We start from the raw sequence: 52,514 nt of genomic DNA, 5'->3' as shown, positions 1-52,514 counted from the left end.
CCGAGGCTCGACGCGGGACGATCATGACCGAGGTCGGCAACACCGCGGACTACGCCGAGTTCGTCGAGAAGGGGACCAGCAAGATGGCCGCGCAACCGATGCTCCGGCCGGCGATGGACCGCGAGCAGATGGCGCTGATCCGCGACATCGAGCAGCTGGTCTTCCGCGTTGCCGCGCAGGAGGGCAACGCATGACCGACGTCTCCGACCTCACCGTCACGCTCGAGATTAGACAGATCTGGACGTGGCCGTCACTCGGCCGCGCGCTCGTCGTCGGCGCGATCAACGGCGAAGAGCGGATCATGGAGTTCGATCTATGACCTACGGAATGCACGACGCCCTGCGGGACACGATCGTCGACCTGCGGGACCACAACGAGCTCGTCGGGCACCTCAAGGACACCAGCGCGATCGACGAGGGTTGGCCGAAAGATCCCCAGAAGTACCCGGTCGTCGTCCGCGTCCAGCCGGTCACGGAGACCTCGAACTCCCAGCGCGAGTTCTCGACGATCGAGCGGCAGTTCCGGGTCCAAGTCGCGGTCATCGCGAAGGACGCCTGGCGCTCCGAGCAGGACGCCCCGACCTTCCGGATGGCCGAGATCATGGCGGCGGTCGCCGATCGACTCGACGTCGCCGTCGACGCGCCGGAACTGCTGCCCAGCGGCACCGACTCGAGCAGCTGGACTGAGGTCACCGGTGACCGCCTCGCGCTCACGCAGGACTGGCTAACGACGACCTACACGCGATAGACTATGCCATCAGGAGAGATCTCCCGCGGTCCAACCGCACACGTCGACGCACAGCTCACCAACGCTCAGCCCGATGCGGCGTTCGGTCGAGACGACACTGGCCGGGTGACCGGCCGACTGGCCATCTACGGCCCCGGAGAACCATAACATGACGATCAAATCAGCCTACGCCGGCGAGGACGTCCCGATCCAGATCGCGTACACGAACGCGGCAGGGACGGTCGATCCGGACGACCAGGACACCGATGACACACCCGATGCCGACATCACGATCACCGCCAACAGCGACGGGACCGAAGTGATCTCGGCCCAGGCGATGACGCACAACGACGTCGGCGAGTTCGAGTACGTCTGGGACACCGACGCCGACGCGAACGGCGAGGGTACGTACCTGGTCGAGGTCACCGCCGAGTTCAACGGCGAAACGAAGATCAACCGATCGCAGATCACGCTCAAGGAGTAACCTATGGCAGACATCACCAACGATCTCGAAGTCGAGGGTAGTATCGTATCGGTCGTCCACTGCGACGAGAGCGGGACCGATCCAGTCCGAACCGTACTCGGGCTGTGCACTAAAGACGATCTCTCGGTGTCGATCGACGAGTCGGACGACGACTTCAACCCCGGCTCTCAGCGGCGCACCAAGCGGATCCGAACGAACAACACGGTCGACGTCGAAGTCGCGTCGGCGATCGCGCCGGACCTCGAGGCGCTCGAGATGATCGGCGTGGCCGACTCCAACGGGAAGATCACGTTCGACAGCTCCGACCGGAAGATCAACGGCGACGAGTACCTCGAGATCGCGTACTTCGCGGACGAGCCGGACTTCAGCACGGTCGACATGGTGGCCGATTCCGAGCTCCTGCATCGCTTCGAAGACTGCGAGGTCACGTCGCCGGAGATCGACCCATCCGCGACGCCGCCGACGGCATCGTGGACGACCTGGATCGAGGGGGATGTCTGGATCGACTACTCGAGCGCCTAACCCGACTGATCCATGACCGTAGCCAACGCCAGCGCCGCGAACTCGGCGCTCGACACGATGCAAGAACAGGAGCGCGAACAGAAGCGCGAGACGGCTGAACTCTACGGGAAGGCCCAGCAACTCTTCGACGCCCGATCGCGAGACACGTTCACCGTCGAACGCCATGGCGTCGAGATCGAGTTCCTGTATCCCGACCCCGAGACACAGCAGGAGTTCGAGGACCGCCAGCAGGCCGTCCTCGAGAAGGCTCAGGACGATGCTGATATCTTCGACCTCCTCGAGGAGGCCCAGGTCGGAATCGAGCAGATGGAGGAGACGCTGTCCGATCACGCCGTCGATCCATCGTTCAACGAGCCGTCGGTCTGGCGTGAGACGGTCGGGTTCACCGAGGACGAAGTCAGCGAGCTCTACCAGGATTTTTTGGCGCTTGGAGAGGGCGAGACGCAGTCGCAACAGCTCGAGATGTTGCAGACTCTCCTATCGGACGGTTCCTCGAGTGGCTGAACCGCGAGCAGCGCTACCGCCCCGAGGAGTTCTTCGCGATGGACGAGGCGGAGAAGGCCTTCTGGATCACTCGGTATAAAGAGTATCAGGAAGAGCGCCAGAAGCTCGGCGATCAGTTCTCTATATGACGACTTTTCGACACCACGACAGCTATGCCAACGATATCAACACTCACCGCCGTCCTCGAGTTGGACAAGTCCGACTTCGAGTCGAAACTCGATACCGCGAAGCGGGATCTCGACGGCTTCGGTGATCGAGCCCAGCAAACGGGAGAGAAGCTGACAGCCGCCGGGAAGTCGATGACGATGGGGATCACGGCCCCGCTCGCCGCGATGGGTGCCCTCTCAGCCCGTACGGCGGCGAACTTCGACCAGGCGATGCAGCGGTCGATCGCCGTCATGGGCGACGTCGACGAGGCGATGCGCGAGGACCTCGAGGAGAGAGCGAGGCAGGTCGCGAACACGACCACCCACAGCGCGAACCAAGCGGCGGAGAGCTACTACTACCTCGCTTCTGCCGGACTCGACGCCGCGCAAGCGATGGAAGCGATGCCCCAGGTTGCCGCGTTTGCCGAGGCCGGGAACATGCGGATGGCGGAGGCGACCGACGTCGCGACGAACGTGATGTCGGCGTACAACTACGAGGCCAGCGAGATGTCCGAAGTGACGGACACGCTCACCGCGACGGTCACCAACCACAACCAGACGATGCAGGACATGAGTACTGCGATGTCTCGGGTCGCCCCGATTGCCTCGTCGCTCGGCGTCTCGATCGAGGAGACATCCGCCGCGATCGGTCAGATGGGCGATGTCGGTATCCAGGGCGAACAGGCCGGGACGGCGCTGCGGAACGTTCTGTCCCAAATCTCCGACGAGGCGTCGCCAGTCACCAAGCGCCTCGATGAGATGGGCGTCCAGACTCGGGACGCGGAGGGCAACGTCCTCTCACTCACACAGATTCTCGAGAACATGGAGGAGGCCGGCGTTGAAGCTGGAGACGCGGCGCGGATCTTCGGGACCGAGGCGGGGCCGGCGATGGCTGCACTAATCTCAGAGGGATCGGACGCGCTCGAACGGAACGCGCAACGGCTTCGCGAGGCCGAAGGCGCGAGCGAGGACGTTGCCCAAACCCAGCGCGCCACGCTTAACGCCCAAATGCAGATGGCCCGATCTAATATCGAGTCTGTCGGTATTGCGATCGGGTCGCAACTGATACCGATGCTCTCGACAGCGACCCGCTACGTCAAAGGGGCCGCTCAACAGTTCCAAGGTCTGAGCGACGGCCAGCAGAAGGCGATCATCGCTGCTGCGGGGGTCGCTGCAGCACTCGGCCCTGTCCTTATGATGGCCGGGCTGCTCGCTCAGTCGGTCGTCGCCCTTTCAGGGGCGTACGGTGTCCTATCTGGGGCGTCTCTCGGCCTTTCGGGGGCGCTATCTGGGGCACTCGTCCCGTCGACGATCGCTGCCCAAGGAGGCCTCACAGGGATGGCAGCTGCCGCCGTCGGCGCACAAGTTGCGCTGGGCCCGATCACCGTCCCCCTCTACGCGCTCGTCGCAGCGATCGCGGCGCTGGTCGCTGGCGTCGGTGCCTTCGCAGTCGCCTACCAGCGCAACTGGAAGGGCGTTCGCGACTACACGGAGTGGGCGATCGACCCGATCGTCAACGGTATCGACTGGTTCATCGAGAAGATCTTCGGGATCTCGGACGCGACGGGACAAGTCGCCGGCGCGTTCGGTGATTTCCTCGACTGGGTCATCGCCAAGATCAACAAGATCCCCGGGATCGAGATCGAGGGTGGCGATGTCGACATGGGAATCTCGATGCCGGACGCCACCACCAGCGGAAGCGTCAGCGAGGAAATGGACACCGGAGACTTCGAGGGCGAGATGCCGTCGGAAAAAGACCTCCAGGAGCAGATGCCCGACACCGAATCCATGGGCCAACAAGCAGGCCAGGACTTCGGGAGTGGCTTCCAGAACGGCCTCGTCGAGGGGATCAAGCCAGAAGAGGTCGAGTCACACCTCCAGGAGGAGATCGGACAACGCCAAGCAGAGATCTCCGGGATAAAAGAGGAAGTCGAGCGCCTCGAGCGTGCAAAGGAGAACGGCATCATCTCCGAGGAGGGCGAGAGGATGCTCAAGTTCCGTCGGGGGGAGATCGAGGAACGACGGTCGGAAATCGAGAAGTTCGAGAAGCAACTCGAAAGCGCCCGGAACGCAGAGGACATCACCGACGTCGACAAGGACGCCGTCGCGAGCGTCGCCCAGCAGGATCTGAAGGAAGAGCAGGAACGCGCCGAGTACATCCAGTCTGTCTGGGACGATATCGAGGGGGCGGAGGCCCCCGAAACGGCGTCGGGTCCCTCGATGTCGTCAGAGGATATCGATGAACAGTCGGTCGAAGCGATGCTCGCCGAAGACAGTTCGGGAAGCGGGGATGAGGACGAGAGCGACGACTCTACTGTCCAGAGCATCCTCGAGGAGCTAAAACTGCTCCGGGAGGATCTCACCTCGCTCCGGCTGCGCGTCGAGCTGGAACACAACTGCCGTGAGTTCGAGAAAATCATGGAGGACACCGCTGAGGGCGTCTTCGAAGAGGAGATCAACAGCACCGGTCCATAGCGATGCAACTGCACACACTCGAGTTCGAACCCGACGAAGTCGGACAGATCAGCGTCGGGGCCAGTCCCGACACCACTGAACAGACACCGCTCGACGATCGCGGGTCGGCGGAGATGCTCGCGGGGCCGGCCCCAGAGATCTCGTTCGACGTCGTCGCCGACGGTCCGCGAGGCCGGGTCCGTGCGTCGGAACTCGAGCATCTGCTCTCACAACCGACGTTCGCGCCGGTTGCGGTCTCGATCCCATCCCAGCCCGACCTCGAGGGCTACTACGTGGGTTCGAGCGTCGATCGCGATGTCGTCCTCTCGCAGGACGGCGGTGACGATCACCACGCAGTACCGCTGACGTTGTCCCGTAGCGGAACCGATCAGTCGCACTACCGAGTCCTCGAGACAGACCCGAACACCGATGTCGATCACGAGTGGGGCAACGATACGACGCTCCTGGTCGGCCTCCCGGCGGTCGCGGATCGGGTCCAGTGGTTTGACTTCGAGTCCGAAGCACGCCAGCTCGCGACTCCGATCGAAAATCGCAGCGCCGACGGCGGCGACGTCGAGATTTTCGACATCGCCGACGGCAAGGCTGCAGTCGGGACCGGGTCGCCGGCGCTTATCTACGACCTCAATCTTGAGGCCGACGGTGACGTCGACATCAGCGTTTTCGATACCCAAGGATCCGAGGACAGGGCCGACTGGGCTCAAGTCTTCTCGCCGAAGACCGGCGTCGGCGGCGAGGTCGTGATCGACAACGGGCTGATCCGCCTGCGACTCGAGGAGGCCGCCGGCACCCTCGAGGCCCAGCGCTGGGACGCGACCAACTCGACCTGGACGACGGTCGGCCTCGAGTCCGATCAGCCGTCGACGGTCACGCTGTTCGACGTCGACCTCATGGACGTCGCGATGGCTCGGGACCGCGCCCAGCTGACCTTCGACGTCGACGGCGAGTTGTTCGCCTTGGACGCGATCCTCACCCGCGGCGCCGAGGACGTCCTCTTCACGATCCCGACGAACGAGGCGGGCCCGATCCCGACGGCGCTCGAGGACTGGCTGGCGCCGATCGCGTCGACGACCGTCGTGGATCCGAACGCGAGCAAGGGGCTCGTGGCCCGGAACGAGGTGCGTCGATAGATGGCACAATACTACACTGACTTCACTGACTGGGCGGATTATGACGACCTCCTCACTGACTGGACTCCGAACTTTGCGAGTGAACAAGACGACTGGGATCTGAATACGTATTCGGATTATCTGGAGTTCGCCCCAGCCTATGACGATAATCAACGGTACAGTATAATTTGGGAGAGTGTAGGGACCGCCTCAGATGTCGAACTTCTCTACAAGGTCCAAGCCTCTTCTGTCAATGATATATTCGATGGCTATGTGAGATCAGAAATAACGAACACTTCCGAAGTGGGCTATTTCGTTGGTATAAGCGACAATGATCTATCCATCACCAAATACGCTGAAAGTGGCGACGACTTTAATATGGCCGAAACCAGTTTTAGCGTCCAAACGAGTACATTTTACTGGATTCGATTTCGCGTCGAAGGAACGGATCTGAAAGCGAAAATCTGGGAAGATGGCAACAGCGAGCCCGGATGGATGATCCAAGCGTCGGATAGTACCCTTACGTCGGGGTACGTTGGGGTTGGGTCGTACAATCCCATCGATCAAGACTTCGACGTAGTCAGCATTGGGACCAACGGCGATCCGGCCCCGATGACCAAAGTGCCGGGCGAACCCCGGAACGTCTCGGCTACAACCGACACCGATGACCAAATTACAGTCTCATGGGACGAGCCGAGTAGCGGGTTTATACCCGAGGACTATCGTGTCCAAATAGACCGTGACGGGAGCGGCTATCAAGACCCATCTGGAGGGCCAACGCTGCCAAGCTCGACCTCTGCGGCCTATAACCCGAGTAGTGATTCTTCTTACGACTCTCAGGTCGGCATCGATTCGTCGTTCCAGTTCCGAGTCCGGGCGGAGACCTCAGATAGTACATCCGGCTGGGTCTCTAGTGGGACAGTCTACACATCGCCGATCCCGCCGCACAACCCGAGCGTCTCGAGACCAGACGCGAATACGGTCGAGATCTCGTGGACTGAGCAAGGCGATCTCCATTACGGAACCCAGATCGAATATCGCGAAGACACCGGAAACGGCTATAGTAGCTGGAGCTACTTCGACAACAGCACGAGTTGGGGCGGCAGCGTATCGTTCAGTGTTAGTTCGAACTCGAAACTGCAAGAAGATGCCCGCTATCAGTTCCGGCTACGGTCCTATAATCCGAATACTGAGTTCTCCGAGTGGGTCTACGCCGACTACGGCAACGAGGGCAACGTCTACTTCGAGGACGACTTCGAAAGCGGAGGGTTCGGAAACTGGGATACGACGAACCTTTCAGATGGCGACTCTGGCGTCCTCTCCGGCGAAGAGCCGGTCGGTGACTCGGGGATCTCCGGCGCGGATGAAGGGACATACTACGCTCATCTCGAGTCTGGCGATTCAGTCAGCAAGACCCTCGGCGATCTCTCTGGCGAGTCGGATGTCATCGTCAAATGTGCGATGGCCGCTGGATCGATGGATGCGGGCAGCGAGTCCATCGGGATCGACTGGTACGACGGTTCGGCGTGGCAGACACTTCGCCACTTTGGCTGGGAGTTCAACAAGCAGGGCTGGGTCGAGGTCTCCGCGATGGTCCCGTCGTCGTGGCTGTCGACAGACAACCGCGTCCGTCTCGTCGGGTATGGGGGTTCAGGTGACTACGCCGAGTTCGACCGCGTTGTCGTCTCCGACATCCTCCACGAGTATACGAGCCCGGCTGCACCGTCAGCGCTGTCACTCGATGCCACCACCGAAGGTGAGATCACTGGCTCGTGGACACTGAACGCTTCCCTCAGTGACGCCCCTGCCCACTTTCAGGAGTGGCGACAGCGGCGATCTGGATCGGGAGACAGCCTCTCGAAAACAAGTATCGTGGAAACCACGAGTTACACCGCGACGGGACTTCTCGACGGCGAGCAGTACGACATCCGCGTCGATAGCCTCTATCAGCAGTTCCGTCGCGGCTCAACCGATTCGTGGTGGCGCAGTTCATCGGCTCTCGAGACCGTGATCACGGTCCTCCCCGCTCCAACGACCCTCACCGTCGACGCGAACACTGCAACCTCGGGCAGCCTCTCGTGGACAGCTACCCACAACTACGGGGACACTCGCGTCGAGTACCGCCAGTCGGATGCGAACTCGTGGACGACGTTCAGTACCGTCTCTCGAGGGACCGAGGCGGAAACGATCACTGGTCTTCTGCATGGCGAGGAATACGACGTGCGGGTCGTCGCGGAGACTGAACACACCTCCACGGAGGACCAATAATGCCAGTCACGTTCACTACCGACCTTCCGGATGTCGACTCAATGGCGCTCGATGCGAGCAACGCTGAATCGCTGATCGCGAACTGGAGCGCGAACCTCAACAACGGCGAGTTCCGGATCGAACTTCGCGACGACGATCCAGATGGCGATCATCCGCCGTATGAACCCGAAGCAACGATCCCGTGGGACGGGACGTATCAGCATACGATTCAGAACATCCTCGGTGGCGAGCAGTACAGCGTCCGGATTCGAACTCAAACCGACCATGTCACCGGCTCGTGGATCGCTGCTGAGGAGATCACAAAACTGCTGGCCTCGGACTCGCTGTCATTCGCGAACATCGGGGCCACCTCGCTGGACGTCCAGTGGACGATAAACAACGACTTCCGCGGCTCGCACCAAATCTATCGGCAGCGCGAAGACTACGAGTATGCCAGCGAGACACCGATCGAGAGCGGCGATCTCGCGGGGTCCGTCGCCGACGACGTCGCCAGTTTCTCCGACGAAACCGTCGCCCCTGATCGTCCATACCGCTATCAGGTCCGGACGCTCACCCAGTGGCAATTTGCCGACAGTGGGGTCAAGTCGACCACGACCGAGACCATCGGCCTCTCCGATCGTGCAGTCCCGCCGCGAGGCTGGCACCTCGAGGTCGACCATCCAAGCGGGACGGTCCTAACACCGGACCCACTCGACGGCGCCGTCCGCCGGCCGACGATCAACGGGTTCCCCCGCGTCGAGATCCCGGTTCCGTTTCGAGAGCGCTGGCACTCGGACGCCGTCGACGACGCGCCGCTACGGGTCTGGCACGACGGCGATCGCCAGCCCGTGGAGGTCCTGGAACACCGCAGGCTCGAGGAGGGGTCTGGTTCGAAGCAGACCGTCCTTGAGGGCCGGGGCGGGACGCAGCTCGATCGGCGCGTCGTCGAGGACGTCGACATCCAGCCGACCCACGAGTTCGTGCGCGACCTCATCAGCACCTACACAGATTACGCATACAACGTCGACAACCCCGACGTCGACGAGGAACCAGTCACACTCCAGGCCGCCGACACTGACCTCGAGCTCGAGCAGGCAGTCTCCGAGGCTGCCCGGTCGGCGATCGCCGATGAGACGATGCCTCTCAAGTTCGTCGATGGGCGGATCGTCCCGCTACAGACATGCTACGTCACGGATCTCACGGGATCGGCGAGTAACGACAGCTACGTGTCTGGGACGGCGGACACGGCCAACACGGGGACGTCGACGGGCTTCGAGTACACTATCCCGGGCGAACACCTCGGTGTTGCCGTTCGCCAGGGGGTCTATACCGACGCGCCGGACACCGAGTTCGTCCTCAATGGCGAAACGTCGTTCTCGTGGAGTAACTCTGACTCTTCGAGTCCGAACTGGGTAGATCTTACAGGGCTGTTTGCGAACACGCCGAGTGACAGCAGCAGCGGAGACCTCGTCATCACCGAAGCCTCCTCGGCTGACGGCAACTACGTCGTCGACCTGATCGTCTTCTTCGACACGCGCTGGCATGATCCGTCGACGTGGGACAACCAGGTCCACGAGGCCGGCGGCCATCTCGATGATCCGCCGCTCTACCCCAATCGGCTCGACGTCGAACTCGGCGAGATCACAACGCCGCTGGCGATCAGCGAGGTCGCTCTCGAGGTCACGATGGACAACGGTGACGCGGCGCCGGCGCTGGCGCTGCGGAGCAACGGCACTGGTTCCTGGAACACAGTCACCGACGCCTCGAGCCACTCGATCACGTACTCGGAGCTGTCGACGACGGCCGCCGCTCGCGTCTCCGTCGGATACGACGAGACGCTGTCGGCGCGGGATGTCACGCCCCGCTACGGGTACGAGACTCAGGGCGTCGACTCGCTCTCCCTCGAGGGTGTGCTTGACGCGACGCCGGTGCTGACCAACCGGTCGTTCGACGGGCAGCTGATCGACGTCCTCCGCGAGGTCGCCGACATCGGCAACTTCGTCTTCGAGGTCCAGGCCGATGGCGACACGCGCTCGATCGAGTGGACCCAGCTCGGGCAGCGTGAGGTCACCATCGACCCCGAGGTCGCGGACTACTCGGTCGATCGCCAGACTGAGGACGTCGTCGAGAAGGCCGTTATCTACGGCAGCGCTGCCCAGGTGACTCGCCAGACCGTCGACGTCGCGATCGGCTCGTGGGTGGACCTGCCGTTCCCCGACGCGAAGATCGTCGAGCGAAAGGAGACGATCTATGACTCCAGCAGCGAGACCGAGTTCACTCGAGGAGAGGACTATCAGATCCGCTACGCGACTGTGGACGGACAGCCCCAGATCAAGGCGCTCTCCGAGGGGGCGCTCTTGGACGGGCAGACCGTGTCGATCGACGCCGAGGTCAAGCCTCGAGGCGAGTTCACCGAGGGTGGCGCCGGCGAGAACCCGAAGACGATCATCGAGGATATCCCAGGACTCGCCTCGAAGCAGATGTGTGACCAGTACGCCCTCTACGCGGTCGAACGGACCGGTGACGCGATCGTCGACGCGAGCGTGACGGTCCCCGACGAGGAGGTCGGTGCATCGCTCGTCGACGCGATCGATATCGATCGGCTGCCCGGTGACGTCCCGTGGGAGGTCGACGATATCAGCTACGGCGACGGCGAGGTTTCGATCGAGTTGGGCAACGGGCCGTCGGCGGACGATTTTCTCCAGGGGCTCAGCGATCGGCTACAGCGCAACAGCGAGCGGGTGTGACAGCTGTGGAACCGCCGGGGCGAGCTGGGGGACTGCGCAGAAGGGAAAATCAGTCGAACGTGATCTGCCAAGGCAACCACGTCTGGACATCAACCCATCCGACACCGTCAAAGTCGACTGGGACTTCACCCTTCCCTCCCTCTCCAGTGGTTAAGCGTTCGCCGGAGTCCCCCTCTGCGGGATAGATAGTCACTTCAAACTCCGTTCCAGGGCGGGGTAAGAGATGCGCAACATCTATCGAATCGAACTCAAACGGGCCAGCAACGACGGGCCCATCATCGGAGATGGTCTCCGGTATGCTGCCACTATCCGCTCGAGGGTGTCGGATTTCGACACTCCACTGTGCGCCGTTGCCGTCGGCATGAAGGACATAATCCCCACCCTCAAATAGCGTGGCAGACGCGCCGTCATACTCGCGGTCTATCTTGAGTTCGTAGGGGTCTCCTTCCTCAAGCGGGGACACCCGAAGACTGAAATCATCGCCCTCGTACCCCACGTCAAACACTGCCAGACCATTCCCGATTGAGATAGGGTCCTCCATAATAGAGCCGGACCCCAGCCATTTCCACGACTCAAGCGGCTTTTTTGCGGAGGTCCTGTCAGGTTGGCTTTCCCCATTTCCGTTCCCGTCGTCCGTTTGGGTGCTTGAACAGCCTGCAAGTACGGTTGAAAATGCAGCGCCGCTTCCAAGCAAAAGTCTCCGCCGATTCATATCTCCTCAATTGGATGGTTCGGTGATAATATTGTTGCCACTATTCGCCAATTTCGAGCGCGTTGACGGCCTCGCGTGGCTCGACGTCGTGATCGACGAGGCGGTCGGCAGCCAACTGCCACGCTCTTCGCGATAGTTCGGGATCCGCTTCTTCGTAGTGAACGCTGAACTCGGTCAGTGCGACTGCGACGAGGAGGTCCTCCTGTCGATCGGTGAGCATCGCCGGCGTTGGCCGCGGCTTCTCGGATAAAGGTCAGGATTCATCAGCATAACTGTGATCGCTCGAGAAAACGCCGGCCGGAAGCCAGCGTCGTAGCCTCCATCCCATTGGTGGTGTGTCAAACGATGGGTGGTGGGTCTGATCTGAGACCGGGGGACAATATGGCTATTGACGTGTGCCGATCTCATCCGTGGCGAGAGGAAGGTGATGTCTCGGATCGGATTCGGCCAGTAACGACTGAACCTGTATTTCCCTCGCCATCTGTAGCTTTAGATCGATCTCATATCAACCTATTGGCCTATCTATCGAATAATAACTGAATCTGGTTACTGGTCAGTGCGAGCCCGACGTCGTACTCGACGAGGCGGTCGGCCGCCAGCTGCCACGCTTCGCTCGAGAGTTCGGGGTCGGTAGCTTCGTAGTGGACTGAGAATTCGGTCAGTGCGACTGCGACGAGGAGGTCCTCCTATCGGCGGTGAGCATCGCCGGCGTTGGCCGCGGCTTCCGGTATAAATGTCCGCTCTCGGCGGGTGGAATCGGAGGGCGAGGGTAGATGTCGACGGGAGTGCAGGGGGCAACGACTGCGTTCCCTCGCCGGGTGTATCGAGTTGCGCTTGGGCTATCAATCTCTTGGCCACCTTTCGGTCTGGTGAGCGGTCGCTCCGGTGGTTCTGTGGTCATGAAAACGCCGGCCAAAAGCCGACGTCGGGATCCCCTCCCCCGTGGTGGGAATGGTGTGGTGGGGTGATCTGCGATCGATGGACAATGTGGTGATTGACGTGGATCGATCTCAGGTGTGGCGAGAGGGCCTGGATGTCTCGGAATCGGATTCGGTCGGTACGACTGAACCCGGAAGTTCTCTCGCCAGACGGACCTTAGGAGTAATATCTCATCAAGCTACTGGCCCCTCGGACCATTCTCGCTGCTTGAGGCCATGCATTGTGGCGATCTCCTTTGTGAGATAGAATCCGCTGTTCACGGCACAAAGGATATCCCGCAGCTGCACACCGCGGACACGGGCAAAGAACCGCACTCACAGCTACTATTATCGTGAAACTGCGTAGACAGTACCGGAGAAAGTCCCAAAATAGACCGTATTGTCATCTAATTGTGGCGGCACAGTAACACGCTTGTCACTCGATAATTCCCAATTCGGAGATCCGTCAGCGGCAGATAAGGAATAGAAATACCCATCATCGACTTCACCACCACCCACATAGATAGACTCATCACCTACCGCCGGTATGGAGAAATGTGATTTACGACTCCATTGGCGCTCACCAGAGGTCGCGTCCAGTGCGTGGAGTTTCTCGCCATTGGGGCCGGCATAAACGGTTCCGTTAGCTACTGTCGCTGGTAAGTTCATGATCCTCTCTGTATCAAATTCCCATTGTTGGTCCCCTGAGGCAGCGTTCAGTGCATGCACTTTCTTACCCCAGGTCGTAAGATACACCGAACCGTCCGCGACTGCTGGCTTGGATTCTATTCGGCCATCTATGTCAGATTCCCACTGCAGATCACCTGAAGTAGCGTCTAATGCTTTCTTTCCCACGTAGACGGTTCCATTGCTCACCTGTGGAGGTGCCTTTGGAGCAGCACTCGCACCTGAAGTCATATCGAATTTCCATTGTTCTTCTCCTGAAGTAGCGTCCAACGCATACGTGTAAAAGCCTGTGTTAAAATAGAGGGTGTTGTCAGTAATCGTAAGGGAGGATGGCGAGTTGTCATCACCATTCGGTTCAGTACTCCATTGTTGGTCTCCCGAAGCGGCGTCCAGTGCATATAGAGTTGTGTCAGGAGGATGCTCAGCGATATAGACGGTTCCGTTAGCTACTTTCGGAGAAACATCAATAAATTTGTCAGTTTCGAAGGTCCACTGCTGGTCGCCCGTGGTAGCGTCTATCGCGTGGACAGCACCATGTTCGTTGTCGCGGCTTCCACTCCCGGCAGAGACATAGACCATCCCGTCGGCAACCGTTAACCCCTGGGCCTTGCTTTTTTCCGGCTCGAAAGTCCACTGTTGAGTTCCTGCGTCTACATCATTAGGTGTGCTATCGTCAGAGGGATCGTTATTGTCAGAGGATGTATTACTGGAACATCCCGCTATAGAAGCAAGTCCTGCTGTACCAACTGCAAGGAGATACTCTCTGCGCGAGTTATGCCGTCGGCTAGGCTGCTTGTCCATGGTCCAAACACGTAATTCCTGAGTAATAAATCCATTTGAATTGTTGAGCAAATATGTCTTCCCAGGATTTCAGTGTATATATCATGGAAGAGACGGTCACCGAAATCTTCCACACCGGTGAATTTGTGTGAAATTAATGGGATTCGTCAATAGTTAATAGAGACAATACGCTCGAGGAACTCAGCGATTGCCGAGCCGATGTTGGACTTCCAGATCGCGAACAGCTTCCAAGTGAGGACCTCCTCGACCGGCAGCGTGTAGGGCTCGCCGGCGGCGGTCTCGCCGACAGTGATCGTCTGTTCGGGCCGTTCGCCGCCGTCAGTCTCAGTCGCCATGCTCATCGGGATTCGCCTCCTCGAGGACATCGACGAGCTTCTCACGCTGGACGTGGACGCGCTGGATAACGGTCTCGTCACCATCGGTGTAGAGCCGCTCCTCTTCGAGCGTCTTTTCCTCCCGATCGTCGACGACGCCGAGCGACCTGAACGCATGTGCCTGCGTCGTGCCGTCGCTGAAGTGCGTCGCGCGGATCGACCACTCGTCGCCCCAACGCTCGCGGGCCGCACTCTCGAGGCGCTCGAGGGTCTCTTGGTGACCGTCGAGTACGGAGTCGTCAGCGTGCACGTTACTCATCAGGACCACGCTCCTCGCAGACGACATCGCGAAGCTCCTCGAGCAGCTCCGGATGGTGTTCTTCGAGGACCTCGATGTCCTTCGCCAGCTCGTCGTTGATCCGCGATCGTACACGCGAGACAGACTGGAGTCGTTGCGACTCCGATGGGTCTCCCTCACCCGAGATGTACTCGCGGTCCGTGTCCGTCATGATCGCACGGTACCGTCCCATTCTGGGAGTGTGTTTTTGCGCCATTGCAAATGAAGCTTCTTTCTCTCACGACTAATAGTTTGCGCCAATGCATATGTTTGCACTGCTGCAAAACACTTAATATGCACCAGTGCAAAGTGATGACTAAGCACGGGAGTTCGGTCCTCGCAGAAATGGCCGACGGGCGTTCCAGCGCCCTCGACCGTGCTGGTGCAACCAGCGTATGAGCGTACAAGACCCAACGGATGAAACCGTTACGACTGACGAACCGGCACAGATCGACGACACCATCCTCGAGCGCCGCTCGTGGAACTACGGCTACATCGGCGAAGACATCGAAGGGCGTCACCATCACGTCGACCGCAAACTCGAGCGGATCGTCGTCACGAACGCCCGCGCGGATCGCGACGACTCCGGTGGCGTGCCGGTGTTCTCGCTCGAGGGCCCGATCCTCCACTCCGAGGGGGTCGTCCTGGCGTCGAACGGCGCCGGCGGCGACGCCCTTCGGCGCTGGATCGCCTTCGTCGATCAGGAGATCGGCGACGAGGACGACGAGAGTGGCTGGGCCGAGCGCCCCGTCTCGGCGGCCGACCAAGCGCGGGACGTCCTCGAGGAGGTGCTGTAAGATGGCGGTGACGGTCGCGACCAGCGCCGGCGAGCAGTTCGTCGACGCAACGACCGACGACGGAGAGATGGTCCTGATCGAAGAGGTCGACTCGGACGGCTTCGGGCGGTGTGGGTGGACTGTTCTCGAGTTCAAGGGGGCGATCTGAGATGACGGTCGACCGTGACAAAGCCCGGAGTGCCCGCTCGGAGCAGCTGGACCGCAAGGGAGAGATCGAACTGCAGCGCCAGCACGAGGCCGCGGCGGTCGCCGGCCCCGAGATTCGGGCCGACGGGAGTGGCGAATCGGACGATCAGACGCACGCAGAAGACACCGACATGACCGACGAACCCAGCATCAAACCCGGCGACGTAGCGCTCGATCGAACGCAAGGCCGACCCGTTCACGTCCTCGAGGATACCGGTCAGACGGTCCTTCAGTGGACCAACGAGAACGGCTACGACCTGCTCGACAACTACGGGAACGGGCGTTGCGGGGCGACTGCCGAGGACCGCGTCTTCGAGGTCGTCTACTGCAGTAGCATCCAGTCCGAGCCGTCAAAGATCTACGCCATGCCGGAGTCGCGCCTCGATCGCGTCGAGACCGAGAAGGCCGACGGCGGCCGCCAAGTCTACGACCGGATCGTCGTCGACGTCCTCGACCAGCTGTTCCAACGCGCCGGTCGTGACGACGAGCAAGCGGTCGCCGTCCTTGAGGCGTACGCGACCGACGCCGGGGTCGACGCCGACGTCGTCGACGAGGCGCGTGAACTTGCCGAGGCCGCCCAGCTCGGGGGTGAGGCGTGATGTCCGAAGCCGCCGGTGCCGACGACGCCGACGTCGCCGGCGCCCTCGAGGGCGAGACCGTCGACGGGACTGTGCTGCCGCGATCGTTCCTCGTCGAGGGATCGGGTCCAGTCACCGTCGTTCGCGACCAGGGCGATGTCGTCGAGCGTACTGAAGGCGAAGCTTCGATCTCGCGCCGACTCGAGACGCTCGAGGGCTTCGCGACGTTCTGGGCCTTGCGGGCTCGCAAGAACTGGAAGCGCAACGCGATCCGCGAGGTCCTCGAAGACTACGAGGACGACACCACCCGCTACGTAATCAGCGATGAGCAACTTGAGGCGTGGGACGTCCAGGCCGACGGCCGGGCGCAAGCGTTCATCGGCGTCGCCGAGACGATCGTCGACGACGAGGTATCTGACGACTTCGACGCACCGAGTCAGCACTTCCTCGCCTACGTCGACAACCCCGCTGATCGGGACGTCGACGAGATGACGCTCGATTTTGCGGGGGACCTCAAGACGTCGCCGCTCTGGGGTCCGGGCGCACGGCTCGCCGAGCTGGTCGTTCGACACGCTAATCGCGAGGACCTCGAGGGACACACCGAGGCGTTACTCGAGGAGATCGACCGATGAGCATCCAGACCGCGAATCTCGAGGCGGCTGCCGAGGCCGTCCCCGAACACCCGACGGTCTACGACGCCCGCCTCGTCGATCGGCGCGACCAGGACGGCCGGCGCGTCCTCGAGGTCGTACTCGGTCCGCGGGTCGATCGCGTTCCGCCGGGTGTGCTGCGGGCTCTGGCCGAGGCCGACTGCGGGCTCGACACCGTCCAGTCCCAGGGCACGTTCCTCGTCGCGATCGCCGAGTAGAAGCAGCCCTCTTTTCGCCGCTATTCGATTCGGATCCCCCATCCGCCGTCGGCTTGGATCGCCACGTACCCGAGTCCCGAATGCCGGAACGACGTCGTCCCCTCGTAGCTCCCGATCTCGTTGACTGCGATCGTCGGGAACTGCCCCTGCGGCGGGAGGACTTGGACGATGAAGTTCCGGCGGCCGTTGTGTGCTGCTCCGATCGTGTGCGTTCCGTCGAACTCGAGGGGGCCGAGGACCGTTGCCGAAGTACCCTGCTGCTCGAAGGGGAGCGAGTCACCGCTGCTCGGTCGTGGCTGTGTCAGCTCGAGTTCCCAGTCGCCGTCAGCCTCGATCGACATCTGGTAGGTGCCTCGCCCGACGAGTGCGGCCCGTGACCCGTCGAACGCACCGATCTGGTTGACCATGATGTTCTCCATCCCCGACTCGGGGACGAGTTTGACGATGAAGTTCCGGCTACCGGTGTGTTGTGCTTCCACGACCGTCAGCCCGCCGATGATACCGACGTTGGAGTAGACCTGATTCCCCGATCCCGACACCGATATCGGATCCGGTTCCTCGACATCGGGTTCGTCCGCGCTCGGCCCTGTACTGGTACCGTTCCCGTTGCCATTGCCCCCGTCGTCGCTCGTATCGCTCGCGCAACCGGCGATCGTCGTTGTGAGCGCCACACCACCCCCGAGAAGGAGCTTCCGTCGATTCATATCACCCTAATTGGATGGTTTGGTGATACGTGTTTCGCCGAGCGCTTTCGGAAATGATGCCCAGTAGTCCTTTTACACCCGTCGGTGAACCACACTGTTATGATTTCGAGAACGGACGTGTTCGAGGATTCGTGGCCTCCCAGCGAACTCCCGAACCGAAACGACGAACTCGAGCATCTCTCCCGTCGGCTCGGTCCCACGACGCGCGGACTCGAGGGCGACGACGTGCTGATCTACGGCGGGAGCGGCGTCGGGAAAACCGCCACGACGCGGCACTTCCTCAGCCGGAAGCTGCCGGACTACGCCGATGTCGCCTGGACCCAGATCAGCTGCGGCGACAAGACGCGGAACATCCTCCTCAAAGAAGCGGCGGCCGAACACCCCGACGACGTCACCGTCCAACTGAACTGGCGGCCGTCCCGACTGAAGGCAGCCCTCGAACGCGTCGTCGACGGCGAGCCGTACATCCTGGTCCTCGACGAAGCTGACTCGATCGCCGACCACGAGATCCTTGCCGACCTGGCGGATGTCGAGGGCGTCTCCGTGATCGTCATCGCCCACGACCGGACCGAGTGGCTCGGCCATCTCAACAACGCCGTCATCGGATCCTTCGGAATCGACTCAACGATACGGTTCAACCCCTACAGCACAGACGAACTCGTGGAGATCCTCGAGCCGCGGATCCGATTGGGGCTGGACTACGATGCGTTCAGCCGCGACCAACTCAAGCGGATCGCGAAGGAAACCGAGGGGGTCGCCCGCTACGGGATCAAGGCGGTGTGGGCCGCCGCGGAGATCGCCAAGGAGCGCGGCCACGACACGGTCACCGACGACGACGTCGACGACTGTTTCGACCGCGCGATGGCGAAAATGCGCGAGTCGAATCTGGCGAGTCTCTCCTATACTCACCGGGCGCTCTACGAGCTGGTCCGCCGGCTCGGGCCGACCGTTTACAACTCGAAGTTGAAGAGTATCTGGCGGGCCCACCGCGAGGAGATCTACGCCGATCGCCACCGGGAACCCGTGACGTGGCGGCAGGCGCGCAACTATCTGGAGAAGCTCGAGAAATACGATCTGCTCGTGCGCAAGGGGAAAACGCAGAACCGCCGATGTGTGGTCACCGACCCCGACCTCGAGGCCACGGTGGATCTCGACTTCGTGTTTCTGGCGGCGTAGTTAGTCAGCTGTCGCCAGCCAACTCACGGGCCCGTTCGAGTCGGTCGAGCATCTTCTCGTGTGGGTCGAACGTACTTGAGGCGTACCGCTCGAGGATCTCGACCTCGTCCTCATATCGGTCGTCCTTCCGGTAGACAATCGCCAGATGTCGGTAGTACGCACGCGGTGGGCCGCCAAACCCTTCCTCCTCAGCCTCGGCTTCGGCATAGTCGATGCACCAGAGCAGGAGGTCCTCGACCTCGTCGTGACGTTTCTCGCGTTTGAGTTGCTTGACGTCCTCGACCGCGTCCGTATAGTGATCGTAAGGGTACTCGTCGGCCCGGTCCCACTCCCACTGGTCGCGCTCCGTTCCTGCGCTCCCGCTGTTTGAGCTACCAGAGCTGGAGAAGAGTCGTAAGAGAAGGTCCCACATCCTCAGTCAGCCGTCGCCATCGTCGTCTGGGAGGAGTTCCTGTTTCCCTCTACGTATTCCTCCACCAGTTCACGGATGACCTCGCTTCGAGATGCGTCCATCGGAAGATCGCCGTTCGACTTCTTAGCGAGTATAATTTTGTCGAATTCTTCCAACTTCTCGTCGGGGATACTGAAGCTCGGGTTCGCCATGTGGCTAAGTTGGTAACTTAGCATTATAAATATCTAGGCCATGAGCAACTTGCGGAATAACTAAGTGACTAGGTTAGCAAGATAGTGGTGATGCCAAACCCCAGCATCAACGTACCACCCCACCTCCTCGAAGCCGCCGATGCGATCGCGCATGCACGAAGCGGCGGCCCTGGGGAGAACTGCAGCCGCTCCGAGATATTCCGCGATGCGCTCGAGCAGTATGTTGAGGCGCATCAAGAGGAAGTCGATGAGGGGAGGCGGAAGATGGACGGGTCGGACGATTCGGCCGATGGAGCACAGGCTACGAACTAAACTGCAGTGAGCCGGGCGTCCTCAGCGCCCGACTCGACGAAAGGTCAGAGGTACGCATGATCCACAACACGACGTTCGGATATCGTAATGCGGCGGCTACAGCGGCCAGCGCTGCTGGTAGCACGCGATTACCGCGTCGTGGCCTTTCGGAAATGAGGCAGGATACTTTTAGTGCGTATCGAGACCAACTGCAGAATCAACCACTCGCGGCCACCGCCGGAGCGCGCCAAGGTACCAACTTTCGCGCCCCGGCTGTCCGCGGGCTACAGAACACAGACCACCCGGAGCCCATTGACGCTCCGGATAACTGCAGCCATGACTACGAACACAGACCACAGCGAAAACGCTAACGGATCGAACAGTACCAACACCACCCTTCCCGGAGTCGTCCGCGGTTCCCTCGAGCGCATCGAGGGCGGCGAGATCGACGAGGCGGCCACGCTCGTTCGTCGCCTCGAGGTCGCCCAGCGTTTCGACGACGCCGAGGCCAAGGCCGACACGCCCGAGCTGCTCGAGGGCGGTCCGATGCAGGGCGCACACTGCTACTGCATCGAGGGCGACAGCGAGGAGGCGTGGCTCGCGAGCAACTATACTGTCCCCATCGGGTTCGACGGAGGTGACGGCCGATGACGCTCCACGACCTCGAGGAGATCGATGTCACGCTCGAGCAGTCGTTGATGCGGAGCGGCGATGAGGAAGTCGTCCGGTGGACTGCGACGGCCGACACCGACGACGAGGAAACGAAGGTCGCTGTCGATTCGCCTGCCGAAGCGCTCCGGATGCTCGCCGACGAACTCGAAGACGACACGGCGGACGGTGAGTTGACGGATCACGAGGACATGATCGAGATCCTCGAAGCCGCTCCGGACGGGGCCGCCCTAGTCGCAGTCGACGATCTCACCGATCCGAACCCGCAACTTCATACGCGACTCTACGGCCCTGATTCCGAGGACAACGTGCTGCGTCGGTATGTCGCGCACATGACGGCGCGGTGTCTCGGTGAACACTACCCATACGAGTTCAAACACGGGGCGATCATCGCCTCTGGTGGTCAGTGGAGTCCCCCTGGAGCGGGGTACACGAACCCGGTGAGGGAGTTCGAGCGCCGGTTCGAGGACAACGGAGGCGATTCGGCATGATCGCCGGCCAGCTCGCGCTCCTCCAGGAGGCCGCCGCCGAGCCCCTCGAGAACCACCACGACCAGACCGGCCGCGCTCTGCAGGTCGAGGAGACCCAGACCTACCTCGACGACGACCTCACGATCCAGTCGGGGATGGTCGCCGGCGAGGTTCCGAAAGAGGACGAGCGCGTCCTCCTGGACGGCCACGAGATCGAGACCGAGACGCGGACGGTCACCCGTCGGGTCGCCAGCGAGTGGGTCGCCGACGTCGACGGCGAGGGCTGGATCCTCGCCGAGCGCACGCACACGAGCGACCTCGAACACGAACCCGACTGGCCGTTCAACGAGTTCTCGAAGCTGGCCGGCCCGGAGATCGCGCCGGTCCGGCTCAAGCCGTGGGAGTTCGTCCGCCGGCAGCGCGACAAGGGACGGACGTGGACGGTCGAGATGACCACTCACGAGTCCAACCTCGACGACACGACGATCGAGTGGGGCAACGGCGCGCTCAAGTCGAAAGCGGTCAACTCCGACGTCGGCGTCGCACTGACGACGTTCTGGAACGATGTCCATGTCCGGCTGGTCATCTACAGCTCGGGTTACATCGCCATCTGGGAGCCCGCCGAGATGAAGCCCGAACTGCTCGGTCGCTTTGTACACGAGGAGATCGTCCCGATCGCGACGTTTGCCGACGACGTCGAAGTCGAAGAGGACGAAGAGGCCGAACAGCAGACGCTCGAGGACAGCGGGGCGGAAGCATGAAGCGAGCCCCACACGACGGCGAGGACCTGTTCGAGGACCCTCTCGAGATCGAGCGTGCGTTCCTGAAGATCTCGGGGAGTGGTGGGGATGTCACGCTCGAGCGCGATGTCGAGTTCGACCACAACCCCAGCGTCGAGTTCGATGCGCGTGCGTTCCCGGGCATGATCGAGGCGTCGGTTGACTTCGAGCAGCACGGCTATGACGGTCGCGCGGTGATCGACTGGGGCGACGAGGACATCCGCGAGTTCATCGAAGCCGTCGCACCGTACGTCGGTCTTCGCGTCGAGCAGATGGATCGAGGTGGTCGTGATGTCCGCTGAGGAGTTCCGCACCACGCTCGACACCGCCCTCGCGTCGGCGATCGCCGGCGATGCCGATCTGGACGAAGTCGAGCAAGCCCTCGAGGACGCACAGTCACGGATTCAGGACGTCCGGACAGCGCGAGGTGAGGTCTGATGGTCTGCCCGCGCTGCGAGACGGCGAATCATCCCGCCGACGAGTGCCCGGAGCGCCACGAAGAGTACCAGGGCCTCCCGTCGGATCACTTCGACGCTGACGCCGGGATCGTCTGCTGGGTTCAGGACGTCGACGAAACCTGGCACGCCTCGATGTACTTCGAGGGGACGAGTCACGTCACGGCCTGCGGCGAGATCCTCGAGACCCCGGTCGCGGATGTACGCGACGACCCTCGGCGGCTCGCAAACGTTCACACCTGCGACGACTGCGAGGCCGCCCTCGAGGCCGACAAGGAAGAGACCGTCCCCGACGGCGGCGAATTCGAACGCGCGAGTAAGCTCCGCGCCGACGGCGGCCAGGGGCCCGACGACCTCGTGGTCCTCGTCTGCGAGCCCTGTGACTACGAGACCGTCGTCGCCCGCGGCGCGATCCCGGCGACCAGCTGCCCGGACTGTCAGGGCGACCTCGAGATCGACGACAGCCGGACCGCTCACAGATGCCCGAACGCGACCGACGTCAACCACGTCATCGTCGAGACGGGCGAGCGGTGTCCCCTCTGCCAAACGGTCCAGCAGCGGACCGGCGTCGTCGCCGACGGCGGCCTCGAGGAAGTCTTTCGCCAGGAGACGATCGTCGCGACCGACGACGGCGTCGCGATCGGCGAGGACGCGGTCCCGGATCGGGGTGATCGCGATGTCTGAAGCGGCGACTACCAACGGCGTCATCGACACGCTACTGTCGGTCCACGAAGGCGACCGACTCACCCTCGAGGCCGAGGGCTACGAGTGGGCGTCACCATTCGAGGTCGTCGAGATCGACGAGGAGCCGTTCGAAGCGCCGAACGGCGGCGTCTGGAAAGCCCGCCGTGTCACGCTCGCGTCGACGGCCAGGCAAGGCTCCAACCGGGAGTTCGATGTCTACCCCGCTGCGCCGGCCCTGGATGTCGGGCCCGGCTACGGCCGCCTCGTCAACGCCGACCTCGTCGACGAAGCGGAGAGCGGCACCTCCACCGAGGACTCACCCACCAGTGAGAGCGACTCTGAGTCAGAGGCAGAGACCGATGTCCTCGAGGAGGACGCCGCGGACGACGCGCCGGCCGACGCCGGCGACGACGTCCAGGACGAGATCGCCGCCGAAGAGGTCACCGTCGACGCCGTCGACGATGAAGAGACGTTCGAGTGTGACTGCGGCGAGACCTTCGAGAGCCAGCAAGCGCTGCAGGGCCACGGCCCGAACAGCTGCGAAGCTGACGAGAGCGATGACAAGAGCGAGCTTCCCGACGGGGTGACCGAGGACTTCGTCGACGAACTGACCAGCGGCGGGATCGAGATCGGCGACCTCGCCGAGGAACTCGACGTCCACCGTAACGAGGCTCGGTTGATCGCCCACGACCTCGGGTTCTACAAGCGCATCCGAGAGGTGTGGCGAGATCGCGAGCGCGCCCAGCTCGACCCTCGCCTCGGCGGGCTCCTCGTCGTCGCCCTCGGGCTCGTCATGGTCGGTCTGATCGCAGTTGGGGTGACCACCCCATGAGCATCGTCGAGACTGACGAGATCGACGTGACGCCGACGCCGCGCTACGAGGACCTCGAAGTTGATCCGCACTTCCCGGAGCGCTGGACCGAGCGATCGCCGCGGCAACAGCTGAACCCGAAAGTCGCGTGGCTCGAGGCGATCCCGGTCGACTACCCGTCGGCGTCACCGCCGGCGGAGTGTACCCGCTATCACGAGGTCACGGAGATGCTCCTACTGGCCGAGCCCAACGGCCGGCTTGTGACCTGCATCCCGCTGGAGGATCGCCCGCACGACGAACAGCAGTACATCCGTTCGCAGGTGAGCGTCCAATGAGTACCACCAAAACCCCGTTCGATTCGATCCGAGACGACAACGAGATCCGAGAAGGAACTGAGGAACTGGCCGAACGCGACGATCGAATCGGCGCGCTCGCACGGATCAGCCTCGCGATCGCTGATGGTGAGGAACCCGATCCCAAGGACTGCGAGGAAGCTGGCCTCGAGACGCTCCCGAAGCTCGCTCGAGGTGAGGAGTGATGTCAGTCGCTTCGTCCTTCGAGTTCGTCAGCCAGCGCGACCGGGTCGCCGATCGCATCCAGAACCGTCCGGAAGGCCTGGCGTTCCTCGGCCGACAGCGGTTCATCGGTTCCGAGTGCATCGTCGAGTGCGTCGTCAGTAGCCGAGTCAGTTTCGTCGGCCAGCTGCTCGAGATCGGGACCGAACACCTCACCGCACGATGGGCAGCGTCGCCAGTGATCCTGGAGGACCTCGCCGCAGGTCGGACAGGCGTCGGGCGTCATCGGGCTCGAGGTATCTTCCTCCCGGTAGCCGAGTTGCTGTTCGGCCTTTCGGACGTAGTCGTCGTTCGTGACGTGCGAGTAAGTGGTGTGGAGGATATTGCTGTCCTCCGTAACGCCGAGCAGCGCTCGCAGCGTGTCGGTGTCCATCGAGTACTCCCGCTTCATGACGGTCACGAAGTAGTGCCGGAAGTTGTGGGGGTTGACCGGCTTGTCGACGCCGGCGCGGTCACCGATACGCTTGAGATGCTTTCGGACGCCGGGCTCGCTCCACGGTTCATCGAGATTGGTCTTCCAGTGGTTCGGATCGCCGACGAACAGCGGTGCGTCGGGTTCGTCCTTTCGCGGGTGGTACTGCAGCCAGTCGCGGACGTACTTTCGAGCGCCGAACAGCGGCCGTTTCCGACCACGGTCAGCCGCCCCCTTCAGCCCGTCAGCCTCGTCGTTGAGATAGAAGACGCCCTGGTCAAGGTCGACGTCCTTGATCCGGAGCGTCCGGATCGCGGTGAGGCGCTGGCCGGTGTAGATGAGCATCTCGAGAAAGGCACGGTCACGGGGACGGTCACAGGCCTCACGAAGAGCTTCGATGTCCTCGTCGGTAAACATGTCACGGTCGTCGTGGCGGGGCTCCGATCGCTCGGCGTAGACGTGGATGTCGTCGGGATCGATCCCGAGGTCGTCGTGGTAGCGGTAGAACGTCTGGGCAGCGGCTTGGTAGCGCATGAGCGTGACCTTCGAGAGGCCGCGTTCGTCGTGCATCCGGTCGATGAAGTCGTTGAACTCGTCAGCCGAACACTCCAGCACGTCGAGGCCGCGTTCCTCGCAGAGGCGCATGGCCTGGAGATAGTTCTCGATCGAGCGCGGCGCGAGGGTCTTCTCGCGACCGCGATCATCGAGATACTTTCGGCGGGTAGTACGCTCGTCGAGAGCGTCGGCCCACTCGAGAAGTGCATCGCGGACCTCGATCGAGATCTCACCGACCTCGGCCAGCTCCTCGACAGTGTCCTTCTGATGGTTCAGTCGGTCGCGAGGTGTCCGGGCCATCGTCTTATCGTGACATTCAGCCATATCGATATAGTGTTTGGCCTCTACGCAACCATGCAAACACCATCTTCGCGCTTTTCGCCCTGGTCGCCATCGGCCAGCCCCGGACCGGCGTGTTGGTCGCCTTCGAGGGAACTGCTGCGCCCCTCGAGCTGCCGATCCTGCTTGCGGCCGTCGTCCTCGCGGGACTGGTCGGGTTCGTCGCCGTGATCGCGCTGGGCGACGCGTATCTCGACGCCGTCGGGCACGTGTCCTACTGGAAGATTTCGGTGGCCGTCCTCGCCGTGTTGCTCGCGCTCTCGTACCTGTTTACCGGCGTTATCGGAATCGCGATCTTCGCCGTCGCGACGGGGATCGGGATGGTTCCGGTACGCCTGCGGTGTCGCCGCGTTCACCTGATGGGAGTCCTCATCGGGCCGTTGATGCTTGGACTCTGACTTCTGACCGTTCACTCGTCCCTCGAGAGCGCCGCTCGAGCGGCTGCCACGAGTCGCTCGACCCGCGCCTCGGCGACCGGATTCGTCGTCTCGCCGCCGCGTTTGAGCGCGGTGCCGACGATGACGCCGTCGGCACCCGACTCGAGACAGTCGTCGACCGTGTCGCTCGTGACGCCGCTGCCGACGAACACCGGGGTCTCGCCCGCGGCATCGCCGAGTGCGTCGGCGACGCGCTCGAGATCCGCGAGCGACGTTTCGGCTCCGGTTCCGGGTCCGGAGACGATCACACCGTCGGCCCGCCCGCGCTCGACGGTCTCGATCGCGGCACGTTCGATGTCCCGGTCGCCGATCGGGCTCGCGTGCTTGACGTGGACGTCCGCGAGGATCGACACGTCGGTCGCGAGCCGGTCGCGCAGCCGGAGCGTCTCGTGGGCCCGGCCCTCGAGGACGCCCTGGTCGGTCGCGGCGCTACCGATATGAACGTTGATGCGAACGAACGCGGCGTCGGCGGCCGCGGAGACCGCCAGCGCCGCCGCGGCGTCGTTGCGGAGGACGTTGATCCCGACCGGAACGTCGACGGCGTCGGTGACGGCCGTCGCGATCGCGGTCAGTTCCGCGACGACGTGTTTCGGTACGTCGTCGGGATAGAACGGGGCGTCCCCGAAGTTCTCGACGATGATTCCGTCGACCCCGCCGGCCTCGAGCCGGCGGGCGTCCGCGAGCGCGCGGCGACGGATAGCCTCACGGTCGTTCTCGTCTCCGTCGCCGAACCCCGGCGCGCCGGGCAGCGGCGGGAGATGGACCATGCCGATCACCGGGTGGGACGCGTCGAATCGGTCCATGATGGCGGATACCGTTTCCATATCGGCGTTGGAACCGCGACGACCATACCGGTACCGCGTTCGGTCGGGCCGACGCGAGCCGGCAAGCCCCGCTCCCTCCGCGGCCGTTTTCCTCCTGCCGCGGATACGAGCGGTCGATGACTGACTTGCTTGCCGGACTGTCGTTGCGGGACCTCGAGACGCGGAACCGAATCGCCGTCTCGCCGATGTGTCAGTACTCCTGTGACCCGGACGGGCTCGCGACCGAGTGGCATCGCGTCCACCTCGGGAGCCGAGCCGTCGGCGGGGCCGGCATCGTCATGACCGAGGCGACCGCGGTCTCCCCCGAGGGCCGGATCACGCCCCACGATCTGGGCATCTGGAGCGACGACCATGCCGAGGCCCTCGAGCCGATCACGGAGTTCATCCGGGATCAGGGCGGCGTGCCGGCGATCCAGCTCGCCCACGCGGGCCACAAAGCGAGCAAGGAACGTCCGTGGGAGGGCCACGTCCCGATCCAGCCCGACGAAACGGGGCCCTCGGGGGCGGCCGGCTGGGAGGTACTCTCGCCGTCGCCCGACGCCTATCCGCCCTTCGACGGCGATCGGCCGGCGATGCGGAAGGCCGACGCCGAGGACATCGAGGGCGTAATCGACGCCTACCGCGCGGCGGCCGAACGATCGCTCGAGGCCGGGTTCGAGATCGCCGAGGTCCACGCGGCCCACGGCTACCTGCTCCACGAGTTCCTCTCGCCGGTCACGAACCGTCGCGAGGACGACTACGGCGGGAACTTCGAGAACCGAACCCGACTGGTCCGCGAAGTGGTCGGCGCCGTCCGCGAGGTCTGGCCCGACGACAAGCCGGTCTTCGTCAGGATTTCGGGGACCGACTGGCTCGACGATCGGGAGTCGTGGGACATCGAGCAGTCGGTGCGGCTGGCCGACGACCTCGCCGATCTCGGTGTCGATCTGGTCGACGTGAGTTCCGGCGGGCTCCACCCCGACCAGTCGATTTCGGGCGGTCCGAACTTTCAGGTGCCGCTGGCCGAGCAGGTCCGGGAGGGCGCGGACGTCGCCGTCGGCACCGTCGGCGGCGTCACCGAGCCCGAACAGGCCGACGCCCTGATCCGAAACGAGCGAGCCGACCTCGTCCTCGTCGGTCGGGAGTTCCTGCGGGACCCGTACTTCGGGCTCCGCGCGACCGGCGACCACGAGCGCGACCCCGACGCGGTTGCCGAGGCGTGGCCGGTCCAGTACCGACGCGCAACCCAGCGATAACGGGTCCGCAAGCAGGTACCCCGACGGTCACTCTCCGTCGTAGCCGTCGAGCCAGCCCGTGACCGCCGACTGCAACGCGCCGGTCGTCGTCCCGACGTTCAGCAGTTGATAGCCGTTCTCCGCCTTTTCGTTGACGTCGTCCATCCCGAAGCCGAGGCCACCGACCGGGACGTCCGCCTCGATGGCGGCCGATCGGATCCGTTCGACGGCCTCCTCGACCTCCGGATGGTCGAATTCGCCCGGATGACCCAGCGAGACCGAGAGATCGAGCGGGCCGATGAAGACGAAGCCGAGTTCGGGGACGGCGAGGATGTCCTCGAGTTCGTCGAGCGCGGACTGCGTCTCGATCGTGACCCCGACGACGACCGACTCGTCCTCGCTGGTCACGTAGTCGTCGGTCAGCCCCCAGCGGCTCGCTCGAGGGTTGGCCATGCCCCGGCGACCGGGTTCGCCGTCGTACTCGAACCGACCGGCCCGGACCGCCGCCTCGAGTTCCTCGCTGCTTCCGACTCTGGGGAGGAAGACGTTCCGCACGCCGGCGTCGAGGGCCTTCCGCACGAGCGCGGGATCGGTATCGGGGAGCCGAACGAGCAGCTCGGTATCCGTGCCGTCGGCCGCCCGGAGCAGTTCCTCCAGCCGGCCGCCGTCGACGGGACTGGGGCCGCCGTGTTCGAGGTCGATCCAGACGAAGTCGACGCCGAGGGCGGCGTAGAGTTCGACGACCGTCGGGCTGTACGTGTTCTCGAGGACGCCCAGCGCCACGTCGCCGGACTCGAGCGTCTCCCGAAGCGCGTTGGTTCGCGGATGCTGACTCACACGTCCGACTATACCGGCCACGGACTAAAGACCGGGGACGAACGGGCGGCGGCGGGCGGCGTTCGGGGGTCGAACCGACTCAGTCCTCTTTCCACTTGATCGAACAGCCCCGGGAGGGCTGCCACTCGAGGTCGACGTCCGCGCCGGCCAGCACGGCGTCGATTGCCTCGCGGATCTGATACCGGCTCGGTTCGTCGTCGGGGTTGGGCGCGTCGTCGAGTCGGCCGTGGTAGGCCAGCCGGAACTCCCCGTTCTCGCGTTCGAACAGGAACGGGTCGGGGGTACAGACCGCGCCGTAGGCTCGCGCAACCGCCTGACTCTCGTCGCGGAGATAGGCATCGTAGTCGATCCGTCCCTCCTCGACGAACGCTTGCATCGTCTCGAACGAATCGTCGGGATACTCCGCGGCGTCGTTGGGGTTGATCCCGACGACCGAGACGTCGTCGTACTCGGCGGCCAGTTCGTTCAGCAGGTCGAACTTCGCTTGCGCGTACGGGCAGTGGTTGCACGTGAACACGACCAGCAGCGCCTCGTCGTCGGCGAAGGAGTCGAGCGAATACGTCTCGCCGTCGACGCCCTCGAGGTCGAACTCGGGGGCGGGGTCGCCGGCCTCGAGTTCCGACTCGGACTCTGTGAGAACCATGGTCGTCGATTCGGCTCGTTCGGCCTTAGGTCTCACGTTCGGGGCGGTCGGTTCGCGTCCCGTCGACTCGCGACTGCCACAGCGGCCTAGCCGAACAGCTCCGCGAACTCGAGGAGCAAGCCGGGGACGACCAGCAGGGCGATTCCGCCGGCGATCAGGGCGAGCGGAACGATCAGGCCGATGTCGGTCAGCAGCCAGAGCCCGAGCCCGCCCAGGATCGCCAGCAGGCCGACCAGTCGGAGCAGCCAGACGACAGCACCCTCGAGTTCCGAATCGGCGACGACGTCGGCGAGTTCGAGTACCTCGTCCATAGCCGTTCGGGGCTGGCTCCCGGAGCCACTTAATTCCGGCGCCGTTCCGGCCGATCCGATCCCTCGAGTTCCACGCAACGACTTACATATTTGTACCCCGGGCCGCATCGACTGGGTATGAAGACGCTCGAGGTCACCGACGAACAGTACGCGTTCATCCAGCACCTCCGGGAGGAGATCTCTGAATCGGTCGTCGGCAAGTACGGCTTCGTCCGCGAGCAGGACGCAGTGCAGTTCCTGATCGACAACTTGGACGAGGAGATCGAACTCGAGGCCGACGGTGAGTTCGACTCCTCGGCGACCGACGACGTCGCGGCCTCGGTCGGGGCCGCCATCGACGGCGAGGCCGATCCCCACGACCTCGAGGAAGTCTCTTATATCGAGGGCGAGGCGCCGGGAACCGACGGGGTCGTGGACGACGCGGACGGGGACGAGGACCTCGAGTCCGAGTCGGACGATCCCGCGGAACCGGTCGACGACGATGCGAGCGACGCGGACGAAGGAGCCGATGACGACGGCGAGGACGGGGGAGGTGACGAGAGCGACGCGGACGACGAGAGCGACACCGACGGCGACGACGGATCCGACGATGACGGCTCCGCTGACGACGACGACATGTTAGACGAGATGATGAGCCTGCTCGAGACCCACGACGACAAGTGGGAGGAGGCGGCTTCGGCGGACTACCGGTATAGCGTCGATCTGCCGGACGGCTCGACCGAGCAGGTCCAGACGAAAGACGACGTGCGGGCGCTGTTGTTCAAGAACTACCGGTAGTCGGATCCCGAACGATCGTTCACGAACGAACAACGTTAGACCTTTACTCGCGCTCGCGCTTGCAGGCAGTATGAGCGAACGCGAGGTGCTCGAGTTGCTTCGTGAGAACGCGCGATACTCCGCGGCCGATATCGCGCGAATGACCGACCTCGACGAGAACGAGGTCGCAGCCACCATCGAGGAACTCGAGGCAGCAGGCGTCGTCCGCGGGTACCAAGCGGTCGTCGACTGGGACAAGCTCGCCGACGAGCGCGTCCGAGCCGAGGTCGAGTTGAACGTCACGCTCGACCGCGAGACCGGCTACGACGACATCGCCCAGCGCCTCGCACAGTTCCCGGAGGTCAAAGCCCTCCGACTGATCAGCGGCGACTACGACTTCGATATGGAGGTCGAAGGCGACTCCATCCGCGAGGTCTCACAGTTCATCAGCGAGAAGGTCGCGCCCGTCCCCGAGATCACCCAGACGGTCACCCACTACGTGATGACCTCCTACAAGGAGAACGGGATCGAACTCGGCGACGGCGAGGACGACGACCGGCTTTCCTTCTCGCCCTGACCATGAGCTTCGAACTGTCAGACCGGGTGCAGACGGTGCCGCCGTCGGGCATCCGCCGGTTCTTCGAGATCGCCGACGAGCGCGACGATGTCATCTCGCTGGGCGTGGGCGAACCCGACTTCGCGACGCCGTGGGCGGCCCGCGACGCCGCCATCGCCTCGCTCGAGCAGGGCAAGACCTCCTACACCGCCAACCGCGGCAAGAGCGACCTCCGCGAGGCGATCGCCGACTACGTCGCCGATCGGTTCGATCTGGGCTACGACCCCGACGAGGAGATCATCGTCACCGCCGGGGCCAGCGAGGCCGTCGATCTCGCCTTCCGGGCGTTCGTCGATCCCGGCGACACGGTCGCGATCGCCCAGCCCTCCTACATCTCCTACGAGCCCGGTGTGATCTTCGCCGGCGGCGAAGTGCTGCCGGTCCCCACGAAAGAGGAAGACGACTTCCGGCTCACCGTCGAGGGCCTCGAGAAAGCGGGTGCCGACGAGGCCGACGTCCTCGTCCTCTGTTATCCGAACAACCCGACCGGCGCGATCATGCCCGCCGAGGACCTCGAGCCGATCGCCGAGTTCGCCCGCGAACACGACCTGATGGTCCTCTCGGACGAGATCTACGCAGAGCTGACCTACGACGGGGATCACACCTCGATCGCGAGCTTCGAGGGGATGCGCGAGCGGACGATCGTCTTCAACGGCTTCTCGAAGGCCCACGCGATGACCGGCCTCCGACTGGGCTATGCGCTCGGCCCGGCCGACGCCATCGGTGCGATGAACAAGATCCACCAGTACACGATGCTGTCGGCCCCGACGACCGCCCAGTACGCCGCCCTCGAGGCGCTCGATTCCTGCGAGGACGACGTCCGGGAGATGGTCGATCAGTACGACCGCCGCCGACAGTTCGTCCTCTCGCGATTCAGAGAGATCGGGATGGACGTCTTCGAGGCCAAGGGGGCGTTCTACTGCTTCCCCGAGGTCCCCGAGGGCTTTACCGCCGAGGAGTTCGCCGAGGAAGTGCTGCGCGAACAGGGCGTGGCCGTCGTCCCCGGCGACGTCTTCGGCACCGGCGGCGAGGGCCACCTGCGGATCTCCTACGCGACCGGCCTCGAGGACCTTCGGGAGGCGCTGAACCGGATCGAGGCGTTCGTCGCCGACAACGCCTGAGCCGGCATCGCCGACCCGTATCGTTTTGTCGGCCGAGTCGCCGAGACGAGCAGTCCCGCCGCGAGCCCCCGGCTCGAGGGACCTCAGGGGTCGTCGACATCGCCATTCGACGCGTCCCAGACCGCGAGCGTGGCGGCGGAGACGAGCAGACCGAGGCTCGGCAGCAGGCCGGATCGCAGCCGGCGGTCCAGCCCGAGTTCGAGGAGGCCGCTCGCGAGCAGGACGAGACAGACCGCGAGGACGGTCGCGCTGCCGAGGAGGATCGAGAGTCGTTCGAAGAAGTCGACCATGGCGTCGTTCCTATCCGATCGATCGGGATAACTCGCCTGCCTGGACCGGACGACCCGACTCCGCTCGGCGCCGACTCCATGTCACTCAGACACACACTGGCGCTCGGCCACGACACTGAAATAGGGGGTTTACTAACTATCCAGTAACTATCCGTCGATGATTCCAACGGTTGCGAGCGGTTATCTATTCGGGTGTGGGGGCGGGACTACGCCGCCGAGACGGGTGTGGGGTGGCGAGTCGTGACGATGCGTTCCGTACCGATCGTCGATCGCGTCACCGACGCCTTCTTCGCTCTCGATACGAGCTTTCGGTTCACCTATCTCAACGAGCGGGCGGAGACGTTGCTGAAACGCTCCCGAGAGGACCTGATCGGGCGGGTCATGTGGGACGAGTTCCCCCAGACCGTCGAGACGCAGTTCCCCGAGGGCTTTCACCGCGCGATGGACGAACAGGTGCCGGTTTCCTTCGAAATCTATCACGCCCCCCTCGAGACGTGGTTCGAGGCACGGGCCTACCCCTCCGAAACGGGCCTCTCCGTGTTCATGCGCGACGTCAGCGAGCGGAAGGCCCAGGAGACGACGCTCGCCCAACACGCCGCGGTCGTCGAGGCGATCCGCGACGCCGTCGTCACGCTCGATCGCAACCGCGAGATCATCACCGTCAACGGCGCGACCGAGTCGGTGCTTGGTGCGGGCCGCTCGACGCTCGTCGGCGAACACGTCGAGACCCTGACCGAAGTTGCGGGGATCGACGACGATGACGCCGTCGAGATCGGACGGGCGATCACCGACGTCGACGTCGGCAACGCCGCCCATCGCCAGCTCGAGTTGCCCTACGTCGGCCCCGACGGCGACGACCGGATGGGCGAGTTCCGGTTCGTCCCCGTCGAGGACAACGCCGCGACGGTCGCCGCGATCGTCCGGGACATCACCGATCAACACGAGTACGACCGCGTCGTCACGTCGTTACACGAGGTCACCCGGTGGCTGCTCGAGTCCGACGATCCCGAGGAGATCTGTGCGATCGCCGTCCACGCCGGCAGCGACCTGCTCGATCTCCCCATCAGCGGCGTCTGGCTGCTCGAGGAGGAACAGGGCTACCTCGAACCGGTCGCCGGCACCGCGGGGGCCCACGACGAGTTCGGCGGCCTCCCGCGGTTCAACCCCGGCGAGGGGTTGGTCTGGGAGGTCTTCGAGGGCGGCGAGGTCCAACTGTTCGACGATCTCGGCGATACCGACGGGCTCTACAACCCCGAGACGCCGCTTCGATCGGAGATCATCGCCCCGATCGGGACCCACGGGGTCCTCATGACGGGCTCGTACGACCCCCACTGGTTCGACGAAACCGACGTCGACCTCATCTCGACGCTCGTCGAGAACACTCGCGCCGCCCTCGATCGGGCGGACCGGGAACGAGTCCTGCGGGATCGGACGGCCGAACTCGAGCGCCAGACCGAACGCCTCGAGGCCGTCGCCGAGATCCTCTCGAGCGACCTGCAACGGCAACTCGAGGCCGTCGCCGACGCCCTCGCGGACGACGGAGCCGACGAGTGGGAGTTCCCGCTGGCGGAAGACACCGTCGAGACGACGCTCGACCGGGCCGAACGGCTCGTCGACGACGTCCGGGAGTTCGCCCGCAACGCCTCCGCGGTCGGCCCGCGCAGCCGGCTCCGGCTCGAGTCGGCGATCGACGACGCGCTCGCCGATTCCCGGCTGGACCCCGATAACGTCGTCGTGGACGCGCCGGCCGCGCTCCGGGCCGATCCCGACCGGTTCGTCCACCTCCTCCAGACGGCGTTCGACAGCGCGGTCGCTCGGGCGAACGACGACGTAACGATCCAGATCGGACTGGTCGGGTTCGAAGACGACGGCAGCCGCGGGTTCTTCCTCCTCGATGATGCCGCGGAAATCCCGCCGAACGCACACGATCGCGTCCTCGATCCGACTGCCGACGACGACACCGCGATCGACGGCCTCGGGCTCGCGCTCGTCCGGGCGATCGCCGAGGCCCACGACTGGACGTGTACGGTCACCAACGGCGACAACGGCGGCACCCGGATCGAAATCAGGGAGATAACGACCCTCGAGCGGGACCCCGCGTAAACGTTATTCCGTTTCGAACGACTCACCCGCGATGTCCCGCCAGAGCTGTCGGTAGCCGTCCTGCGCTAAGAGTTCCTGCATCGTGTCGTCGACCCGGACCCGGAGGACGGCCAGTCGGTCCTCGAGTTCGGCGTACTCCTGACTCGACTGGCGTTCGGCCGCGGTCTTCTGGTCGTCCAACAGCGCCTTCTTCGCGGCAAGCGCGAAGAACTCACGGAGCTGGTCGTCGTAGGTCGAACGAAGCAGTAACTGGTCGATCACGTCGACGAGTTCGTCGCCCGAAACCGGCTTGACCAGGTAATCGTCGAACCCCATCTCGACGATGTCGAAGTCGGGCTCGACCGCTGTCACCATCGCGACCCGGCAATCGAGGCTCCGTTCCCGCATGGTGTCGAGGACGGTATCGCCCGAGAGCCCCGGCATCCGCCGATCGAGCAATACGACGTCGATCGTCTCATCGATCGCATCGAGCGCCTCGGCGCCGTCGTAAGCCGTGCGGACGCGACACTCCTCCTCGAGCCAGGCGGCATAGAGATCCGCGAGGTCGGGCTCGTCTTCGACGATCAGGACGGATGGGGTATCGGACATCGATGTTCCTCCGGCTGTGCCGTTCGCGGAGAATCCGTGCCGAACGAATATCAATATACCGGAGAGTAGCGGTAGTAAGGTGGACGTCGATCGCGGTCCCCGCCGATCATCACGCCGCGACCGTCACTCGAGGCCGCGTTCGATCGTTGCGCGCCGTTCCCGAATCTCGGCGGCGTCGGTTTCGATCGTCCGGTCGCCGAGGTCGACGGACAGCGTCCCGTCGTCGGTCGCCGTGCCGAGGTCGACGACGGGGGCGACGCCGTCGAACGCCTCGCGGACCACCGCGACGGATTCGGTCTGGATCAGCGCGCGACCCGGCTGCTCGTGGAACAGTTCGCCGGCGGGGTCGTCGCCCGGCAGCGACACCTCGAGGCCGGCCTCCTCGGTGACCATCTCGGCGAGGGAGACGGCGAGCCCACCGTGGCTGACGTCGTGAACCGCGAGCGTCGCGTCGTCGTCGGCCACCGCGGCGAGGGTCTCGATCAGGGCCGCGGGGTCGTCGGGCAGTTCGGGGAACCGATCGCTGCCGCCGAACTGTGCGAGGTACTCGGAGCCGCCCAGCCGGGCGTCGTCGGCGAGACCCAGATCGCCGACCAGCACCAGGTCGCCCTCCGGTGCGGCCGACAGCGGTGGGGCGTCGTAGCCCTCTTTCGCTCCGACAAGCGCCAGCGTCGGCGTCGGCGGGATCGGCCCGGCGACGGAGTCGTTGTACAGCGAGACGTTGCCCCCGACGACCGGCGTCGACAGCGTTTCGCACATCTCGGCGAGGCCGTCGACGATGCCCTCGAAGCCGCCGTAGACGTCCGGCTTCTCGGGGTTGCCGCCGTTGAGACAGTCGACGGCGGCAAGCGGTGTCGCACCCTTGGCCGCGACGTTGGTCGCGTTCTCGAGCGCGACCGCGCGAGCGCCCTCGTAGGGCGCGGCGGCGGTCCAGTTCGGTGCGGCACCGGACGAGAGCGCCAGTCCCTGCTCGGCTTCCCGAACCGCAACGATTGCTGCGTCGTCGCCGGGGCCGACGCTCGTTCGCACGCCGACCTCGTGGTCGTACTGGCGGTAGACCCACCGTTTCGAGGCCGTGTTCGGGCTCGAAACGACGGCGTCGAAGGCGGCCGCGAGGTCGGCGTCGGGCAGGTCGGTCTCCGGTTCGACGGGGTCCTCGCTCGCAAGGTCGTTCATCGGCGCGCCCTCGCCGAGGAAGTAGGCGTCGACGTCGACGACCGTCTCCCCGTCGAACGTGCAGGTGTAGTTACCGTCGGTGACCTCGCCGATGACCGAACAGCCCAGATCGAACCGCTCGGCGATCTCGCGCACCCGGTCGACGTTCTCGGGCTCGACCTCGTAACACATCCGCTCCTGCGATTCGGCGAGCAGGATCTCCAGGGCGTTCATGTTCGGCTCGCGCTGGTGAACTCGCTCGAGTTCGATCCGCGCGCCGAGGTCGGCCTTGGCGACCATCTCGCTCGAGGCCCCGCCGAGACCGGCGGCACCGAGGTCGCGAGCGGACTCGATCAGGTTCTCGTCGACGAGCGCCTCGTTGGCCTCGATCAGCAGCTTCTCCGCGTAGGGGTCGCCGACCTGAACCGCGGGCCGGTCTTCGGTTTCGGCGTCCTCCGCCAGGTCCTCGCTGGCGAAGCTCGCGCCGCCGAGGCCGTCGCGGCCGGTGGCGTTGCCGACGAGGACGAGCTTGTTGCCCGGTTCCTGTGCTTCGGCAGTGACCAGCCGATCCTCGTTCGTCAGGCCGACGCAGGCGACGTTGACCAGCGGGTTGCCCTCGTAATCGGGATGGAAGTCGACGCTGCCGGCGACGGTGGGGACGCCGATACAGTTTCCGTAGTGGCTGATCCCCTCGACGACGCCCTCGAAGAGGTACTTCGAGTGGTCGTCGCCGAACTCGCCGAAGTACAGCGAGTCGGCCAGTGCGATGGGGTAGGCCCCCATCGAGAGCGTATCCCGGACGATGCCGCCGACGCCGGTCGCCGCGCCGTCGAACGGGTCCACGTAGGAGGGGTGGTTGTGGCTCTCGATCCCCATCGTGATGTACGTCGCGTCCTCGCCCTCCTCGCCGGGGAGCGCGACGACCGCCGCGTCGTCGCCCGGCCCGACGACGACCTGCGCACCCTCGCTGTCGAAGGCCGACAGCAGCGGTCGCGAGGAGCGGTACGCACAGTGTTCGCTCCAGAGGTTCTCGAACAGCGCCGCCTCCGCTCGAGTCGGTTCCCGCCCCAGCTCGGAAACGACGAGTTCGCGGTCCGAATCGGCAAGACTCATTCACCTAGGTGGTGAAAGTCGGCCGGTAAATGGGTTTCCATATGCACGTTCATGGATATCGGCGATCGGATTCGACGATCGCAACCGACGGACCGAGTCGTTTTTGATCAGGCCGCCTAAACGTACGCTCGTGCTGTCGGTCGAACTCCACACGCACTCGTCGCTGTCCTACGACGGTCGCGACCCGGTCGAACTCATCTTGGAGCAGGCCGAGGCCGTCGGGCTAGACGCGATCGCCGTGACGGACCACGACGAGATCGACGCGAGCCTCGAGGCCGCCGAACTGGCCCCCGAGTACGGACTGGTCGGGGTTCCGGGCATGGAAATCTCGAGCAAGGCCGGCCACGTACTGGGGCTGGGACTCGAGGAGGCGGTCCCGCCGGGACTCTCCTTCGAGTCGACGCTCGAGGCGATCCACGACCAGGGTGGGCTCGCGGTGATCCCGCATCCGTTTCAGGAGGCCCGCCACGGCGTTATGGCCCGTATTTCCCGGGACCAGCTCGCGCTGGGCGACGCGATCGAGGTCTACAACTCGCGGCTGTTTACCGGCCGCGCGAACCGACAGGCCGAGCGCTACGCCCGGTCGCGGGAGCTACCGATGACCGCCGGCAGCGACGCCCACATCAGCGAGATGGTCGGGCAGGCGGTCACCCGAGTCGACGCCGACGAGCGCTCGGCCGATGCGATCCTCGCGGCCATCGCCGACGGCCGGACGACCGTCGAGGGGAAGCGAACGCCGTGGCGGATCAGCGTCCAGCAGTTCGCCGGCGGGGTCACGCGACGACTGAGCCGCGTTCTGAGTATCCTCCGATGACCGACGAATTGCGCGGCGACCCGGCGACCGTCCGCGACGCCATCGAGCGGGCCGATCCGCTGCCCGGTAGCACCGGGTTCGCCGGGCGTGTCGACGGCCGCCTCGTCCGCGATATCCTCGGCCGGGAGCCGCTGTTCGTCGACGCCGACGACTCCGCGGACGAGGGGCGGGCGTGGGCGTTCGAGCCGGCCCCGCTCGAGGACCCCGTCCTCTTCCCGGCCGGCGCGGCCGCAGCCGCTGACGAGCCGCTTCCTCAGCCGGAATCGCACTGGTCCCTTCCCGATCCCGAGCCACGCGCCCCCGAGCGCGCCCTCACGTCCCTCGAGCAGGCGATCGAGACGGCGGCCGACGCCGCGCTGGGGACCGACCGCGATATCGCGGTCGCCTTCTCCGGCGGTGTCGACTCGGCGCTGGTCGCCGAACTGCTCGACGCACCGCTGTACGTCGTCGGCTTCCCCGACAGCCACGACGTCGAAGCCGCGCGGACGGCCGCCGACGCGATGGGCCGCGAGCTGACGGTCGTCGACCTCGAGCCCGCGGACCTCGAGCGGGCGGTGCCGGAGGTCGTGCGAGCGACCGGCCGGACGAACGCGATGGACGTCCAGATCGCCCTGCCGCTGTACCTGGTCGGCGAACGCGTCGCCGCCGACGGGTTCGACGCGCTCGCGGTCGGGCAGGGCGCGGACGAACTGTTCGGCGGCTACGAGAAGGTCGTCCGACTCGACCACCGGGTCGCGGCCGAGACGGTTCGGGGGGCCGTCCGGGAGGGGATCCGGAGCCTCCCCGACCAGCTCCCGCGGGACGTGTTGACGATCGAAGCGACGGGGCTCGAGCCCGTCGCGCCGCTTCTCCACGACGCCGTGATCGAGGCCGCGCTTCGGCTCCCCGACGAGCTACTGGCCGACGCCGAGGAACGGAAGCGCGGCTTCCGCCGCGTCGCGGCCGACTATCTCCCAGCCGAAGTCGCCCAGCGGGACAAGAAAGCGGTCCAGTACGGCAGCCTCGTCGCCCGCGAACTCGACCGCCTCGCCCGACAGGCCGGCTACAAGCGCCGGATCGACGACCACGTCGACAAGTACGTCGCCGCGCTGTGTTCGGACGGGCCGACCGAACGCGACTGAGATTTAAGACGGCAGCGGACAGAGGCTCGCGGTGAAGATCACCGTCTCGTCGGTCTCGTTGCTCGCCCCGTGGACGACGCCGCGCTCGTGGTGGACGACGCCGGGCGCCTCGATCGCCTCGCTTTCGTCGTCCTGCACGACGGTTACCGTCCCCTCGAGGACGTGAAAGACGTTCGTGCTGTCGGGGTGGTCGTGGGCCTCGAGTTCCGCCCCCGGGCCGAGGGCAAAGGCTTTCACGAGGACGTCGTCGCTGACGGCCAGTTCCGCGGTCTCGACCTCGCCGTCGGCCGGCTCGAGGTCGGCGATCGATTCGGCGTAGCTATCGAGCATGTGGGACGGTTCGTTGGCTCGCAATATAATACCGGGGCGCCGGGAAGGCGAACGCGTCCGTTTCCCGATCGAAGTCGTTCCGTCTCGCAGCCACACTCAGGCGACGGTGAGAGAGCCGCCGTCGTTCATCGCCTCGAGAATGCGGTCGACGTAGGTACAGGCCGGGTTCCCGTGGCGCTCCTCGTCGTGGAAGTCGGTCAGGCCGATCTCCCAGACGGTCGTTTCACCGGGCTTGGGAAGGGGACCTCTCACGGTCGCACCGCCCAGGTACGTTCCCTCTCGGTCGACGAACGCGAGTTCGAGTTCGGTCTCCGGTCGGCGGGTGTAGTCTGTGTCGCCGACGGTGGTGACGGTTATCGCCCACGTGAATTCACTGACATAATTGTAACTATCGTTACAGTCGTATCGAACGGGATCGCGCGAGGTGGTGACACGGACGACGTCTGCCGGCTCGGAGAGCGTGATGCGCTCTTCGGCTCTTCGGTCGTCCGTGACGTCGATCGAACCATCCCCGTCGGCGGCATCGAGGATGCGATCGACGTGAGTGCAGGCGACGTTGCCGTGACGTTCTTCGTTGTGAAAGTCGGTCTCGCTGATTTCCCAAATCGTCGTCTCGCCAGCCCTCGGGAGCGGACCGTTAACGATTGCCCCACCGAGATATCGGCCCCGCCCGTCGAAGAATTCGACTTCCGCTTCGGTGGCCGGCCGATCGGTGTGGCTCGTCTCGTCGGTCCCCGTCACCTCGAGTTCCCAGGTGAATTCACCGACGTAATTGTAACTGTCATTACAGTCGTGTCGAACCGGATCGAATGAATCAGTGACACGGATCGCGTCGGTCGGAGTCGACAGTTCGACGGTTTCCGTCGTTCCGGGTTCGTCAGTGACGACGATCGATCCGTTACCGTCGACGGCGTCGAGGATGCGATCGACGTAGGTACAGGCGGGGTATCCGTGGCGCTCTTTATCGACGAAATCGGTTGCACCGAGTTCCCAGATCGCCGTGCTATCGCTTCGCGGAGCGGGGCCACTGACGGTCGCACCGCCCAGATATCGGCCCCGCCCGTCGAAGAAAGCGAGTCCGACTTCGAGTTCCTCCCGGTCGGTGAAATCGACATCGTCGACGGTCGTGACCTCGAGTTCCCAGGTGAATTCGCTCGCGTAATTATAGCTGGAGTTACAATCGTATCGGATCGGCTCGCCGCGAGTACTGACTCGAAGCATATCGGAGAAGCCGATCAGTTCGATGTCCGCTGTCCGAACCGTTCCGTCGATCGATCCGGTTATCTCGGCGGTCGTGGTGCCGCGGCCGTCGGGAACCGTATACGAGAACTCGACCGTTTCCTGCCCGTTAGCATCGAGACCGACCGACTCGGTTCGTGATATTGCACCCAACTCGAACGAGATATCCGTCTCGATATCGACCGCTGTCTGGTTTTCGACGGTGATCGAAACCCGTTCGTCCTCGCCGACGACCTGCGTCGACTCCAGATCGTATCGAATCGATAGCTCTGGCTCGACGATCTCGAGGTCAGCCGTTCGAGGGTCGGTGCCGTCGCTGCCAGTCGCTTCGACCGTTACTGTTCGCGCAGCAGCGAACGCATCGAACTCCATCTCGACCGTCGTGGTCTCGCCCGAGTCGGCGGCGACCGATTCCGACCGCTGTCGATCACCGGCGGTCACGTCGAGTTCCGTTTCGCCGGCGCGGTCACCAGTATTTCTGACGACGACTCGAACGGGAACGGGCGTGTCTATCGCCAATCGCTCCGGGGCCTCGAGGTCGACGACCTCCAACCGTGGTGTACCGGACCCATCGTCTGTTCCGTCCGCACTGCCGGTCTGATCGCTCTCGGTTTCAGGATCACCGCCCCCCTCACCCGTGTCGTCACTGCATCCTGCGAGCGCTGCTGCCCCGACAGCAGCGAGATATCGCCGCCGATTCATACGGTCAAATTCCCCTCTCCTTACTAAAAAGTATGTAATTCTTGAGGGGTTTCCGCGAGCGGACTCGCTTTCGCAGACGCTAGTGGGAATTCGGTCGCGATCGGGCGCCATGTGACGGTTTGGTGCGGGCGAGAAAGAAGGAACCGAAACCACCCGACAGATGAGGTCCGCTCAGTCTTCCGTCTCGGTCGGCAGCTTGTTCGTCGGTTCGTGGGAGACGTTCTCCGAGACTTTGCGGCGGTTCTGCTCGCCGATCCGGTCGGCGATCTCGCCGACGACGTCCTCGAGGGAGTCCTGGACCTCGCTGTCGTCGTCCTTGACGAGGGCCCCTTCGCTGCCGTCGGCCCCGAAGTCGGGGTGGATCGGGATCCGACCCAGCAACGGCACGTCGTACTTGTCGACGATGGTGTCGGCCCCGCCGGTCCCGAACAGCCCGTGCTGGTCGCCACAGGACGGACAGACGAACGAACTCATGTTCTCGACGACGCCCAGTACCGGCGTGTCGTGTTTGTTGAACATCTGGATCCCCTTGCGGGTGTCGTCCAGGGCCATCTCCTGGGGCGTCGTGACGACGACCGACCCGGTCACTGGCATCGACTGCAGCAGGTTCAGCGTCGCGTCGCCGGTCCCCGGTGGCAGGTCGACGATGAGGTAGTCGAGTCGGCCCCACTCGACGCCCTCGAGGAACTTCATCATGAACTTGTTGACCATCGGGCCGCGCAAGATTGCGGGGTCGTCCTCGTCTTCCATCATCATCCCCATGCTGATGACGCGGACGCCGTCGGACCGCGGCGGCACGATCTCCTCGTTGGGCGTGACGCCGGGGTCGCTCTCGACCGGCAGGATCTGGGGGACGTTCGGGCCGTGGATGTCGGCGTCGAGTAGCCCGACCATCGCGCCGCGTTTCTGGAGGCCGGCCGCGAGGTTGGCCGCGACCGTCGTCTTGCCGACGCCGCCTTTCCCCGAGGAGACGGCGATGACGTTGCGAACCCGCGGGAGGACCTCCTGATCGAAGCCGTGTTCCTCGTCGACGTGTGCCCGCAGGTCGGGCTCGAGGCCGGCGTCTTCGATGACGGCACGGACTCGGTTGCCAAGTTCCAGTTCCGAGGGCGCATACGGCGCGTTGAGGGCCAGCGAGATCCGGGCGGTCTCGTCGTCGATCCGGACGTCGTTGACCAGCCCCAGCGAGACGATGTCCTCGCCGATGTCGGGGTCCTCGACCCCCTCGAGTTTGATTTCGAGTTCGTGTTCGGTGATGCTCATAGTGGCTGTGTGATACGAATGAAGGGGATCGAACGGGATACGTGTGATGGTTCGGCCATCGAAGCCGTTGCTATCGGGATGCGGACACGAGAAAAATGTGAAAAGCGGAACGGACGTTCGAACGCGATACGACTCGGTTACGGCGGGCCGACGCTGCTGATCGGCTCCGGCGGGCCACCGTAGAACACGACGCCGATCAGCACGGTCAGGATGAACATCCCGACCCACATCGACGTCGTCAGACCGACGAGATAGCCAACGCCCATCAGCCCGGACTTCGTGTCGCGGGGTTCACCGAGGAACCACGCTGCGAGCATGATGTAGACCGGAACCAGGATGATCGCGAAGATCACCCACGTCCCTTCGTTGGCGAAGCCGGTGAAGCCGCTGGTCCCGTCGTAGCCGTGGTACAGCAGCGTCGACGAGAGTGCCAGTGCTGAACTCATGCTTCCACCTCCGGTTCGGTCGCGTCGTCACTGTGTTCGTGGTCGCCGCGCATGTGTTCGACCGCGTGGAGTTCGACCACGGGAACGAGCTTCGAGAGGTTGAGGAATAAAAGTGCAACCAATCCGGCCGTTCCGACGAGCGAGAGCCATTCGATCGCGCTCGGGAAGTAGGTCCCGGGCGTGTTGGCGTAGATGTCGAACGTGGGGTGCAGGAACCCCTCGACGACGAACAGGATCTTTTCGGTCAGCGTCGCAGTGAGGATCGCACAGCTGGCGACCAGCGCCCGTTTCTTACTGAACAGCGACGGGCGAATCGCCTGCAGGAAGATATAGACCAGCGTGAGGAAGGCCATCGCCATCGCCATCTGATACAGCGGGTGGGCCATCTTCGCTTCGGCCGCGACCGCGCTGTTGGTCGGCCCGAGGAAGACGCCGTTGATGTTGGCCTGCAGCTGGAACCAGAGGAACAGCAGGGTGAAGAAGCCGAGCCACAGGAGCAGCCCGCGGAAGATGTCGTCGGTGATGATGTGGTCCCAGTCGTAGGCACGACGGAACGCATAGGAGATGATCATCACGCCGCTGATCGCCGACATCAGTGCGATGGCGAGGAACATCGGCCCCTGAATCCCACCGCTCCAGGCGGGCATCGCCGGGAGCAGTGCGAACAGCCACGGGATGACGCCGCCGTGGAGCAGGAGCGGGGCCATGATGATGACCGCCGCCGCGAGCCACCAGACCATCCGGTCGATGACTTCGTCTTCCTTCTCGGAGTAGCCGATCGTCATGATCTTGTAGACCGGCTCGAACATGTCCGGCAGATCATCGCGCAGTCGGCTGATGTCGTAGCGAAGCGTCAGTCCGAGGTAGGTCGCCGACAGCACGAAGTAGGCCGTAATGACCGTCACGTCCCACACTAGCGGCGAGTTGTTGACCGTGATGTGGTAGTGACCGATGACGCTCGTGACCATCCGGTCCGGACGACCCATGTGGACCAGAATGTAGAAGCCGGCGGCCGAGAGGCCCCCGATCGTCGTCATCTCCGCGAGTCGGGCGATCGGCATATAGCGGTCCATGCCGAGCAGTCGGACGGCAGCTGAGAGGATAATGCCGCCGTGTGCGACACCGACCCACCAGATGAACGCGCCGATGTACAGGCCCCACGTCGAGCCACCGCCGCTCCCCCAGTCGCCGAGGCCGGTAACGATCAGCCCCTTCTGGAGCTGGTAGGCCCACGCGATCAGGAAGGCGACGAGGCCCAGTGCAGCGGCCCCGTACAGGATGATGTACTTCTTCGTGAACGTGTTGATCGGGCGGAGAATGTCCGCTTCGGTCGGCTCCTTCGTACTCATAGGGACACCCCGTCGACGTGTCCGACCGTCTCCTTGTCAAGGTACTCCTGGCGCTTGTCGAGCAGGTCGACGTCCTCGTACTTGGTCGGCCCCTCGACCTGGTGGGCCTCCGGTCCGGGCTGGGTCCCGAGGTAGGTGACGTTCGGGTTCGTCCCGACGTCCTCGAGCAGCTGGAACGAACTCGGGTCGCCGGCGTACTGCTCGAGCCGGATCTGAGCGGAGTCTTCGAGGGAGTCGGTCATGTCCAGATCCAGCGTCGCGAGGCTCTCCTCGCTCTCGAGGTCGACGTACTCCTCGAGCGCGGTGACGAACTCGAGGACCGTCTGTTGCTTCTCGAGGATGCTGTTGTTCTCCCCGTCACCGGGCTCGGTCTCGCTCTCCCGGCTGCGGATTTCGATCGCCTTCGCGATCGCGACCATGTCCGCGTCGAGGTCCGCGTCTTCGGTGCTGTCGATCGCCTCGATGGCGGCCTCGAGGCTGTCGCCGTCGCTGACGTTGCTGTCGACCACGTCGGCCGACGGGATGTCGGTGTTGAGGTTGATCACCGCGCGGCTCTTGGTCGGGTACTCGCGGTGCTGGGAGGGATCGCTGGCCTCGTCCTTGACGTTCCCGAACTGGATCGCGTTCGGCGGACAGGCCGTTTCGCAGGCGGTCGTTCCGACCTTCTCCTCTCCCTGTTTGCCGTCCTGCATGGACGGACACATCGTACACTTGCTCATCACACCACGGGGCGCTCGGCTGTCGACCCAGCGCTCGCCGTGTTCGTACTTGGCGTGGGTGATCTCGTCGGGATCCTCGGGGTCCTCGAACCCGTCAATGTCCTCGTAGGCGACGTCGGGGTCGTCCCACTGGAAGTAGTTGACGCCGTAGGGACAGGCGACCTGACAGTACCGACAGCCGATACAGACGTCGTAGTCGGTCAGGACGAGGCCGTCCTTGTCGCGGGTGTGACGGGCCGTGGTCGGACAGACCTTTTCACAGGGAGCGTCCGTACAGTGCTGGCACGGCCGCACGAGCATGTTGAAGTCGCTGAGTCGGTTGAAGTCGCTATTGACGTCGGTATTGCCGCTCTCGCTGGCACCGTGATGGTTCTCGTCCTCCCAGGCCATCACGTACATCCAGTTGACCCCCTGGTCGAGGTCGTTCTCCTGGGAACAGGCGGTCATACAGGAGAGACAGCCGTCACAGCGCTCGAGGTCGATCGTCATCCCCCACTGGGTGTCGCTCTCCTCGGTGGTCTCCTGTCGGGGCCCCTTCTCCGCCGCGAGGCTCTGTTCGGGGCCGTCCGCGACGGTACCGAACGCGCCCATCCCGACGGCCGCAGCACCGACCCCCATCTTCTTCATGGTTTCACGACGGGTCTCGTCGCCGTCGCCGTCGAACTTGTCGAGCATTCTGGAGGCGGTTCCTTTCGCCTCCTCCTGGGCCGCCTCGTAGGCTTCCTTGGTCGGGCGCTCGTCCTCGCCGAACTCCTCCATGACCTCCTCGTGGTAGCGGTCGTGGAATTCGGCCTCGGAGAGTTCGCCCTCGGTGACCCGCATCGCGTCCTGGGCCATCTTCATACCGAGTTCGCTGTCGTACTCGGTATCGTCGAGCATCGACTCGAGTTCGTCTTCCCACTCCTCACCGAGTGGGTGGAATGATTCGTCGTCCGTACTCATTAGATCAGAACACCTCTGTATATGACACTGGTGTCATGCCGGGGCTACTCGACGGCATGCACTTCAAATCGTTCATTTGTGGATCCTCACTCCGGGACTCACAACCCTACTCGGATGAAGCATCGAGCCGATTTCCAACGGCTGAGAATCAATGCGACTATGTTCGTGATTATAAGTGAGGGGTGCTATACTGACGGCTGGCCCGAGCATCGGAGACTCGGATCGCGCGCACAGACATATAACGAATAGACGATCCGACTTAGCTGGTCGCGAGTTGCTCTTCGAGTTCCTCCTCGTCGTCGAGTCCCGGGAGGTCCTCGACGAACCGCTTGACGATCGCCTCCTCGGCCCGATGGAGCGTCTCGCTGCAGGTCGACTTGGCGATGTCCAAGTGATCCGCCAGATCGGTCAGCGAGCAGCGCCGCGGGGTGTCGTAGTAACCCTCGTCGACCGCGGCGACGACGACCTCGAGTTGGCGCTCGGAGAGCAGTTGGCTCTCGTGGAGTCGTTCGCGGACGTGTTCGATCCGGTACTGGAGCCCGAAGTGTTCGAGCTGTTCGGCGAGTTCGGCGAGGCGTTCGCGGGAACCGGTCACTTCGATTTTCGCCTCGCCGTCCTGGATCTCGACCGGTAGCTCGATGGGCATCCCCGACTCTCGAGAGGAAAACAGCAGCAACGGGGCCGTCGTCTCGAAGTGGACCGTCGCCTCGTTGTCGCTCCACTGGGCCAGCGTGAGTTCGGTGAGCTGGGGGTGATCGTTCATGTCCTCGATCACCTCCGGCACCGACGAGCCGGCGATCCGGACGAGAGCGAACCCGGACTCGGAGCCGGGGACGGCGGCCAGCACCCGGAAGGTCGATTCGGGGTAATCCGTCGATATCTGTTGGATCCAGACCTCCTCGGGCATCGTGAGACTGAGTGTTGCTTGGGCCATACGAACGTGTTCCGTTCGAATCTATATCCCGGTAGTTACGAATATGTTCGCCCATTTCCTACCGACTGGGAAGTTCGTCCTGCTCGAACACGTTCGGACGAACGACCATCGGTCCGCGGCCGGAACGTGTAACCGATGGCGACCGAATCCACCGAACGAACGCTCGACGTCCGCGAGATCGATGGACCGCCGTTCGACGACATCATGGCCGCCCTCGAGGAACTGGAGACCGACCAACGGCTCCGGCTGATCGCCCCGTTCGAGCCGAAGCCGCTCTACGAGGTCCTCGACGATCGCGGGTTCACCCACGAGAGTCGGGAACGGGAGGGCGGTGTCTGGCACGTCCTCATCGAGCATGCGTAGGCCCCGCGGGTCCGCCTCCGAACCGGTACCGAACATATTCGTGCAAATGCCGATGCGGGACTCGATCCGAGTACGGATTGCATGACGCGACTCGACGTCAGGGACATCCCGCCGGTGAACCGCCATCCGACCATCCACGACGAGTTCGAGGCCCTCGAGCCGGGCGAGGCGCTGACGATCGTCAACGATCACGAGCCCAAGCCGTTGTTCTACGAGTTCGAGGCCGAGGTCGAGAGCTTCGACGCCGACGGCTACGAGGTCGAACAGGTCGCACCCGACGAGTTCGTCGCGACGTTCCCGAAAGTAGAGGCCTGATCGAGCCGGCCGGTGACCGAACACGTACGGGAGCAGAGATAGCCGATACCGGCTCGAACCGACACCTATGCAATCGCCAGCCTCGATCGTCGACCGAACCGACGCACCGGACGACCGACAAACGGAGACGATCGATGTCCGATCGGCCGGGCCGCCGGAGCCGCTCCAGCGGACGCTCGAGACGCTCGTCGAACTGCCCGACGAGACGGTTCTCGTCCAGCGAAACGATCGCGTTCCCCAGTTCCTCTTCCCGAAACTGGACGACCGCGGCTACAGCTACGAGACGGTCGAACGCGACGACGACGTCGTGACGGTCATCTGGCGTGTCTAAGGCCGCCGGGCGACCGACGGATCGGGCGACTGACCGGTCGCGGGATCGCGGAAACGGGGACGATAACGGCTGGGAGTGTACCCACGGATGACAACGGAACACAGTCAACGACGGTTCGCGGACCTACTGACAGCGACGGTGATCGCGGCGTACGTCCTCGTGGCGCTCGGGACCGCCGTCTCGACGACCGATAGTGCGGCCGCCTGCAGCGCGTGGCCGACCTGTTCGACCGATCCGATCATCGGCTCGGCCACCGGCGACACTCTCCTCTACTGGGGCCATCGCGTGGCGGCGCTCGTGGCCGGCTGCCTCGTCCTCGCGTCCGGGCTCGCCGCCCGCCGGGTCGAGGTCAACCGCCGTGTGGCCGCCCTCATCGGTTGTGCGCTCGTACTCTTTCCCGTTCAGGTCCTCCTCGGTGCGACCATCGCCGTCGGTGGGCCGTCGGTTGCCGGCCCCGTCCACCTCGCGCTCGCGATGGCCATCTTCGCCTGTCTCCTCGTCGCGCTCGTGTTCACCCTCGATGACGGCACGCTCGAGGAGGAGACGGACCGGTTGACGCCGACGCCCGAGTCGCCGACCAGCGGCGATGACGCGGGCGGAGACCCGGCGACGGCCCCGCAGCCGACCGGCCGGAGCGCCCGGCTCAAACGGACGATCGGCGCGTATCTGACCCTGACCAAACCGCGACTGATGTGGCTGCTCTGTCTGGTCGCGCTGGCGGGGATGGGACTGGCGACGCTTTCCGGCGCGGCGCTCGAGCCGTCGACGGCGCTTGCGACGCTTGCCGGCGGCGTCCTCGCGATCGGAGCGAGCGGAACCTTCAATCACGTCTACGAGCGCGACCGGGATCGGCGGATGAATCGAACGTCGGATCGGCCGCTCGTCCACGACCTCGTGCCGGCGCGCAACGCCGTGGCGTTCGGGGTCGGGCTCACGGCCGTGTCGATGGCCGTTCTCCTGACGTGGGTCAACGCGCTCGCAGCGGTGTTTACCCTCGCTGCGATCGGGTACTACGCCGTCCTCTATACCGTCGTGCTGAAGCCGAACACGGCCTGGAACACGGTGTTGGGCGGCGGTGCAGGGGCGTTGCCCGCAGTCATCGGCTGGGTCGCCGTCACCGGGCGCGTCGGGCTCCCCGCCGTCGCCCTCGCGGCGGTGATCTTCCTGTGGACGCCCGCCCACTTCTACAGTCTCGCCATCGCGTACCGCGACGACTACGCGCGTGGGGGCTTTCCCATGTACCCGGTCGCGGAAGGCGTCGCGGCGGCGCGTCGCCACATCGCGTTCTACCTCGGCGCAACGTTGCTGGCCGCCAGCGGCCTGGGCTGGGTGGCTGGCTTAGGCTGGGTCTACGGCATCACATCAGTCGCCCTCGGCGCCGTCTTCCTGCGGTCGGTGGTCCGCCAGTTCCGGCAGCCGACCGACGAGGTCGCGTTGCGGTCGTTTTACGTCTCGAACTACTACCTCGGGGCGATCCTGCTGGCGATCGTCCTCGAGACGCTCGTCGTCGCGGGCTGACCGGCGTCGCCCTCGACGGGGCGTCGCCGACGGTCGAACGAACGCCCGATGCCGAGTCCCGCCGCGACGAACGGCCTCTTTTTATTGACCGTCTGAACATGTACGCCCCTCCTCTTACCGCCCGAGAACTGTCGTACCGGTTGAACCGGCTAGCCCAGCTAGACGAGCGTGAGGGCAACGACTCGAGACCAGTTCGATCGATCGCCACACCGCATCATAGACCCATGACACACCTCTCACGCCGTACCGTCCTTCGATCGACCGCCTGTACAGTCGGCCTCGTGTTGGCGGGCTGTCTCGCCGAAGGCGACGAGCAGTCTGATGACGAGCAGCCGCCCGAAAACGCCGGGGAACTCGGCACCCCTGCCGAGGCAGTCACGATCACGGCGAACTCCCGGCCGTATCCCGAGTTCGACCCGCAGATCATCCACGTCGTTCCCGGCGGGACCGTCGAGTGGCTCGTCGAGACCGGTCGCCACGACGTCACCGGCTACCACGAGGATAGCCATGGGCCTCACCGAACTCCCGGCAGCGTCGAACCGTGGGGGAGCGACCGACTGACCGGGGTCGGCTCCGAGTACGAACACACCTTCGATACCGAGGGCGTCTACGATTACGTCGACACGCAGCAGGTCTGTACCTCACACGAAGTCGCCGGGAACGTGGGCCGCATCGTCGTCGGCTGGCCCGACCCCGCCGACGAGCCTGCGATGGCCGACCCCCAGCCGGAACTCCCGTTACAGGTCGTCAACGCGATCGAACTGTTCAACGAGAAAACCCGTCCCGTACTCGAGGAGGCATGAACGACGGTGTCTCGGGTCGGCCGGCACGCCTCGAGCCGTCCGTCGGACGCGCCGCTCGGTGGGCCCCTGGCGAACATGTTCGCGCATTTCTATCGGGTCGGGAATCCGAACAGCGCTTTACCACCGATAGCCGCAAGGAGCAACTATCATGAACCGCCCAGATCCGACTCTCGATCGACGAACGGTACTGCAGACAGTGGGCGCGACGGCCCTCGGCGCGTCCGTCGCGGGGTGTTTGTCCCGGAACGGCGCCGACAGCGACGGCGACAGGCCCGTCCTGTCAGCGCCCGAAAACCACGAGCGGATCAAGGAAGCGGGGCTTCCGCACCCGATTTACGGGGAGGAAATTCCCGAAGCCACGGTCCCGGCACCGCTCCACGAGCGCTCGATCACGACCACGGCGTTCACCGGCGACCGTCACCTGATGCTGACGTTCATATACACCAGCTGTACGACTGTCTGTACGGGACTGACCGCCGCCCTGCGGCGAGTGCAGGCCGATGCGACCGATCGCGACTACGCGGACGAGATCGCGTTCCTCCCGACGACGTTCGATCCGGAATACGACACGGCGGACGTCCTCGAGGCCTACGGCAAGGACTACGGCGTCGACTTCGACGCTGGGAACTGGTATTTCCTCCGGCCGGACACGCCCGACGACGCGAAGGCCGTCGTTCAGGACACGTTCGGCGTCGCGTTCGAGCAGGGCGACGAGTCGTCCGACGGCGGGGACGACGAGACGGATCACGATGACATGAATCACGACCGACAGTTCGTCCACACGTCCCTGATCCTGCTCGTGAACAAGGACGGCGTCGTCGAGCGGGCCTACACGGGCGGCTCGCCCGACGGCAACGATATCGTCGAGGACGCACGGACCGTCGTGGAGGGGTGGTGACCGATGCGCCGTCGCGAGGTCCTCGTGGGAGTCACCGGACTCGCCGCCCTCGGCGGCGGCGCGCTCGCGGTCGGCGGATGGAACCCCCTCGAGAGCGGCGACGCCGTCGAGCCGATCGAACTCGAGACGATCGACGCGCCCGGAAGTACCGCGGGCACCGCCAGCGTTCCCGAACGCGGCCGCGTGACGTTCGTCGAACTGTTCGCCACCTGGTGTGGCGTCTGTGAGAGCCAGATGGAGCCGCTCGCGGCGGTCCACGGGACGGTCGACGACGAGGTCCAGTTCGTCTCCGCGACGAGCGAACCCGTCGGGAACACCGTCACTCGAGACGACATCGCGACCTGGTGGCGCGATCACGACGGCGATTGGCCCGTCGCACTCGATACCGATCTCGAACTGACGGAGGCCCTCGACGCCTCGGGCGTTCCGTACGCGTTCGTGCTGGACGAATCGAACACGGTCACGTGGTCCGGTCGTGGGCGCAAATCGGCCGACGAGATCCGATCGGCGATCGACGCTGCCGGAGGTGGGTGACATGGCGAGTGGCGAACTCCTCGGCACCGTGGTGTTCGCCCTCGGTGCCGGCATGGCCACGTTCTTTTCACCGTGTGCGTACGCGCTCTTGCCCGGGTACGTCGGCTACTACGTCGCCGCGACCGGTGACGAGACCGCGCCGCCGCTGTCGGGGACGCTCGCCCGCGGGCTCGCTGCCGCCGCCGGCGCGGTGGGGGTCCTCGGTGCG

64 protein-coding genes and 2 pseudogenes (1 of these 66 running past the window's edge) are annotated in these 52,514 nt (G+C 64.3%); 42 read left to right on the top strand and 24 right to left on the bottom strand.

The features are described from left to right. The 10 genes from ACSBP4_RS15560 to ACSBP4_RS15515 form a co-directional block, all read left to right on the top strand. On the top strand, positions 1–194 hold the 3' portion of the coding sequence (locus ACSBP4_RS15560) for an HK97-gp10 family putative phage morphogenesis protein (RefSeq protein ID WP_435552755.1). It extends 193 nt beyond the left edge of the window; 194 of the gene's 387 nt are visible here — the last part of the coding sequence; the start codon falls outside the window, past its left edge; its stop codon occupies positions 192–194. Continuing rightward, complete coding sequence (locus tag ACSBP4_RS15555) at positions 191–319, top strand: hypothetical protein (RefSeq protein ID WP_435552754.1); 129 nt, start codon at positions 191–193, stop codon at positions 317–319. The genes ACSBP4_RS15560 and ACSBP4_RS15555 overlap by 4 nt, the downstream gene beginning before the upstream one ends. After that, entirely contained in the window at positions 316–747 is a 432-nt protein-coding gene (locus tag ACSBP4_RS15550) for a hypothetical protein (RefSeq protein ID WP_435552753.1), read from the top strand. The genes ACSBP4_RS15555 and ACSBP4_RS15550 overlap by 4 nt, the downstream gene beginning before the upstream one ends. Positions 748–895: 148 nt before the next feature. Then, positions 896–1,210: a hypothetical protein gene (locus tag ACSBP4_RS15545; protein WP_435552752.1), complete on the top strand. Its 315-nt coding sequence runs from the start codon at positions 896–898 to the stop codon at positions 1,208–1,210. Between the two features lie 3 nt (positions 1,211–1,213). Then, on the top strand, positions 1,214–1,732 hold the full coding sequence (locus ACSBP4_RS15540; RefSeq protein ID WP_435552751.1) for a hypothetical protein: 519 nt from the start codon (positions 1,214–1,216) through the stop codon (positions 1,730–1,732). A gap of 12 nt (positions 1,733–1,744) precedes the next feature. Then, a complete protein-coding gene (locus ACSBP4_RS15535) occupies positions 1,745–2,236 on the top strand; it encodes a hypothetical protein (protein ID WP_435552750.1) in 492 nt (163 codons plus the stop codon). A gap of 152 nt (positions 2,237–2,388) precedes the next feature. Next, entirely contained in the window at positions 2,389–4,857 is a 2,469-nt protein-coding gene (locus ACSBP4_RS15530; protein WP_435552749.1) for a phage tail tape measure protein, read from the top strand. Positions 4,858–4,859: 2 nt separating this feature from the next. Next, positions 4,860–5,984: a hypothetical protein gene (locus ACSBP4_RS15525; RefSeq protein ID WP_435552748.1), complete on the top strand. Its 1,125-nt coding sequence runs from the start codon at positions 4,860–4,862 to the stop codon at positions 5,982–5,984. Beyond that, a complete protein-coding gene (locus tag ACSBP4_RS15520; protein ID WP_435552747.1) occupies positions 5,985–8,231 on the top strand; it encodes a fibronectin type III domain-containing protein in 2,247 nt (748 codons plus the stop codon). After that, positions 8,231–10,957, top strand: coding sequence for a hypothetical protein (locus ACSBP4_RS15515; protein WP_435552746.1), 2,727 nt, complete (start codon positions 8,231–8,233; stop codon positions 10,955–10,957). The genes ACSBP4_RS15520 and ACSBP4_RS15515 overlap by 1 nt, the downstream gene beginning before the upstream one ends. A 49-nt stretch (positions 10,958–11,006) precedes the next feature. On the opposite strand, the gene ACSBP4_RS15510 is transcribed toward ACSBP4_RS15515, so the two are convergent. From ACSBP4_RS15510 to ACSBP4_RS15485, 6 genes are all read right to left on the bottom strand, one after another. Beyond that, the gene (locus ACSBP4_RS15510) at positions 11,007–11,669 is read right to left on the bottom strand and encodes a hypothetical protein (RefSeq protein WP_435552745.1); all 663 of its coding nucleotides are present in this window, start codon (positions 11,667–11,669) and stop codon (positions 11,007–11,009) included. A gap of 40 nt (positions 11,670–11,709) precedes the next feature. Then, positions 11,710–11,889: a hypothetical protein gene (locus tag ACSBP4_RS15505; protein ID WP_435552744.1), complete on the bottom strand. Its 180-nt coding sequence runs from the start codon at positions 11,887–11,889 to the stop codon at positions 11,710–11,712. 1,045 nt (positions 11,890–12,934) lie between these two features. Beyond that, positions 12,935–14,074, bottom strand: a complete 1,140-nt coding sequence (locus ACSBP4_RS15500) for a PQQ-binding-like beta-propeller repeat protein (protein WP_435552743.1) — start codon at positions 14,072–14,074, stop codon at positions 12,935–12,937. A 146-nt stretch (positions 14,075–14,220) separates the two neighbouring features. Then, a complete protein-coding gene (locus ACSBP4_RS15495) occupies positions 14,221–14,415 on the bottom strand; it encodes a hypothetical protein (protein WP_435552742.1) in 195 nt (64 codons plus the stop codon). Beyond that, on the bottom strand, positions 14,399–14,707 hold the full coding sequence (locus ACSBP4_RS15490; protein WP_435552741.1) for a hypothetical protein: 309 nt from the start codon (positions 14,705–14,707) through the stop codon (positions 14,399–14,401). The genes ACSBP4_RS15495 and ACSBP4_RS15490 overlap by 17 nt, the downstream gene beginning before the upstream one ends. Then, on the bottom strand, positions 14,700–14,918 hold the full coding sequence (locus ACSBP4_RS15485) for a hypothetical protein (protein WP_435552740.1): 219 nt from the start codon (positions 14,916–14,918) through the stop codon (positions 14,700–14,702). The genes ACSBP4_RS15490 and ACSBP4_RS15485 overlap by 8 nt, the downstream gene beginning before the upstream one ends. Before the next feature lie 202 nt (positions 14,919–15,120). Between ACSBP4_RS15485 and ACSBP4_RS15480 the strand changes: the two genes are divergently transcribed. Genes ACSBP4_RS15480 through ACSBP4_RS15460 form a run of 5 tightly spaced genes read left to right on the top strand, consistent with a single transcriptional unit; the run spans position 15,121 to position 17,154 of the window. Continuing rightward, entirely contained in the window at positions 15,121–15,522 is a 402-nt protein-coding gene (locus ACSBP4_RS15480; RefSeq protein ID WP_435552739.1) for a hypothetical protein, read from the top strand. A gap of 1 nt (position 15,523) precedes the next feature. Beyond that, positions 15,524–15,670 (top strand): hypothetical protein, encoded by a 147-nt coding sequence (locus ACSBP4_RS15475; protein WP_435552738.1) that lies wholly within the window; start codon positions 15,524–15,526, stop codon positions 15,668–15,670. 1 nt (position 15,671) lies between these two features. Then, positions 15,672–16,307: a hypothetical protein gene (locus ACSBP4_RS15470; protein WP_435552737.1), complete on the top strand. Its 636-nt coding sequence runs from the start codon at positions 15,672–15,674 to the stop codon at positions 16,305–16,307. Continuing rightward, positions 16,307–16,918, top strand: a complete 612-nt coding sequence (locus ACSBP4_RS15465) for a hypothetical protein (protein WP_435552736.1) — start codon at positions 16,307–16,309, stop codon at positions 16,916–16,918. Before ACSBP4_RS15470 ends, ACSBP4_RS15465 begins: the two co-directional genes overlap by 1 nt. Continuing rightward, complete coding sequence (locus tag ACSBP4_RS15460) at positions 16,915–17,154, top strand: hypothetical protein (RefSeq protein ID WP_435552735.1); 240 nt, start codon at positions 16,915–16,917, stop codon at positions 17,152–17,154. The genes ACSBP4_RS15465 and ACSBP4_RS15460 overlap by 4 nt, the downstream gene beginning before the upstream one ends. 20 nt (positions 17,155–17,174) lie before the next feature. Here the strand turns inward: ACSBP4_RS15460 and ACSBP4_RS15455 are convergent, their stop codons facing one another. Then, entirely contained in the window at positions 17,175–17,858 is a 684-nt protein-coding gene (locus ACSBP4_RS15455; RefSeq protein ID WP_435552734.1) for a hypothetical protein, read from the bottom strand. A gap of 99 nt (positions 17,859–17,957) precedes the next feature. On the opposite strand from ACSBP4_RS15455, the gene ACSBP4_RS15450 reads away from it, so the two are divergent. Continuing rightward, positions 17,958–19,034: a Cdc6/Cdc18 family protein gene (locus tag ACSBP4_RS15450; RefSeq protein ID WP_435552733.1), complete on the top strand. Its 1,077-nt coding sequence runs from the start codon at positions 17,958–17,960 to the stop codon at positions 19,032–19,034. Between the two features lie 4 nt (positions 19,035–19,038). On the opposite strand, the gene ACSBP4_RS15445 is transcribed toward ACSBP4_RS15450, so the two are convergent. Both ACSBP4_RS15445 and ACSBP4_RS15440 read right to left on the bottom strand, forming a co-directional pair. After that, positions 19,039–19,446, bottom strand: a complete 408-nt coding sequence (locus ACSBP4_RS15445) for a hypothetical protein (protein WP_435552732.1) — start codon at positions 19,444–19,446, stop codon at positions 19,039–19,041. A 2-nt stretch (positions 19,447–19,448) separates the two neighbouring features. Then, positions 19,449–19,637 (bottom strand): CopG family ribbon-helix-helix protein, encoded by a 189-nt coding sequence (locus tag ACSBP4_RS15440; protein WP_435552731.1) that lies wholly within the window; start codon positions 19,635–19,637, stop codon positions 19,449–19,451. A 90-nt stretch (positions 19,638–19,727) separates the two neighbouring features. On the opposite strand from ACSBP4_RS15440, the gene ACSBP4_RS15435 reads away from it, so the two are divergent. The 10 genes from ACSBP4_RS15435 (at position 19,728) to ACSBP4_RS15390 (ending at position 24,334) form a co-directional block, all read left to right on the top strand. Beyond that, positions 19,728–19,949 carry a CopG family ribbon-helix-helix protein gene (locus tag ACSBP4_RS15435; protein ID WP_435552730.1) on the top strand — a complete coding sequence of 74 codons (222 nt, stop codon included), beginning with the start codon at positions 19,728–19,730 and terminating at the stop codon, positions 19,947–19,949. Positions 19,950–20,264: 315 nt separating this feature from the next. Next, positions 20,265–20,579, top strand: a complete 315-nt coding sequence (locus tag ACSBP4_RS15430) for a hypothetical protein (protein WP_435552729.1) — start codon at positions 20,265–20,267, stop codon at positions 20,577–20,579. After that, positions 20,576–21,088, top strand: a complete 513-nt coding sequence (locus tag ACSBP4_RS15425) for a hypothetical protein (protein WP_435552728.1) — start codon at positions 20,576–20,578, stop codon at positions 21,086–21,088. The genes ACSBP4_RS15430 and ACSBP4_RS15425 overlap by 4 nt, the downstream gene beginning before the upstream one ends. Further along, entirely contained in the window at positions 21,085–21,828 is a 744-nt protein-coding gene (locus ACSBP4_RS15420; RefSeq protein WP_435552727.1) for a hypothetical protein, read from the top strand. Before ACSBP4_RS15425 ends, ACSBP4_RS15420 begins: the two co-directional genes overlap by 4 nt. Then, on the top strand, positions 21,825–22,148 hold the full coding sequence (locus ACSBP4_RS15415; RefSeq protein WP_435552726.1) for a hypothetical protein: 324 nt from the start codon (positions 21,825–21,827) through the stop codon (positions 22,146–22,148). Before ACSBP4_RS15420 ends, ACSBP4_RS15415 begins: the two co-directional genes overlap by 4 nt. Next, a complete protein-coding gene (locus tag ACSBP4_RS15410; protein ID WP_435552725.1) occupies positions 22,138–22,284 on the top strand; it encodes a hypothetical protein in 147 nt (48 codons plus the stop codon). The genes ACSBP4_RS15415 and ACSBP4_RS15410 overlap by 11 nt, the downstream gene beginning before the upstream one ends. Then, positions 22,284–22,985, top strand: a complete 702-nt coding sequence (locus ACSBP4_RS15405; protein WP_435552724.1) for a hypothetical protein — start codon at positions 22,284–22,286, stop codon at positions 22,983–22,985. Before ACSBP4_RS15410 ends, ACSBP4_RS15405 begins: the two co-directional genes overlap by 1 nt. Beyond that, entirely contained in the window at positions 22,978–23,817 is an 840-nt protein-coding gene (locus ACSBP4_RS15400; RefSeq protein ID WP_435552723.1) for a hypothetical protein, read from the top strand. The genes ACSBP4_RS15405 and ACSBP4_RS15400 overlap by 8 nt, the downstream gene beginning before the upstream one ends. Then, positions 23,814–24,131: a hypothetical protein gene (locus tag ACSBP4_RS15395; RefSeq protein WP_435552722.1), complete on the top strand. Its 318-nt coding sequence runs from the start codon at positions 23,814–23,816 to the stop codon at positions 24,129–24,131. The genes ACSBP4_RS15400 and ACSBP4_RS15395 overlap by 4 nt, the downstream gene beginning before the upstream one ends. After that, positions 24,128–24,334: a hypothetical protein gene (locus tag ACSBP4_RS15390; RefSeq protein WP_435552721.1), complete on the top strand. Its 207-nt coding sequence runs from the start codon at positions 24,128–24,130 to the stop codon at positions 24,332–24,334. The genes ACSBP4_RS15395 and ACSBP4_RS15390 overlap by 4 nt, the downstream gene beginning before the upstream one ends. A gap of 2 nt (positions 24,335–24,336) precedes the next feature. Here the strand turns inward: ACSBP4_RS15390 and ACSBP4_RS15385 are convergent, their stop codons facing one another. Then, the gene (locus ACSBP4_RS15385) at positions 24,337–25,638 is read right to left on the bottom strand and encodes a tyrosine-type recombinase/integrase (RefSeq protein WP_435552720.1); all 1,302 of its coding nucleotides are present in this window, start codon (positions 25,636–25,638) and stop codon (positions 24,337–24,339) included. Between the two features lie 56 nt (positions 25,639–25,694). Between ACSBP4_RS15385 and ACSBP4_RS15380 the strand changes: the two are divergent. Further along, positions 25,695–26,075: pseudogene (locus ACSBP4_RS15380) on the top strand (tripartite tricarboxylate transporter permease); the annotation flags it as partial. 11 nt (positions 26,076–26,086) lie between these two features. Here the strand turns inward: ACSBP4_RS15380 and ACSBP4_RS15375 are convergent. Next, complete coding sequence (locus ACSBP4_RS15375; RefSeq protein ID WP_435552719.1) at positions 26,087–26,938, bottom strand: BtpA/SgcQ family protein; 852 nt, start codon at positions 26,936–26,938, stop codon at positions 26,087–26,089. Positions 26,939–27,054: 116 nt separating this feature from the next. Between ACSBP4_RS15375 and ACSBP4_RS15370 the strand changes: the two genes are divergently transcribed. After that, entirely contained in the window at positions 27,055–28,173 is a 1,119-nt protein-coding gene (locus ACSBP4_RS15370; RefSeq protein ID WP_435552718.1) for an NADH:flavin oxidoreductase/NADH oxidase, read from the top strand. A 27-nt stretch (positions 28,174–28,200) separates the two neighbouring features. On the opposite strand, the gene ACSBP4_RS15365 is transcribed toward ACSBP4_RS15370, so the two are convergent. The 3 genes from ACSBP4_RS15365 to ACSBP4_RS15355 all read right to left on the bottom strand — a co-directional run bounded on the left by ACSBP4_RS15365 (position 28,201) and on the right by ACSBP4_RS15355 (position 29,943). Beyond that, positions 28,201–28,989: an HpcH/HpaI aldolase family protein gene (locus tag ACSBP4_RS15365; protein WP_049964294.1), complete on the bottom strand. Its 789-nt coding sequence runs from the start codon at positions 28,987–28,989 to the stop codon at positions 28,201–28,203. Between the two features lie 79 nt (positions 28,990–29,068). Next, entirely contained in the window at positions 29,069–29,632 is a 564-nt protein-coding gene (locus tag ACSBP4_RS15360; protein WP_049964293.1) for a thioredoxin family protein, read from the bottom strand. Between the two features lie 86 nt (positions 29,633–29,718). After that, the gene (locus ACSBP4_RS15355) at positions 29,719–29,943 is read right to left on the bottom strand and encodes a hypothetical protein (protein ID WP_006648778.1); all 225 of its coding nucleotides are present in this window, start codon (positions 29,941–29,943) and stop codon (positions 29,719–29,721) included. Between the two features lie 117 nt (positions 29,944–30,060). Between ACSBP4_RS15355 and ACSBP4_RS15350 the strand changes: the two genes are divergently transcribed. The 3 genes from ACSBP4_RS15350 (at position 30,061) to ACSBP4_RS15340 (ending at position 32,436) form a co-directional block, all read left to right on the top strand. After that, positions 30,061–30,720, top strand: a complete 660-nt coding sequence (locus ACSBP4_RS15350; protein ID WP_049964292.1) for a hypothetical protein — start codon at positions 30,061–30,063, stop codon at positions 30,718–30,720. A 70-nt stretch (positions 30,721–30,790) separates the two neighbouring features. Further along, positions 30,791–31,276 carry an Lrp/AsnC family transcriptional regulator gene (locus tag ACSBP4_RS15345; protein ID WP_049964291.1) on the top strand — a complete coding sequence of 162 codons (486 nt, stop codon included), beginning with the start codon at positions 30,791–30,793 and terminating at the stop codon, positions 31,274–31,276. A 2-nt stretch (positions 31,277–31,278) separates the two neighbouring features. Continuing rightward, a complete protein-coding gene (locus ACSBP4_RS15340) occupies positions 31,279–32,436 on the top strand; it encodes a pyridoxal phosphate-dependent aminotransferase (protein WP_006648775.1) in 1,158 nt (385 codons plus the stop codon). Between the two features lie 83 nt (positions 32,437–32,519). Here ACSBP4_RS15340 and ACSBP4_RS15335 read toward each other — a convergent pair whose 3' ends face one another. Continuing rightward, positions 32,520–32,726, bottom strand: a complete 207-nt coding sequence (locus ACSBP4_RS15335) for a hypothetical protein (protein WP_006181586.1) — start codon at positions 32,724–32,726, stop codon at positions 32,520–32,522. A 246-nt stretch (positions 32,727–32,972) separates the two neighbouring features. Between ACSBP4_RS15335 and ACSBP4_RS15330 the strand changes: the two genes are divergently transcribed. Continuing rightward, positions 32,973–34,829: a PAS domain-containing protein gene (locus ACSBP4_RS15330; protein WP_435552717.1), complete on the top strand. Its 1,857-nt coding sequence runs from the start codon at positions 32,973–32,975 to the stop codon at positions 34,827–34,829. A gap of 3 nt (positions 34,830–34,832) precedes the next feature. On the opposite strand, the gene ACSBP4_RS15325 is transcribed toward ACSBP4_RS15330, so the two are convergent. Further along, a complete protein-coding gene (locus ACSBP4_RS15325) occupies positions 34,833–35,417 on the bottom strand; it encodes a response regulator (protein WP_006648773.1) in 585 nt (194 codons plus the stop codon). Positions 35,418–35,540: 123 nt separating this feature from the next. Then, entirely contained in the window at positions 35,541–37,685 is a 2,145-nt protein-coding gene (gene purL / locus ACSBP4_RS15320; RefSeq protein ID WP_435552716.1) for a phosphoribosylformylglycinamidine synthase subunit PurL, read from the bottom strand. 130 nt (positions 37,686–37,815) lie between these two features. On the opposite strand from purL, the gene ACSBP4_RS15315 reads away from it, so the two are divergent. After that, a complete protein-coding gene (locus ACSBP4_RS15315; RefSeq protein WP_006648771.1) occupies positions 37,816–38,499 on the top strand; it encodes a PHP domain-containing protein in 684 nt (227 codons plus the stop codon). Then, positions 38,496–39,620 carry an asparagine synthase C-terminal domain-containing protein gene (locus tag ACSBP4_RS15310; RefSeq protein ID WP_435552715.1) on the top strand — a complete coding sequence of 375 codons (1,125 nt, stop codon included), beginning with the start codon at positions 38,496–38,498 and terminating at the stop codon, positions 39,618–39,620. Before ACSBP4_RS15315 ends, ACSBP4_RS15310 begins: the two co-directional genes overlap by 4 nt. A 3-nt stretch (positions 39,621–39,623) precedes the next feature. Here ACSBP4_RS15310 and ACSBP4_RS15305 read toward each other — a convergent pair whose 3' ends face one another. From ACSBP4_RS15305 to ACSBP4_RS15275, 7 genes are all read right to left on the bottom strand, one after another. After that, entirely contained in the window at positions 39,624–39,950 is a 327-nt protein-coding gene (locus tag ACSBP4_RS15305; protein WP_435552714.1) for a cupin domain-containing protein, read from the bottom strand. A 96-nt stretch (positions 39,951–40,046) separates the two neighbouring features. After that, positions 40,047–41,891 carry a hypothetical protein gene (locus ACSBP4_RS15300; RefSeq protein WP_144240362.1) on the bottom strand — a complete coding sequence of 615 codons (1,845 nt, stop codon included), beginning with the start codon at positions 41,889–41,891 and terminating at the stop codon, positions 40,047–40,049. Positions 41,892–42,062: 171 nt separating this feature from the next. Continuing rightward, the gene (locus tag ACSBP4_RS15295) at positions 42,063–43,154 is read right to left on the bottom strand and encodes a P-loop NTPase (protein ID WP_435552713.1); all 1,092 of its coding nucleotides are present in this window, start codon (positions 43,152–43,154) and stop codon (positions 42,063–42,065) included. A 137-nt stretch (positions 43,155–43,291) separates the two neighbouring features. Beyond that, on the bottom strand, positions 43,292–43,600 hold the full coding sequence (locus ACSBP4_RS15290; protein ID WP_006648767.1) for a hypothetical protein: 309 nt from the start codon (positions 43,598–43,600) through the stop codon (positions 43,292–43,294). Beyond that, positions 43,597–44,949 (bottom strand): NrfD/PsrC family molybdoenzyme membrane anchor subunit, encoded by a 1,353-nt coding sequence (nrfD, locus tag ACSBP4_RS15285; RefSeq protein WP_006648766.1) that lies wholly within the window; start codon positions 44,947–44,949, stop codon positions 43,597–43,599. Before nrfD ends, ACSBP4_RS15290 begins: the two co-directional genes overlap by 4 nt. Then, positions 44,946–46,610 (bottom strand): 4Fe-4S ferredoxin N-terminal domain-containing protein, encoded by a 1,665-nt coding sequence (locus tag ACSBP4_RS15280; protein WP_373633655.1) that lies wholly within the window; start codon positions 46,608–46,610, stop codon positions 44,946–44,948. Before ACSBP4_RS15280 ends, nrfD begins: the two co-directional genes overlap by 4 nt. 259 nt (positions 46,611–46,869) lie before the next feature. Then, the gene (locus ACSBP4_RS15275) at positions 46,870–47,544 is read right to left on the bottom strand and encodes a helix-turn-helix domain-containing protein (protein ID WP_006181575.1); all 675 of its coding nucleotides are present in this window, start codon (positions 47,542–47,544) and stop codon (positions 46,870–46,872) included. 135 nt (positions 47,545–47,679) lie between these two features. Between ACSBP4_RS15275 and ACSBP4_RS15270 the strand changes: the two genes are divergently transcribed. From ACSBP4_RS15270 to ACSBP4_RS15235, 8 genes and pseudogenes are all read left to right on the top strand, one after another. Then, positions 47,680–47,907 (top strand): DUF2249 domain-containing protein, encoded by a 228-nt coding sequence (locus ACSBP4_RS15270; protein WP_006648764.1) that lies wholly within the window; start codon positions 47,680–47,682, stop codon positions 47,905–47,907. Between the two features lie 81 nt (positions 47,908–47,988). Beyond that, on the top strand, positions 47,989–48,222 hold the full coding sequence (locus ACSBP4_RS15265) for a DUF2249 domain-containing protein (protein ID WP_006181573.1): 234 nt from the start codon (positions 47,989–47,991) through the stop codon (positions 48,220–48,222). A gap of 67 nt (positions 48,223–48,289) precedes the next feature. Beyond that, positions 48,290–48,553 carry a DUF2249 domain-containing protein gene (locus tag ACSBP4_RS15260; protein WP_006648763.1) on the top strand — a complete coding sequence of 88 codons (264 nt, stop codon included), beginning with the start codon at positions 48,290–48,292 and terminating at the stop codon, positions 48,551–48,553. Between the two features lie 87 nt (positions 48,554–48,640). Further along, positions 48,641–50,071: a heme o synthase gene (gene cyoE / locus ACSBP4_RS15255; RefSeq protein WP_435552712.1), complete on the top strand. Its 1,431-nt coding sequence runs from the start codon at positions 48,641–48,643 to the stop codon at positions 50,069–50,071. A 224-nt stretch (positions 50,072–50,295) separates the two neighbouring features. Then, a complete protein-coding gene (locus ACSBP4_RS15250) occupies positions 50,296–50,874 on the top strand; it encodes a plastocyanin/azurin family copper-binding protein (protein WP_435552711.1) in 579 nt (192 codons plus the stop codon). Between the two features lie 148 nt (positions 50,875–51,022). Continuing rightward, on the top strand, positions 51,023–51,772 hold the full coding sequence (locus ACSBP4_RS15245) for an SCO family protein (RefSeq protein WP_435552710.1): 750 nt from the start codon (positions 51,023–51,025) through the stop codon (positions 51,770–51,772). A 3-nt stretch (positions 51,773–51,775) separates the two neighbouring features. Then, complete coding sequence (locus ACSBP4_RS15240; protein ID WP_006648759.1) at positions 51,776–52,306, top strand: TlpA family protein disulfide reductase; 531 nt, start codon at positions 51,776–51,778, stop codon at positions 52,304–52,306. Between the two features lies 1 nt (position 52,307). Next, positions 52,308–52,514 (top strand): annotated as a pseudogene (locus ACSBP4_RS15235) (cytochrome C biogenesis protein); the annotation flags it as partial.

It is taken from the genome of Natrinema sp. CGMCC1.2065, from assembly GCF_051225675.1.
GTDB lineage: Archaea > Halobacteriota > Halobacteria > Halobacteriales > Natrialbaceae > Natrinema > Natrinema thermotolerans.
The sequence above is the reverse complement of the archived record's forward strand: the minus strand, read 5'-3'. Positions and strand labels throughout refer to the sequence as shown.

What these genes read in the sequence shown, in the direction of transcription:
- ACSBP4_RS15400 (WP_435552723.1), top strand. Translation starts at nt 22,978, where the DNA reads ATGTCTGAAGCGGCGACTACCAACGGCGTCATCGACACGCTACTGTCG.
- ACSBP4_RS15515 (WP_435552746.1), top strand. Translation starts at nt 8,231, where the DNA reads ATGCCAGTCACGTTCACTACCGACCTTCCGGATGTCGACTCAATGGCG.
- ACSBP4_RS15425 (WP_435552728.1), top strand. Translation starts at nt 20,576, where the DNA reads ATGACGCTCCACGACCTCGAGGAGATCGATGTCACGCTCGAGCAGTCG.
- nrfD (WP_006648766.1), bottom strand. Translation starts at nt 44,949, where the DNA reads ATGAGTACGAAGGAGCCGACCGAAGCGGACATTCTCCGCCCGATCAAC.
- ACSBP4_RS15525 (WP_435552748.1), top strand. Translation starts at nt 4,860, where the DNA reads ATGCAACTGCACACACTCGAGTTCGAACCCGACGAAGTCGGACAGATC.
- ACSBP4_RS15470 (WP_435552737.1), top strand. Translation starts at nt 15,672, where the DNA reads ATGACGGTCGACCGTGACAAAGCCCGGAGTGCCCGCTCGGAGCAGCTG.
- ACSBP4_RS15300 (WP_144240362.1), bottom strand. Translation starts at nt 41,891, where the DNA reads ATGAATCGGCGGCGATATCTCGCTGCTGTCGGGGCAGCAGCGCTCGCA.
- ACSBP4_RS15460 (WP_435552735.1), top strand. Translation starts at nt 16,915, where the DNA reads ATGAGCATCCAGACCGCGAATCTCGAGGCGGCTGCCGAGGCCGTCCCC.
- ACSBP4_RS15280 (WP_373633655.1), bottom strand. Translation starts at nt 46,610, where the DNA reads ATGAGTACGGACGACGAATCATTCCACCCACTCGGTGAGGAGTGGGAA.
- ACSBP4_RS15275 (WP_006181575.1), bottom strand. Translation starts at nt 47,544, where the DNA reads ATGGCCCAAGCAACACTCAGTCTCACGATGCCCGAGGAGGTCTGGATC.
- ACSBP4_RS15555 (WP_435552754.1), top strand. Translation starts at nt 191, where the DNA reads ATGACCGACGTCTCCGACCTCACCGTCACGCTCGAGATTAGACAGATC.
- ACSBP4_RS15325 (WP_006648773.1), bottom strand. Translation starts at nt 35,417, where the DNA reads ATGTCCGATACCCCATCCGTCCTGATCGTCGAAGACGAGCCCGACCTC.
- ACSBP4_RS15455 (WP_435552734.1), bottom strand. Translation starts at nt 17,858, where the DNA reads ATGAATCGACGGAAGCTCCTTCTCGGGGGTGGTGTGGCGCTCACAACG.
- ACSBP4_RS15485 (WP_435552740.1), bottom strand. Translation starts at nt 14,918, where the DNA reads ATGGGACGGTACCGTGCGATCATGACGGACACGGACCGCGAGTACATC.
- ACSBP4_RS15260 (WP_006648763.1), top strand. Translation starts at nt 48,290, where the DNA reads ATGCAATCGCCAGCCTCGATCGTCGACCGAACCGACGCACCGGACGAC.
- ACSBP4_RS15535 (WP_435552750.1), top strand. Translation starts at nt 1,745, where the DNA reads ATGACCGTAGCCAACGCCAGCGCCGCGAACTCGGCGCTCGACACGATG.
- ACSBP4_RS15340 (WP_006648775.1), top strand. Translation starts at nt 31,279, where the DNA reads ATGAGCTTCGAACTGTCAGACCGGGTGCAGACGGTGCCGCCGTCGGGC.
- ACSBP4_RS15420 (WP_435552727.1), top strand. Translation starts at nt 21,085, where the DNA reads ATGATCGCCGGCCAGCTCGCGCTCCTCCAGGAGGCCGCCGCCGAGCCC.
- ACSBP4_RS15480 (WP_435552739.1), top strand. Translation starts at nt 15,121, where the DNA reads ATGAGCGTACAAGACCCAACGGATGAAACCGTTACGACTGACGAACCG.
- ACSBP4_RS15350 (WP_049964292.1), top strand. Translation starts at nt 30,061, where the DNA reads ATGAAGACGCTCGAGGTCACCGACGAACAGTACGCGTTCATCCAGCAC.
- ACSBP4_RS15305 (WP_435552714.1), bottom strand. Translation starts at nt 39,950, where the DNA reads ATGCTCGATAGCTACGCCGAATCGATCGCCGACCTCGAGCCGGCCGAC.
- ACSBP4_RS15450 (WP_435552733.1), top strand. Translation starts at nt 17,958, where the DNA reads ATGATTTCGAGAACGGACGTGTTCGAGGATTCGTGGCCTCCCAGCGAA.
- ACSBP4_RS15510 (WP_435552745.1), bottom strand. Translation starts at nt 11,669, where the DNA reads ATGAATCGGCGGAGACTTTTGCTTGGAAGCGGCGCTGCATTTTCAACC.
- ACSBP4_RS15250 (WP_435552711.1), top strand. Translation starts at nt 50,296, where the DNA reads ATGACACACCTCTCACGCCGTACCGTCCTTCGATCGACCGCCTGTACA.
- ACSBP4_RS15505 (WP_435552744.1), bottom strand. Translation starts at nt 11,889, where the DNA reads ATGCTCACCGATCGACAGGAGGACCTCCTCGTCGCAGTCGCACTGACC.
- ACSBP4_RS15375 (WP_435552719.1), bottom strand. Translation starts at nt 26,938, where the DNA reads ATGGAAACGGTATCCGCCATCATGGACCGATTCGACGCGTCCCACCCG.
- ACSBP4_RS15385 (WP_435552720.1), bottom strand. Translation starts at nt 25,638, where the DNA reads ATGGCCCGGACACCTCGCGACCGACTGAACCATCAGAAGGACACTGTC.
- ACSBP4_RS15435 (WP_435552730.1), top strand. Translation starts at nt 19,728, where the DNA reads ATGCCAAACCCCAGCATCAACGTACCACCCCACCTCCTCGAAGCCGCC.
- ACSBP4_RS15475 (WP_435552738.1), top strand. Translation starts at nt 15,524, where the DNA reads ATGGCGGTGACGGTCGCGACCAGCGCCGGCGAGCAGTTCGTCGACGCA.
- ACSBP4_RS15440 (WP_435552731.1), bottom strand. Translation starts at nt 19,637, where the DNA reads ATGGCGAACCCGAGCTTCAGTATCCCCGACGAGAAGTTGGAAGAATTC.
- ACSBP4_RS15370 (WP_435552718.1), top strand. Translation starts at nt 27,055, where the DNA reads ATGACTGACTTGCTTGCCGGACTGTCGTTGCGGGACCTCGAGACGCGG.
- ACSBP4_RS15265 (WP_006181573.1), top strand. Translation starts at nt 47,989, where the DNA reads ATGACGCGACTCGACGTCAGGGACATCCCGCCGGTGAACCGCCATCCG.
- ACSBP4_RS15345 (WP_049964291.1), top strand. Translation starts at nt 30,791, where the DNA reads ATGAGCGAACGCGAGGTGCTCGAGTTGCTTCGTGAGAACGCGCGATAC.
- ACSBP4_RS15495 (WP_435552742.1), bottom strand. Translation starts at nt 14,415, where the DNA reads ATGAGCATGGCGACTGAGACTGACGGCGGCGAACGGCCCGAACAGACG.
- ACSBP4_RS15390 (WP_435552721.1), top strand. Translation starts at nt 24,128, where the DNA reads ATGAGTACCACCAAAACCCCGTTCGATTCGATCCGAGACGACAACGAG.
- ACSBP4_RS15245 (WP_435552710.1), top strand. Translation starts at nt 51,023, where the DNA reads ATGAACCGCCCAGATCCGACTCTCGATCGACGAACGGTACTGCAGACA.
- ACSBP4_RS15430 (WP_435552729.1), top strand. Translation starts at nt 20,265, where the DNA reads ATGACTACGAACACAGACCACAGCGAAAACGCTAACGGATCGAACAGT.
- ACSBP4_RS15290 (WP_006648767.1), bottom strand. Translation starts at nt 43,600, where the DNA reads ATGAGTTCAGCACTGGCACTCTCGTCGACGCTGCTGTACCACGGCTAC.
- ACSBP4_RS15550 (WP_435552753.1), top strand. Translation starts at nt 316, where the DNA reads ATGACCTACGGAATGCACGACGCCCTGCGGGACACGATCGTCGACCTG.
- ACSBP4_RS15360 (WP_049964293.1), bottom strand. Translation starts at nt 29,632, where the DNA reads ATGGTTCTCACAGAGTCCGAGTCGGAACTCGAGGCCGGCGACCCCGCC.
- ACSBP4_RS15310 (WP_435552715.1), top strand. Translation starts at nt 38,496, where the DNA reads ATGACCGACGAATTGCGCGGCGACCCGGCGACCGTCCGCGACGCCATC.
- ACSBP4_RS15545 (WP_435552752.1), top strand. Translation starts at nt 896, where the DNA reads ATGACGATCAAATCAGCCTACGCCGGCGAGGACGTCCCGATCCAGATC.
- ACSBP4_RS15500 (WP_435552743.1), bottom strand. Translation starts at nt 14,074, where the DNA reads ATGGACAAGCAGCCTAGCCGACGGCATAACTCGCGCAGAGAGTATCTC.
- ACSBP4_RS15405 (WP_435552724.1), top strand. Translation starts at nt 22,284, where the DNA reads ATGGTCTGCCCGCGCTGCGAGACGGCGAATCATCCCGCCGACGAGTGC.
- ACSBP4_RS15240 (WP_006648759.1), top strand. Translation starts at nt 51,776, where the DNA reads ATGCGCCGTCGCGAGGTCCTCGTGGGAGTCACCGGACTCGCCGCCCTC.
- ACSBP4_RS15530 (WP_435552749.1), top strand. Translation starts at nt 2,389, where the DNA reads ATGCCAACGATATCAACACTCACCGCCGTCCTCGAGTTGGACAAGTCC.
- cyoE (WP_435552712.1), top strand. Translation starts at nt 48,641, where the DNA reads ATGACAACGGAACACAGTCAACGACGGTTCGCGGACCTACTGACAGCG.
- ACSBP4_RS15410 (WP_435552725.1), top strand. Translation starts at nt 22,138, where the DNA reads ATGTCCGCTGAGGAGTTCCGCACCACGCTCGACACCGCCCTCGCGTCG.
- ACSBP4_RS15330 (WP_435552717.1), top strand. Translation starts at nt 32,973, where the DNA reads ATGCGTTCCGTACCGATCGTCGATCGCGTCACCGACGCCTTCTTCGCT.
- ACSBP4_RS15520 (WP_435552747.1), top strand. Translation starts at nt 5,985, where the DNA reads ATGGCACAATACTACACTGACTTCACTGACTGGGCGGATTATGACGAC.
- ACSBP4_RS15445 (WP_435552732.1), bottom strand. Translation starts at nt 19,446, where the DNA reads ATGTGGGACCTTCTCTTACGACTCTTCTCCAGCTCTGGTAGCTCAAAC.
- ACSBP4_RS15355 (WP_006648778.1), bottom strand. Translation starts at nt 29,943, where the DNA reads ATGGACGAGGTACTCGAACTCGCCGACGTCGTCGCCGATTCGGAACTC.
- ACSBP4_RS15415 (WP_435552726.1), top strand. Translation starts at nt 21,825, where the DNA reads ATGAAGCGAGCCCCACACGACGGCGAGGACCTGTTCGAGGACCCTCTC.
- ACSBP4_RS15335 (WP_006181586.1), bottom strand. Translation starts at nt 32,726, where the DNA reads ATGGTCGACTTCTTCGAACGACTCTCGATCCTCCTCGGCAGCGCGACC.
- ACSBP4_RS15395 (WP_435552722.1), top strand. Translation starts at nt 23,814, where the DNA reads ATGAGCATCGTCGAGACTGACGAGATCGACGTGACGCCGACGCCGCGC.
- ACSBP4_RS15270 (WP_006648764.1), top strand. Translation starts at nt 47,680, where the DNA reads ATGGCGACCGAATCCACCGAACGAACGCTCGACGTCCGCGAGATCGAT.
- ACSBP4_RS15540 (WP_435552751.1), top strand. Translation starts at nt 1,214, where the DNA reads ATGGCAGACATCACCAACGATCTCGAAGTCGAGGGTAGTATCGTATCG.
- ACSBP4_RS15465 (WP_435552736.1), top strand. Translation starts at nt 16,307, where the DNA reads ATGTCCGAAGCCGCCGGTGCCGACGACGCCGACGTCGCCGGCGCCCTC.
- ACSBP4_RS15490 (WP_435552741.1), bottom strand. Translation starts at nt 14,707, where the DNA reads ATGAGTAACGTGCACGCTGACGACTCCGTACTCGACGGTCACCAAGAG.
- ACSBP4_RS15295 (WP_435552713.1), bottom strand. Translation starts at nt 43,154, where the DNA reads ATGAGCATCACCGAACACGAACTCGAAATCAAACTCGAGGGGGTCGAG.
- purL (WP_435552716.1), bottom strand. Translation starts at nt 37,685, where the DNA reads ATGAGTCTTGCCGATTCGGACCGCGAACTCGTCGTTTCCGAGCTGGGG.